At 68.7% G+C, this 57671-nt stretch carries 33 protein-coding genes (1 of these 33 running past the window's edge); 8 read left to right on the top strand and 25 right to left on the bottom strand.

Translation table 11 applies throughout. The features are described 5' to 3' along the window. The 3 genes in view from ON43_RS05980 to ON43_RS05970 are tightly spaced (at most 41 nt apart) and all read left to right on the top strand, a layout consistent with a single transcriptional unit that may run on beyond the window. Positions 1 to 42, top strand: partial view of a hypothetical protein gene (locus tag ON43_RS05980; RefSeq protein ID WP_245568485.1) — the final stretch only. Its footprint begins 1497 nt before the window's first position; only the last 42 of its 1539 coding nucleotides appear in the window; the start codon falls outside the window, past its left edge; its stop codon occupies positions 40 to 42. A gap of 41 nt (positions 43 to 83) precedes the next feature. Then, positions 84 to 407 carry a WXG100 family type VII secretion target gene (locus tag ON43_RS05975; protein WP_083913186.1) on the top strand — a complete coding sequence of 108 codons (324 nt, stop codon included), beginning with the start codon at positions 84 to 86 and terminating at the stop codon, positions 405 to 407. A 4-nt stretch (positions 408 to 411) separates the two neighbouring features. After that, positions 412 to 915: a YbaB/EbfC family nucleoid-associated protein gene (locus ON43_RS05970; RefSeq protein ID WP_051177977.1), complete on the top strand. Its 504-nt coding sequence runs from the start codon at positions 412 to 414 to the stop codon at positions 913 to 915. A 229-nt stretch (positions 916 to 1144) separates the two neighbouring features. Here ON43_RS05970 and ON43_RS05960 read toward each other — a convergent pair whose 3' ends face one another. The 5 genes from ON43_RS05960 to ON43_RS44325 all read right to left on the bottom strand — a co-directional run bounded on the left by ON43_RS05960 (position 1145) and on the right by ON43_RS44325 (position 4744). Beyond that, on the bottom strand, positions 1145 to 1591 hold the full coding sequence (locus ON43_RS05960) for an antitoxin YezG family protein (protein ID WP_040804501.1): 447 nt from the start codon (positions 1589 to 1591) through the stop codon (positions 1145 to 1147). Between the two features lie 155 nt (positions 1592 to 1746). Beyond that, the gene (locus ON43_RS05955) at positions 1747 to 2046 is read right to left on the bottom strand and encodes a hypothetical protein (RefSeq protein ID WP_157513926.1); all 300 of its coding nucleotides are present in this window, start codon (positions 2044 to 2046) and stop codon (positions 1747 to 1749) included. A gap of 19 nt (positions 2047 to 2065) precedes the next feature. Further along, on the bottom strand, positions 2066 to 2518 hold the full coding sequence (locus ON43_RS05950) for a hypothetical protein (protein ID WP_040804497.1): 453 nt from the start codon (positions 2516 to 2518) through the stop codon (positions 2066 to 2068). A 330-nt stretch (positions 2519 to 2848) separates the two neighbouring features. After that, entirely contained in the window at positions 2849 to 4075 is a 1227-nt protein-coding gene (locus ON43_RS05945) for a phthiocerol/phthiodiolone dimycocerosyl transferase family protein (protein WP_051177975.1), read from the bottom strand. A gap of 162 nt (positions 4076 to 4237) precedes the next feature. After that, the gene (locus ON43_RS44325) at positions 4238 to 4744 is read right to left on the bottom strand and encodes a hypothetical protein (protein ID WP_157513925.1); all 507 of its coding nucleotides are present in this window, start codon (positions 4742 to 4744) and stop codon (positions 4238 to 4240) included. Between the two features lie 295 nt (positions 4745 to 5039). Here ON43_RS44325 and ON43_RS05935 point away from each other — a divergent pair, with 295 nt between their 5' ends. After that, the gene (locus ON43_RS05935) at positions 5040 to 5552 is read left to right on the top strand and encodes an SUKH-3 domain-containing protein (protein ID WP_051177972.1); all 513 of its coding nucleotides are present in this window, start codon (positions 5040 to 5042) and stop codon (positions 5550 to 5552) included. On the opposite strand, the gene ON43_RS45725 is transcribed toward ON43_RS05935, so the two are convergent. From ON43_RS45725 to ON43_RS05915, 3 genes are all read right to left on the bottom strand, one after another. Continuing rightward, positions 5525 to 6295 carry a hypothetical protein gene (locus tag ON43_RS45725; RefSeq protein ID WP_174416450.1) on the bottom strand — a complete coding sequence of 257 codons (771 nt, stop codon included), beginning with the start codon at positions 6293 to 6295 and terminating at the stop codon, positions 5525 to 5527. The two genes, ON43_RS05935 and ON43_RS45725, sit on opposite strands and share 28 nt — an antisense overlap. 76 nt (positions 6296 to 6371) lie before the next feature. Then, the gene (locus tag ON43_RS05920) at positions 6372 to 6674 is read right to left on the bottom strand and encodes an AzlD domain-containing protein (protein ID WP_218003211.1); all 303 of its coding nucleotides are present in this window, start codon (positions 6672 to 6674) and stop codon (positions 6372 to 6374) included. Next, entirely contained in the window at positions 6674 to 7420 is a 747-nt protein-coding gene (locus ON43_RS05915) for an AzlC family ABC transporter permease (RefSeq protein WP_218003210.1), read from the bottom strand. The genes ON43_RS05920 and ON43_RS05915 overlap by 1 nt, the downstream gene beginning before the upstream one ends. A gap of 103 nt (positions 7421 to 7523) precedes the next feature. Here ON43_RS05915 and ON43_RS05910 point away from each other — a divergent pair, with 103 nt between their 5' ends. Beyond that, positions 7524 to 7979: an Lrp/AsnC family transcriptional regulator gene (locus ON43_RS05910; RefSeq protein ID WP_040804490.1), complete on the top strand. Its 456-nt coding sequence runs from the start codon at positions 7524 to 7526 to the stop codon at positions 7977 to 7979. Between the two features lie 9 nt (positions 7980 to 7988). Here ON43_RS05910 and ON43_RS05905 read toward each other — a convergent pair whose 3' ends face one another. Further along, positions 7989 to 8408 (bottom strand): hypothetical protein, encoded by a 420-nt coding sequence (locus ON43_RS05905; protein ID WP_157513924.1) that lies wholly within the window; start codon positions 8406 to 8408, stop codon positions 7989 to 7991. Between the two features lie 76 nt (positions 8409 to 8484). Here ON43_RS05905 and ON43_RS05900 point away from each other — a divergent pair, with 76 nt between their 5' ends. Next, the gene (locus ON43_RS05900; RefSeq protein ID WP_157513923.1) at positions 8485 to 9690 is read left to right on the top strand and encodes a DUF7373 family lipoprotein; all 1206 of its coding nucleotides are present in this window, start codon (positions 8485 to 8487) and stop codon (positions 9688 to 9690) included. 9 nt (positions 9691 to 9699) lie between these two features. Continuing rightward, on the top strand, positions 9700 to 10974 hold the full coding sequence (locus ON43_RS05895; RefSeq protein ID WP_040804483.1) for a DUF7373 family lipoprotein: 1275 nt from the start codon (positions 9700 to 9702) through the stop codon (positions 10972 to 10974). Positions 10975 to 10980: 6 nt separating this feature from the next. On the opposite strand, the gene ON43_RS05890 is transcribed toward ON43_RS05895, so the two are convergent. Then, positions 10981 to 11343, bottom strand: a complete 363-nt coding sequence (locus tag ON43_RS05890; protein ID WP_040804481.1) for a hypothetical protein — start codon at positions 11341 to 11343, stop codon at positions 10981 to 10983. Between the two features lie 409 nt (positions 11344 to 11752). Between ON43_RS05890 and ON43_RS42185 the strand changes: the two genes are divergently transcribed. Beyond that, positions 11753 to 13039: a hypothetical protein gene (locus ON43_RS42185; RefSeq protein ID WP_157513922.1), complete on the top strand. Its 1287-nt coding sequence runs from the start codon at positions 11753 to 11755 to the stop codon at positions 13037 to 13039. Between the two features lie 38 nt (positions 13040 to 13077). Here ON43_RS42185 and ON43_RS05880 read toward each other — a convergent pair whose 3' ends face one another. From ON43_RS05880 to ON43_RS05810, 15 genes are all read right to left on the bottom strand, one after another. Continuing rightward, positions 13078 to 13389, bottom strand: a complete 312-nt coding sequence (locus ON43_RS05880; RefSeq protein WP_040804478.1) for a PE family protein — start codon at positions 13387 to 13389, stop codon at positions 13078 to 13080. An 80-nt stretch (positions 13390 to 13469) separates the two neighbouring features. Further along, positions 13470 to 14735 carry a hypothetical protein gene (locus tag ON43_RS05875; RefSeq protein ID WP_051177969.1) on the bottom strand — a complete coding sequence of 422 codons (1266 nt, stop codon included), beginning with the start codon at positions 14733 to 14735 and terminating at the stop codon, positions 13470 to 13472. Beyond that, positions 14732 to 15049: a type VII secretion target gene (locus ON43_RS05870; RefSeq protein ID WP_040804475.1), complete on the bottom strand. Its 318-nt coding sequence runs from the start codon at positions 15047 to 15049 to the stop codon at positions 14732 to 14734. The genes ON43_RS05875 and ON43_RS05870 overlap by 4 nt, the downstream gene beginning before the upstream one ends. 166 nt (positions 15050 to 15215) lie before the next feature. Beyond that, positions 15216 to 15563, bottom strand: coding sequence for a toxin-antitoxin system YwqK family antitoxin (locus ON43_RS05865; RefSeq protein WP_051177967.1), 348 nt, complete (start codon positions 15561 to 15563; stop codon positions 15216 to 15218). A 125-nt stretch (positions 15564 to 15688) separates the two neighbouring features. Then, positions 15689 to 15970, bottom strand: coding sequence for a hypothetical protein (locus ON43_RS05860; RefSeq protein ID WP_083913191.1), 282 nt, complete (start codon positions 15968 to 15970; stop codon positions 15689 to 15691). A gap of 117 nt (positions 15971 to 16087) precedes the next feature. Then, on the bottom strand, positions 16088 to 31807 hold the full coding sequence (locus ON43_RS05855) for a WXG100-like domain-containing protein (protein ID WP_040804471.1): 15720 nt from the start codon (positions 31805 to 31807) through the stop codon (positions 16088 to 16090). Between the two features lie 32 nt (positions 31808 to 31839). After that, positions 31840 to 32340: a YbaB/EbfC family nucleoid-associated protein gene (locus ON43_RS05850; RefSeq protein WP_040804468.1), complete on the bottom strand. Its 501-nt coding sequence runs from the start codon at positions 32338 to 32340 to the stop codon at positions 31840 to 31842. Continuing rightward, positions 32340 to 32663 carry a hypothetical protein gene (locus tag ON43_RS05845; protein ID WP_157513921.1) on the bottom strand — a complete coding sequence of 108 codons (324 nt, stop codon included), beginning with the start codon at positions 32661 to 32663 and terminating at the stop codon, positions 32340 to 32342. The genes ON43_RS05850 and ON43_RS05845 overlap by 1 nt, the downstream gene beginning before the upstream one ends. 161 nt (positions 32664 to 32824) lie before the next feature. Beyond that, the gene (locus ON43_RS05840; RefSeq protein ID WP_040804462.1) at positions 32825 to 33175 is read right to left on the bottom strand and encodes a toxin-antitoxin system YwqK family antitoxin; all 351 of its coding nucleotides are present in this window, start codon (positions 33173 to 33175) and stop codon (positions 32825 to 32827) included. Positions 33176 to 33269: 94 nt separating this feature from the next. Next, positions 33270 to 33608 carry a hypothetical protein gene (locus ON43_RS05835; protein WP_040804459.1) on the bottom strand — a complete coding sequence of 113 codons (339 nt, stop codon included), beginning with the start codon at positions 33606 to 33608 and terminating at the stop codon, positions 33270 to 33272. Next, positions 33605 to 34396, bottom strand: a complete 792-nt coding sequence (locus tag ON43_RS05830) for an ESX secretion-associated protein EspG (RefSeq protein WP_040804457.1) — start codon at positions 34394 to 34396, stop codon at positions 33605 to 33607. Before ON43_RS05830 ends, ON43_RS05835 begins: the two co-directional genes overlap by 4 nt. Then, positions 34396 to 36213, bottom strand: a complete 1818-nt coding sequence (locus ON43_RS05825; protein WP_040804454.1) for a hypothetical protein — start codon at positions 36211 to 36213, stop codon at positions 34396 to 34398. The genes ON43_RS05830 and ON43_RS05825 overlap by 1 nt, the downstream gene beginning before the upstream one ends. 34 nt (positions 36214 to 36247) lie before the next feature. Then, positions 36248 to 37864 carry a hypothetical protein gene (locus tag ON43_RS05820; protein WP_245568484.1) on the bottom strand — a complete coding sequence of 539 codons (1617 nt, stop codon included), beginning with the start codon at positions 37862 to 37864 and terminating at the stop codon, positions 36248 to 36250. Between the two features lie 10 nt (positions 37865 to 37874). Beyond that, a complete protein-coding gene (locus ON43_RS05815) occupies positions 37875 to 38156 on the bottom strand; it encodes a hypothetical protein (protein WP_063712491.1) in 282 nt (93 codons plus the stop codon). A 113-nt stretch (positions 38157 to 38269) separates the two neighbouring features. After that, complete coding sequence (locus ON43_RS05810) at positions 38270 to 56701, bottom strand: ADP-ribosyltransferase (RefSeq protein ID WP_218003209.1); 18432 nt, start codon at positions 56699 to 56701, stop codon at positions 38270 to 38272. Between the last annotated feature and the right edge of the window lie 970 nt (positions 56702 to 57671).

The following is a 57671-nucleotide window of genomic DNA, read 5'->3' as shown; positions in this document are numbered from 1 at the left end:
GCCGGGTTCACGCAGCGCTATCGCGACCGAAGCGGTAGTTGATAGCGTCAGCGACGTTAACGATCAGGGGAGGAAGATTCGCCATGACCGGAAGAGTTGAAGTCGATCCGGAGCTGCAGCGAGTGGCTGCGGCCAAAGCCGGGCAGATCACAGATCGCATCCGCGCGGTGCTGACGGGGTTGGAGTCCGCGTCGGACGGCAAGGGCGAGCCATGGGGAGACGACGAATACGGCGAGAGGTTCGCGAAGGGCGACGGCGCCAACGGATACGTCTCGTCACGAGAGAATCTCACCACGCTCGTCGACAAGCTCGCGGGCAAGTCTGATAGCCACTCGACCGCCCAACAGGATGCGGCCAAGCTGCACGACGGCACCGACAAGAGCAACGCCGACGCCTTCAAGCAGTAAACCGATGGCCAACGAATTCATCAAGGGCGAATTGGCATCGATGATCGATGAGTTCCAGACGCAGATGCGAGTACTCACCGACATCCAGCAGAAACGCGCCCAGCTCTTGGCAACCGGGTATGCGTTGCAGAAGCGAGTCGCCGTTGTGCTCAACGCCGACGGAACCGTCATCGAAACTCGATTCGACGACGACTTGGAAGACCTTCCACTCCAAGAGCTTTCGAAAGCCGTCACCGAGGCCGCCCAGGCTGCTGCGACCGAATTGGCGCGGAAGAGCACCGAACTCACAGCGCCGATTCAAGAGCGTCGCGGCCGCATGCCGAAGATGTCGGACCTGATCGACGGGTTGCCTGATCTCACGGAACAGATTCCGGAGCGCATCCCCGCCTCCCTCGCTCCCCCGAATTCCCCTGAGCGGCAACGGAACAACGAGCCAGCGATGACCTTCACCGATGTCGAAGACTTGGACGACATCACCCCCGGCCGGATTCGCGCGGACGACTGGTGACCTCGTGGCGTTGCTTGTCTATTACCGGCAGGTACGCGATGAGCCGGACGAGGCGGAGTACTGGTTCGGGCCCATTCGGGAGGACATGGGTCGGACTTTGATCATCGATAAGATTCAGCGGACGGCCTGGACCGATGGGGTTGAGGACATGTTGTTCCGTGCTGCGGCGGGGCACATCTTGTATCGGGAGATGCGCGAGAATCTCTGGCCTACCCACGGAATGAGGGCGTCATGAGCCCGATGTCTGATCAAGCTTATCCTGCAACCACATCGGCGTGTGAGCCCGATCGCGAGGGTAGTACTGGAGGTCCAGCGCATACGCACCGGCAGTCAACTGCGGATTGAAATCCGGCTCGGTGTCGTAGTCGAAGTCGATCTGGTATCCACCCGCTCGATCGATGACGATCATCGCGGTAAACCACGCGCCTCTCCCAGGCTCGTACATCGCAGTGCGGAGCTTGTCGAACGCCCTCATCGCAACCCTCGGAACCGAATGCCGAGACACGGAACCGTCCTCAGCTACCGACTCCAGCCGGGCTCCGTCGATCTGGACCGTGCTCCTGAACTCGAATCGAAGCTCCTTCCAGCCCAGCGGCACTGCTTCGACCAGCGTCCGTGCTGCCTTCCGGAGCATCTCCGATTGCCCGAGCGGCCCAAAGGACTCCAAGTGCGTCATACGGATCAGTATCGTGCCGCAGATAGTTTGGCGAGCAGCCAAGCAGGCGTATTCGCCTCGCCGCGAGGGAAGTACTCGAAATCCAGTGCGTAGGCCGCCGCTGTCAATTGCGGCACGAAATCGGGCTCGTTCTGGTTGGCACCTGTCCGACCGCCTCAGACCTCGCGCTTTGGCGGCGGAGGAGGGGGTAGAGGCAATTTCTCGTGGGCTCGCATCTCACCCGGCTCGATCGTATTCTCACTGGTCACCGGGCCAAACCCCTTGTTGAACTTGGGACTACCGTCGACGATGCGCTCGGTGGGCGGAATCGCATCGCGGGCGCGCACATCCTCGGCCATCTGGCGATCGATCTCGTGCAGCTGCTCGACCGTGATACCCATTCTGGCCGCGAGCTTTTCGTCGATCGCCCGCTGGTTATCATCGTCCGGTGGCGTGATCCAAGGTGGAAGTGTCATCGAGCGCTCCCCCGCGTCGTCACTCGGTTGTGTCCGCGGACGCGCCGTCCAGCCCGCGGCGAAACCAATCAGGCATATGCTCGTCGGAGCGCGGGAACCACTTGTTCTCCAGCGCAAAATCTTGACTGGTCGGCGTCTTCCTGAAGCGGGGCTGCCGGTCTCGGTTGTAATCAATGTGGAAGCGACCGGGCGGGTCCAGTACATACTCGAACTCGACCCACGTGCCCAGGCCCGATGCGTACATGCCGTGCCGAAGGTCTTGGAATTTGCGCCACGCTTCGGGCGGGAACGACAAACCCTGGACCGATCCGTCCGGCATCTTCACTCCGGTCTCCCGCGCAGCGTACCGGCCAACGATCGTGCCGCGAACAATCAGACGAGCCCATCCCATAGGGAGAGTTTCGAGTATCCCCAGCGTGATGTCCGACAGCATCTCGTGTTGTTCCAATGGGCTCAACGGCTGGTTCGACATCAGGCAAGTCCTCCTCAGCAACCGACCGAACAGCACAGAGCCTACTGGGCCTACGGCCCGCCGACCGCCTCATGCTGGCGGCCGACCGGAAACCCCACTTGCCCAGTATGTTCCGAATCCACCGCTCAGCGGCGTCTGCGGAGAGGTACCGCTGGTAGGGGTCGGAAACGGTCGAGGCGGCGCGTGGCGTCTTTGCAGGACAGCTGGACGGCAGCAATGCGGCCAGGAGGCGGGAGGAGTTCGATCGATGACCCTGCAGCCGGAATCGGTTCGGCGATGCTGGCTGCAGAGTGAGTCAGAGACGGCAGAAAGGCTGGCCCCCGCGTCCGGTTACAGCAGTGGAATGTTGTGGTGCAGAACCTTTTCCAGAATGCTCAGCCGCTGCTGCTGGTCTTCGACGGATTCGCCGTGTAGATCGACCTCGATGCTCAGCTGCCCGTCGAAGCTACTGATGATGTAGTTCGGCGGCGCGGGAAGCTGTTCGGGCGAGGTGGGTGCCGTGGCGGGAGCGCTGGCAAGGGTCGAATGAAAGTCCAGGATCTCGAGGCCCGCGGGGACCCGCAGCTGCGGCAACCGCCCCCAGTTAGTCGCCGTCACCAGGCCGGGGATCTGGGGCACCACTCCCTCGGATCCCTCCGGGATCAGCAACGGGCTCAGTTGGATCAGACCGTCGGCCAACCCGCCCCGAACCTGCGCGCTGATCGCGCGCCCAATATCGACGATGCTCGTGAGCTCGCCGGCCGCGACGTAACCGGTGAAGCCCAGTACCACGGTGCCCTCGTAGACACTGACCTTCGGATCCAAGTGCGCACGCAAGCTGACCGGGAACATGTACACCAGGTCCGAAACCGCCGCCCCGCGCAGTTCCGCCTCCGCCAGGAGCAGAGCCCCGGAAACGAGGCCGTTGATACTGACCTGCTCTTGGCGGCTCAACTCGGTCAACGCAGCCGTGTGTTCGGCACTGAGCCGCAACCGCGCAGCCTCACGAACGTATCGCGCTTTCCCATCGACCCTGTCGGTCGTCGCTGCCTGGGCGGGCGCTGCAGCCTGTTCGGGAAACGGCGGTTTATGGATGTCGCGGGCGGCCAGAATCTCTTCGACCGGAGCCGGAAAGGGCAGTGTCTCGATCGTCCCGATCTCCCCCTCCACCGCGGCGGTGTAGTAAGACCACAGCTGCTCCACCCGGTCTTGGCCGGTGGCACTGTCGGTAATGCTGTGGTGGGTGAACAGAGTGACCACGGACTCATCGCCGTCTTGGCGCACCCACAGCAGACCCAGCGCGGCGCACTGATCCAAACCGATGTCATCGAAGCCTGATTCGGCCGACACCACCATGTCCTGCAATGTTTCTGCGGGTTCCGCGAACTCAAAACCGTTGTCGGTCTTCTCAATTCGCGCGGTCAGCGCCGGATATCGCCGCCGCAGCGCATCATAGGCCACCGCCATCGCTGCCAGATCCAGCACGCCACGAGTGCGCACCGAGTACCCGATATATATGCGGTCGAGCGCGAACCCCTTCTCACTCGGTGCCAGCGGGCGAATCGCCGTCGCGGTCATAGATAACTCTCCTCAAGATCAGGACCTCTCACTCTGCCAGATCGGTGCCTGGCCTCGCTTGCCAAAGCGGTTGCGACGCAGGCCCTTCGAGGATGTGCGGAGACAGGTCAGGCCCGGCGGATCGCCGGGCCTGATTTCATCGAGTTATCTCGCAGGGGCGGATCAGGAGACCAGGCCTGCGCTGGCTACGCCCGCGCCGATTCCGGCACCGGCCAAGGCGCCGACGCCCGCCGCCGGGAGGCCCGTGACGGCCGCACCGATCGCACCCCCGATTCCGGCGCCGATCAGGCCACCGGCGAGCATCGCGCCGCCCGCGATCGGGACTGCCGCAGCAAATTCCGCGGCGAGGCCCGGAATCGAGATGATGCAGGTGGCGACCGGCAGGCAGGCGCCCAGCAAGGTCACCGAGGCAGCCAGGGCGGTGCCGCCGCCAGCCACCAGGAGGCCCGCGACGGTGCCGACCCCGGCACCGACCACTCCGCCCACGACTCCACCGGCGACGGCGGCGGGAACACCGGCCACGGCGGCACCGATTCCGGCACCCGCCAGCGCGGCCTGCCCAATCGTGTTGGGATCGGCCGCGATCGGCTGCGGGGCAGCGATGTCAGCAGCGGGCACGACAGCGTCCGGCGTGGCAACTGCGTCCGGCGCAGCGACGGCGTCGGCCACCAGTCGCACCTGGTCCTTCTCCACATGCTGCCCTGGGTCCGCCGAGGCCAGACCCGCGCAAGTCAGCGAAACCGCGAGCGATGCACCCAGAACCGAGATTCGTCCCGCACTCCGCGTGGTTCGGCGATGACGCGCCATAACTCCCCCTTGCTTAGCTATCGGATTGCCAATCAGAACAAGCCGATTCAAATGTGAGACCGCCGCGTCCCGCAAACTTTGTGTCGATCATCACGAGTGCCGGATCCGGCCTATCAGTATGTTGCGGCGCGACGTCAGCATTCGGTAAATACAGGCCATGAGCAGCGTCAACCCGGGCACGATACGCGAGTGGCTTGCCCGAGGAGGCTGGCATCCCGATCGGGATATCGGCGCACGCGCCGACGAGCTGATTCGAGTCGCAGTAGACGCCGCGGCGCAGCAGGGCATGGAACTCGCTGTACCTGACGCGGCCGTTCGTTTCATCCGTTCATACGGCGAACTGGAGCTCGTCATACCGGGAACCTCACCCGAAGCCCTCTTGATGCTGGATCCGACGATCGGGTACGACGGAGACGTCGAAGACTTCGCGGAGCTTGGCGAACTCCTTCAGCGGCAACTGTTTCCAGTAGGAGCCGAGACGTGCGAGTTCGGCACCTGGCTGATCGACGACATGGGCCGATTCTTCTACCGACACCACACCGGCAACTTCTACCTGGGTGCTACCGCAGACGAGGCTTTCGCCGCGATCTTGTCCGGCGGATTACTTCCGTATGCAGAGGAAGCATCCAGCGCGGTTACCGCCTATCTCGGGTCGCCTACCCAGGAGTAGTGGAAGGTTGGGGGTTCGCCTGCTGCGCGGCGGGCGAATTCGTCGGCCCAGAGTCGGAAGGTTTTGCGGTACATGTCGGTTATTCCGCTGCGCTCCGACGGGGTGATGCGTCGATGTTCCTGCTCAGCGGCGGTGAACGTCTCATTCACTCGGTGGTAGAGGTCGAAGATGCGGCCTGATCCGCGGAGGTAGAGGCTGCGTGCTTGCTCGGTCGCCCACACGAACTGCGGGCCGGTAAGGGCCGAGTAGTCCAGATCCGCAGTGGGTTTCAGCACCGCGTCGATGTCGGCAGCCGATGCGGGTTCGAATGCGCCTGTCCGCACGTTGAGCCTTTGGCCGCTCAGTTCGCGTTCGGATTCCTCCAGTTGGATCGTGCCGGTGCGGAATCGAAAGTACGAGGGCGACGTATCGAGCCAAAGCAGCGCGTTTCCAGATTTCATCCCCGCCCGCATCGGCTGCTGCCGCTTCAATCGTTCTTGGGCCTCGGTCAGCTTGCGGTTCTGTTCGGCGAGCGCACGTGCCGAGTTGCTGCCGTCCAACTGGCCTGCGAAGGCGCGGTGGGCGGCTGCCACGAGGTCGTCGGTGACGTTCGGGTGGGCGCGGGCGATTTCTTTCAGCGCGTTCCTGGTTTCGAAGTCGAGACCGGTGTGGGTGCGAAAGGTGCCCCGCGTCAAAGCCCGGGACAGGGCGGATTCGAAGCTGAGCTGCAACTGCTCTCGGGTGAGACGACCGTGGCGGCGCATAGGGTCTCCGATCGTCAATGTTCGATGACAAGCTTATTCACATCGCCGATCGCCCGCGGATCTCGGTGATCTCGGGTTAGAGAAGGAACCGTAGGGTCGCGGTTGTCGTCGCCGCGACGGCGACAACTACGAGGAACGGTGCGCGAAGAATAAGCGCGACAAGGGCGGCGGCGAGGCCCGCTAGGCGTTCGTCGATTACGAGCCGGTGTTCGGTGGTTGCCGACTGGATGACCAGCAGCGCTGTCAGCAGGCCGATCGGTAGGAGTGCGGCGATCCGTTGTACGCGAGCGTTGCGGAGGATTCGTTCTGGGACCGACAGTCCGGCCAGCTTCAGCAGGTAGCAAGCGGCCGCGCCGGCGATGATCGCCCACCAGAGCATCATTGGGCTTCGCCTTCGCGTGCGGGCTGGTGGACGGGCAGATCCGGGTGCGGATTGCGGCGGGCGGTAGTGATGGCGAGCAGGGCGGTGACCACGGCTACGACCAACACCGGTAAGCCGGCGGGCATTACGGGTACGGCCGTAAGCGAGACCACGGCGGCCGCGCAGGCCACGAGCCAGGACCGCCGGGTGACCATTCGCGGTGCCAGCAAGGCGAGGAAGGCTGCTGGGGCCACGACGTCCAGACCGAGGACGCGTGGGTCGGACAGTAGGCGAGCACCCAACGCACCGGTGATCGTTGCCAGGTTCCAGCAGACGAATACTGCCAGTCCGGCTGTCCAGAAACCGAGCCTCGCCGCCCGCGGCTCACGACCGACCGTCATTGCGGCGCTTTCGTCGATCACGATGTGCGCCGCGGGAATTCGCCGCCAACCGGGCAACCGGAGCAGCGGAGTCAGGTGCAGGCCGTAGAGGGCGTTGCGGGTGCCCAGTAGCGTGGCCGTGGCGGCACCTGTGAACGGATTTCCACCGGCTGCGATCACACCGACCATCGCGAATTGGGATGCGCCGGTGAACATCAGGCTTGACAGGGCGCACGCTTGTGGCACTGATAAGCCTGCGGCAACCGCTAGTGCACCGAATGACAGGCCATAGGTTCCGGTCGCTACGCCGATACCTAAACCATCACGAATTACCTTAGGGCGCTGACTATTCCAATCAGCACTCTGCGGTTGACCGTTGACCACCGGACTCAGCCCCTTCCGGAACGACTCCACTCAGGGTGTCATCGGCATCTCCGGGCACGCCATGACTAGCCCTGGTTCGGCGGCATACTTAGCATTTTCTGCTATGGATTCGATCGATCGCGCAATCCTCTACCACCTTCAACGTGATGCTCGAATATCCAATGCGGAACTCGCACAGCAGGTTGGGCTCAGTCCCTCGCCGTGCCTGCGCCGAGTGCGCAATCTGGAGCAGGCGGGTGCCATCACCGGCTACCACGCGCGGGTGGACCCCCGTGCCATCGGCCGGAGTTTCGAGGTGCTCGTGCACGCCAATATGGGGATCAAGAACCGTCGGATGGTGGAGTCCTTCGAGGCGAAGGTGGCCGAGTTCGATGAGATCGTCGAATGTCGGCGTATGTTCGGCGATCCCGACTATCTGCTGTGGATTGCCGTCGCCGACGCCGATGCCTACGAGCAGTTCTTCATGGAGAAGCTGGCGGATCTGCCCGGCGTCGCGCGACTGCACTCGCAGTTCACGATGAAGGTCGTCAAGACGACCGGAGTCCCGCACCTGACCTGATGCAAGAAGCTACGGGGTCAGCGAGATCCAGCCGCGGGCCTCGCCGATCTTGGCCCACAGGACGAGAAGTACAGCGACATAACCCAATACGCTCAATCCGCCGATCCAGACGAGGCCCTTGCCTATCGGGTTTCTGTCGCTGATTTCGGGGTTGCCCTTCACCAGGGTCAGGAGCGGGATGTGGTAGCCGCTGTTGTCGCCGCCGTCGGGGACGGTGAAGGCCGCGATCAGCAGGAGCAGGTCGGCGAGTTGGATGAGGGGATGTTGGTCGGGGGTGGAGAGGGACGCGGCGAAGAGCAGTGGGGCGCAGACGAGGAAGGCGGGGAGGCCGAGGGTCCAGAGGGTCAGGAGGATGAGCCAGCCGGGGGCTAGGAGGCGAATCAGGATGAGGGCGAAGAACAATGGCCATTGCCAGGAAACGATTGTCATCAGGACCCCCGATTGATTGCACCCCGCTTCTACCATACGGTTGGCGATCAAGGGAGATCGACAACAGGGGGAGTCCGTGAGGGCACGCAGGGCGCGGGTGGGACTGGTTGCGGGGCTTGCGTTTACCGTTATCGCGTCCGCTGGTTGTGGTTCCGATTCGGCGGCGGCCACCGGCGCGACGGTTGATCTCACCAAACTCGACACCGGCAGTTACGCGACGAAGCCGCAGCAGTTGGAGCCCAAGGATCCCGATCGCATGGGGCGGATCATGGAGGCGTTGCGGCTGGGTGATGTGATGCCGTTGCCGAAGGACATCGATCCGGCGTTGACCCACAATCTTGGCGGGGTGCATCCGTTCATCGACGCGAAGGCGTTCGGGACCAAGTCGGTGTTCGCGTCGTTCAGTGCCGAGAACTTCACGGCGAGTACTCCGGGACTGGTGGCGGGGTTCGGGACGGCGGCGGCTTCGAACGAGGATCACTACGGGCTGGGCTATCAGCTGCGGCATGCGGTCATGATCTTCGACAGTGATGAGGCTGCCAGCGCGGCTGCCGGGGCGCTCGCGGGGATGGAATTCGACAAGGAGAAGGCCGATCCCACGGCATCGGTTGTTCATCCGAGTGCTCACGTCGTGTGGATTCCGAAGTTCCAGGCACTCGCATCCTGGTATACGACAGGACGATTCGTCATCTCCGATGTGGTGAACCACCACGAGAACATGGCCCTGGACAACTCGGATCTCCCTGCGCTGCTGGCGCTTTCCGACAAGGCGATCAGCGTCACCGTCGACCGGTTGAAGACGTTTCAGCCGACGCCGGTGGACAAGCTGACCGAGCTGCCGTTCGATCCACAGGGCCTGCTGCGGTTGGCACTGCTGCGGCCCGACGGTGATCAGACCGCGTTCGGCATGCTCGGAACGCTGAACCGGCAGACCGCCCTGCACCTGGCCGACGATCCCGACAAGGAGCGGGAACTGTTCGACAAGACCGGGGTGGATTATATCGGATACGGTGCGGGCAAACTGGTTCGGACCCGCGATGCGGAGGCGGCTCAGAAGTACTTCGGCGAGGTAGCCTTCGGCCGGCTCGTGCACCGGATCGATTCCCCGCCTGGACTACCCACCGCGCGATGCGTCAAATATCAAGGGCCGGAAACGCTTCAGTTCCCCTACCTCTGCTACGTCACCTACGGGCGGTACGCCGTCGAAATGTGGTCGCAGCAACAGCAGGATGTGTACCAGCGGATCTCGGCGCAGTACGCCATTCTGGCCAACGACAAGTAGGGGGCAGTCGTGAAATTCTTCAATGCGCGCCGGTCCATCCGCGATGTGGCGATTCTCTCGGGCGGACTGGCTTTGACGGCCCTGCTGACGGGCTGCGCGGGAACCGTGTCCGGCACCTCCGCCGCAGCCGAAATCGATGTTCGCACACTGGCTGTCGGCAATTATCCGACCCTGCCGCTCGATGTCCGGGCCGCCTATCGCCATGAGGTCTCTGCGGGCAAGCAGCTCGCCGTCGCGCGACTCGGCGATGCCGTGATCAGCGGCCAGGATGTGGATCCGAAGTTCGTGTACACCATCCTGTCCGCCGCGGACTACACCTATGCGATCGCCAATGCCGCCAAACCGGCCCTCGATCGCAACCACCTGCTGTTCGCCTATGCGACCTCGGTCAGCGATCGCCCGCGGCTCGAAACGCTGCACATCGATGTCTCCGGGAACTCCAGCCCGCTCGGCGGCTGGGAAAACGACCTGGACGCAACGTCTTTCAATGTCGCTGTCCTGCAGTTCCCGGACGAGCAGCAGGCCCGCACGGCCGCCGATGAGATCGAAGCCGCGGACTTCGCCGTCGCTCCCGACCAGAACGCCCACGTCACCCTCGACAAATACGCGACCGCGAAAGCCCATTGGCGGCCAGGCATTCCATCGATGGCTGCGACCATCGCCCACGGCCAATACGTCGTCAACGTCTTCGCCCGCACCACCAAACCCGAACTCGACGGCCTGAAGTCCCTCGCCACCAGGATTCTCGACGCCCAGCTACCGCTGCTGGACAGGACTCCCCCGCTGTCCAAACGCGACAGCCTGTACCTCGACTACGACCCGTCGGCCATGCTCCGCCGCACCCTCCACCCCGGCCCCTTCCCCAGCCCGAACGCGAACGAAGTCACCCGAACCCCGCGCGGCTACCTGCACACCGTCGAAAACCAAGGCCCCTGGAAACAACTCCTCGACGACAACAAGGTCGACCTCACCGCAACCACCCAGCAGGGCGCCCTCCTGTTCCGCACACCCGACGCCAAATCCGCCACCGCTCTCTGGAACGGCATCAACGCCCTGATCCCCGGCTCGGTCGAGGCACCACCCGGCGTCCGCGACGTCACCTGCGTCGAGAACCCCAAGCGGAACACCGCCGACTTCTCCCTGTCCTGGAACAACAGTGACCGCTACCTGTGCACCCTGCACTACGACCGCTACGTAGCCCGCGTCGCCAGCGCCCAACTCGTCGACGCCCAGCAACGCGCCGCCGCCCAATACGCCCTGCTCGCCAACGCCCAATACCTCTGAGCGCTGCTAGTAGCTCACGGTGAAGACCCAGGAGCCGTTGCAGTCCGAGGCTGGCTGCCAGCCGGATTCGTACCGCCAGCTGCCCTGTGCGTCGCCGGGCGAGTAGCTGATGTTCCAGCCTCCGGTGACCGTGGAGATGGGTTGGCCGTCGTAGAGCAAGTAGCTCGTCGCGAAGGGATCGATGTTCCAGTCCTGGTTGCCGATGATGCTGCTGTGGACGGTGATGGTGGCCGTGGTCGCCGTTTCGTTCTCGATGTAGAGGCAGGCGTTGGGGTACAGGTCGGCGTGGGCGGGGGCGGCCATCACGGTGGCCGCGGTGGCGGTGGCGGCGGACATGAGGGCGAGTTTGATGGCGGACGCGGGTCTCATGATGTTCGCTTTCGTCAATTCGATGTCAATCAGCTTGTGTGGGAATGGAATTCCTATGAGCAGTTGATCGCCGCGACCTTGGCGGGGCCTTAAAGAGACCTTGCGGGAAGAGGTCCCGCTGAAGTGGCGCGTCAGCCTTGTTAGGGTCGGCACCGGCACACAAGGGGTTGGGAAGGCGTGAGAATCGATGGCGTACACACGAAATGACGGCGTTGGGAGCGCGCCAGCCGGGAACACGGGGCGGATCACCGGATTTCTGCTGATCGCGGCGGCGGTGTTGACGGTTATCGCGTGCAGTGTGCCGGTGGCTACCTTTCGATACGAGGGCCGTTCGGAGGACGAGTACGTCTGGCGATTCGATTCCAGCTGGCATCTGAGAGTTCTGGACATCTTTCCGCTCTCGCCATACGTGATCACCGTCATCGCCACCGGCGTCGCCGGGACGATGCTCGTGCTGGGCAAAGGGGGTCGGGGGCGAGTGTTGTTCTGGGTTGCGGCGTTCGGGAGCGGTATGGCGCTGCAGATGGCGGCGGGAGTCCTCGTCGGCTACGCGAGCGGTTTCGGCGAATACACCTCGCCCGCGAGTGGCTACTGGGTTTTCATACTTCTGCTGCTGATTGCCATCGCGGCCTTGGTGTCCGCGCTGCGTGACGCGGTGGTGGCGAAACGCGTTGCGGCACCGGAGCCGAGCGGAGGGGCCGCGACGCGGGTGGCGGGTGTGTTCCTGATTCTCTCGGCGGCGGTCGATTTCGGGCGATCGTTCGTGTCCTTGGACGATCTGGGCTTCCTGACCATCTGGAAGACAGGCGCCGACGGATCCATTCCGTGGGCCGCAGTTCAATTCGTGGCGGCTTTGATCGTCGTGTTGGTTGTGGCCATCGCATTGCTGGCGGGGGCCGGCGTGCGCAATCCGGCGGTTCGGACGGCCGGCGGGGCAGCCGCCGCATTCGTCGTCGCGGACGCGGTCAGCTCGCTGGGCTTCCTGTTCGGTGTCAGAGGACTCGCGTTCTGGGAGTATGCGGGTGCCGGGTTCCTGTTGGTCGTACTCACGCTGCTGTTGTCGTTCGCCGCGACCATCGCGGGGCTGGTGGCACATTTGGCCCGGCCGCAGCTGACGGCCCAGCCCGGGGCGGGATACGCACCCAATCCATTCGCGCCGATGCCCGCCGCGAATCCCTTTGCACCTGCGAACTCCGCGCCTAACCCGTTCGCACACCCGACGCCCACTCCGAACCCGTTCGCACCTGCTGCTCCCGCACCGAACCCGTTCGCGCCGTCCGCACCGAATGTCGAGGCGACGGTCAAGATTCCGCCGGAACCTGCCGCGGTGCGGCCGCCTCGGATGGCGAAGGTGTATGACGGGAAGGACGCCGACGGCAAGCCGGTGGTGAATCGGCCTGCGGTGGAGGGGAATACGCGGACTGCGGTGTTGGCCTATCTAGAGTCCGCGCCGATTGTGTTGGCGGCCCGGAGCTTCGAGCAGGATGAATTCGCGCCTGGGGATCGGGATGTGCCGTTGACCTTCAGGACGGATGGGACCTGGGTTTGGGCGGGGGCGGTGGCGCATTACTTGAACAAGCATGGGTTGCCGCCGGAGGCGGAGTTGGTGCGGCACATCGCCGATCGGGGGTTCCGGGTGGGTGAGGTCGGCAAGGCTGCGCAGGATGCGGCGATCCGGGTGATCACCGGGAGCTGAAACGGGTGCGGGGCGGTGGGAGCCGCCCCGCCTCGCTGTCAGAGGTTGGTGAAGTCGGTCGAGTTGTTGATTTCGACCTGGCCGAACGTGGTGGCTTGGTCGCGGACCACGGCTGCCAGTTTGCGGAGTTCGTCCACGCCCAGCCCGCTCTGGGTGACGAAGGACTCGCCGACCGCGGTAAGGGTCTGGGCGGCGGCCAGGGAGACCTTGTCGGAGCCCGCGGCGGGGACCGCCAGGGTCTCGGCGCCCAGGGCGGTTTCCAGGCGGTCGGCCATGGCCTCGAGATCGGCGGCGGCGGCCAGCACCGTGTCGGCGTCGAAACGCACTCCGCCCAAGTTGAATTCGCTCATAGTCCCTCCCTTTCCGCGCGAATACTACCGTGTCCGGGCGACATCCAACGACCCGGTTTCCGACCCGTGACCGTGTCCGGTCACTGGGCCGGGCGGGGGCCGTTGGTGCCGACCGCGCCTACCACGGGCACACCGGTGTAGCCGAGCTCGCCGACCACCTCGTCGCCGTGTTCGGCGGTGACCATGTTGGTGCGTACTTCCTCGTCCGCGTCACCCGCCTGCTGGCCGCCCGCACCCGCCGCGCCCATGGGCGGCGGCACCATGCCTCCGCCCATTCCGGACGCGCCGGTGCCGGGCATCGGCGTGGGGACGGGCGCCGGGGTGGCGGTGGTCGCGGCCATCGAGCGCGGATTCGACAACTGGCTCAGCGGCGCCGGCGAAGTGCTCAGACCGCCCATGGGCGCCACCGGCATACCGCCACCGCCACCACCGAGCCCGGCGGAATTCTTCGGCCCGCCAGCCGCTTCCGTGTCGGGCGCGGGTGCGACATCGGAGACCTGACTGATCGACTGGATCTGCTGCAACTGCTGCACGCCCGTGCTGGCCGCACTGCTCAGCGGCGAGATCAGGCCCAGCAGCTGGCTCACCTGCGAGAGCGAATCCACACCCTTCGGCGCGTTGGTGACTTTCACCTTCTGCCCGGCAGCGGTCATGTTGGCGCTGTGCACGGTCATCTCGGTGCGGGTCTTGGCGACCGTGGCGGTCGCTTCCACACCCGTCTCGGTGGCCAGCGACAGCAGGAACGCCTGCCCGGGCGGCGTGGCGATGAACGGGGCGGCGATGGTGACGCCGGTGACGAACTTGGCGATGATCGCCGACATCATTGCCGCGCCGGTGGCCACCGAGGTCGCCGCGCCCGCCATCACCGTCTTCTGGTGCCCGTTCTGGGCTTCCAGTTCGAGCGCGTTGGTCTGCGCCTCGGCGCCCTTCTCCGCGGCGCCAGTCGCACCGGAACCCTGCCACGAATTCGAGTTCGCCATCGACATCACCGATTGCGCGATCGACATCACCTGCTGCAGTGCGGTCGAGACGCCCGACAGCATCTGGGAGGCGTCCAAGCCCTGACCCAGCTGGCCGGTTCCGAAGGCGGAGGCCAGATCGGTGAGCGGCTTGGTGAGCGCGGTCAGATCCAGGGTGGGCAGCGGCGGCATATCCGGCAGCGGCGGAACGGACGGCAGCTGCGGCAGCGACGGCAGGCCCAGCGTCTGCAGGACGTCGCCGACCGGGCTGGCCAGCAGCGGCGCGAAGTCGGTGTCGCGCAAGACATCCGCCACCGACTGGCCGCTCGCCGCCAGCGGTGTGGCCTGCGCGGCCCCGGTCGAACCCTGGTCGAAGGGCGTACTCACAGGTCCCGCGACAGGGAGAGGAAGTCGACGCCGGAGGCCGCGTCGGTGGCCTCGTAGGCCGCCGCGGACTCGTAGGCGGTGACCGCGGTGCCCGCGTGCACGGCGGCCAGCTCGGCCACCGAGGACAGGTGATTGCCTTGCGCGCCCGCGTAACTCAGCAGAAAGTCCTGGCCGATCAGACCGAAGACCGGAACCAGTCCGGCGACCGTGGCGACCTGGTCCACCGCGGCGGCGGAGGCGACCGCGCCGGCCATCGCGGCGGAAGCGTCCCCGTAGCTGCGAATCGCTTCCGGTGTGGCAACGAGATGGTTCATGAGACCCCCATCAGGAAGATCATTTCGAATCGAACTATACAGAGCGGATATTCACCAGGTACAGCGAAGAGCTCACAAACTGGCGAACAGCCCGATGAACGTCAAGTATTCCGCAGGTTACCAGCCTTGACGGATGACGTTGCCGCACTGAATATTTGATCTCGACTCAGCGGGTCTTGCTGTCCTCGATCAGCTCACCGGCCGCGTTCCAGCGCTTTCTGGTCAGCTCGCGGCCATTCTCGTCCAGGACGACCTGTTCCGACAGCTGGCCGTTGGGATGCCAGTACCGCCACTCCCCCACCGCGGCACCCATGTTCGTGACGCCCTCGGCGCGCTTGACGCCATCGGGCCACCACTCCTGCTGCCGCCCGTGCTCGACGCCCTCGTAGTAGTTGAACAGTGCCACCAACTGCCCGTTGTCGGCGAGGTCCTCGAGTTCCCCGGTGTAAAGCGCGTCCTCGTAGCAGGTGCGGCCGTACTCGTCGAGGTACGTCTGGTCGCCGCTGATTCGCATCGCCTACTCCGTCGCGGATGTCATGACTCGGCCCTGGGGCCCGGGGTCGAACGGGAACACAATAACCGGATGATCTGCCGTCGGCGGGACCGGTTCGAACCGGCTACCCCCGCTCACCGCGGCCGCTAGCGTTCCCGGCCCGATTTCCGCTCGGCGATCTTGCGGGCCAGTTCCGCCTGCCACTTCTGGGCGTTGCTGCCGTCCAACTGGCCCGCGAACGCGCTCTTGGCGGCCTCGATCAGTTCATCGGTGACGTCGGGATACGCGCGGGCGATCTCCCACAGCGCGTCCTCGGTCGGCATGTCGAAACCGGTTTCGGTACGGATTCCCTGCCCCGAGACCGCTTCGGCCAGCGACGTCTCGAACGTCCGCCGCAATTGTTCCTCGGTTGGGCGGCCACCACGCACGTGCATCCTCCTCGGGTCGTGAACCTTCAGCCAGCATCACACATTCCGGACGGCCCCGCGGTGGGCGGAGCCGAGAGCATCGGCGGACTCGCATGCTCGGCGCGCATCGGGGCCCGCTCAGCAAAAGATGCCCGCGCGGCGGGTCGGGTCGGTCAGGACGTCTCGGATGAGCAGGCCGAGGTCCGCGTCGGCCGGGCGCGGGCTGTAGCGCAGCTCGCACCGCGGGGCGCCCGATACCGCCACCAGCAGGCGGTGGAAGCCCTGCTGGCTGCGTTCCCAATACACCTCCGCGCCTACGTGATCCACATCGAAACGCTGGTCGCCGACCTGCAGGACCAGGCCCCGGGCGGGATCGCGGAAGAACAGGACCCGCAGGCCGTCCACATGGTCGTAGACGCCCGCCGGTGCGCCCGCGCCGGCCGCGACCGACCGCAACTCCCCGCTCGCCGGATCCAACTGCGCGAACTCGCCGAAACCGGAGTGGGATCGCAGCACGATTCCGTGACTCTGGCCGCTGGGCGCCGACGCGCGCGGGAAGCGGCTGGCGGAACGCGAATTGCCTCCGACGCCCTGGCCACCCGGCGAACCCATCGGACCGGCCGGGAAACCACCCGCGCCATTACCGGCGCCATTGTCCTGCGAACCGTTACTCCCCGGCGCGCCATGCCGATTGGACGACTCGGGCGTCGACGGCAGGGCAACCCCGTGCATCCCCGGACCTCGCGGCGATCCGCCAGGTCCTCCCGGATAGTGCTGCTGCCCTTGCGGATACCCGGTCTGACCGCTCGGGTAACCCGGCTGGTGACCATTCGGGTACCCAGGCTGTTGACCGTTGTAGTACCCAGGTTGCTGACCGTTCGGGTACCCGGGCTGCTGACCATTGGAGTATCCAGGTTGCTGACCGTTGGAGTACCCCGGCTGCTGACCGTTCGGGTACCCCGGCTGCTGACCATTGGGGTATTCCGACTGACCGTTGGAATACCCCGGCTGCCCACCCGGATACTGCCCATCGGGCCAGTGCGGCTGCTGCGGCTGCGGCCACGAACCCCACGGCGGCACTTGCCCGTTCGGCGGCACGTTCCGCCAGGGCGGTTGCTGCCCCATCGGCGGAATGTGCGACATCTGCGGATGTACGGGCACTTGGGGCTGCGCGGGCATTTGCGGCTGCGCGGGCGCGGCAGGTCCACCGGGTCCACGATCTCCCGGCCCCGCCGGACCAGTCGGCTCGGTGGGTCCGTTCGACGGCTGCTGCTCATCCGGCGGCAGCGTCCATGGATAAGGCTGCTGCGAAGGCTGCGGCGTGTACTGCGGGAACGTCGGATTGAAGGGCCGAGGCGGATGCGGCACATGCGACCGCCAGTCCGGATTCCACTTCCACCGATCCTCGGACGCCCCGGCCGGATGTCCGGCACCGTCCCCACCGTCGTTCCCGGAACGCGTGGGCGGCACCGGCTCTCCGCCATCCGAATGACCCGCCGAGTCCCCGGAGTCGCCACCCTCTTCCGAACCAGCTGCCACATCAGCCACGTCCGCGGGCGGTTCGACCGTCCGGCCGGGCTGATCCGGCCGCGCGGGTTCCGCTTCCTGGGCAGGAACGGACGATTCACCATCAGCGACCGGAGTGACCGGCTCGGAGACCGGATGTGCCTGCGGTACAGCGGTATCCGAGTCGGCGGCGGGCGGCGTTGGATTCTCGGGCTGCCGCACCGGATCGCCGGAGGGTTCGACCACTTCCCGGGCCACCGCACCGTCGCCACGGTCGACGGATTCGGCGTCGACCGCCGGAACCGCCGATTCGGCGCTCGGATGCTGCTGCGGGACTGCACCTTCCGGGCTCGCGGAGGGCTCGGCCACGTCCTCGGAGCGTGCTGCCGGCTGGGCGGGCTGGAGGGGCTGCTCGGGGGCGGGGATCGAGTCCGGGAGTGGGTCCACGTGCCGTGGGACCTCGCCGTGGGGCTGTTCCAGGCGGTAGTCGCCCGGGACGAACAGGAGGCGGCCGGCGTAGCTCGGGACGTCGCGGAGCATCGAGTTGCAGTTGGCGCAGGCCGGGGAATGGTCGCCGGTGGGGACGGTGCCGCGCTGCATGTCCTTGAGCCAGCGGGGGTCGAACCGCAACTCCCGCAGGACTTCCCGGCCGAGCGGCTCGTCGCCGTTGAGCCGCTGGCGTTCCCACAGAATCTCGTTGACGGCCTTCACCTCGGCGTGCCGGAGCGGGTTGTCGTAGTGAGCCCGGCCATGAAAGACCACGTCACCGATGATCGGATTGCCCGCGGCATCCTTGATCACATCGCCGTTGATATCGAGGCTCTGGCCCTGCCGTGCCTCGGTTTCGGAAGCCATGATCCGGTGCTGCCAGTCGCCGAGTGCCCGATAGTTCTCGCGCAGCAAGGGATGCAGGTGCCGCTCGTCGATGTTGTCGGTCACCCGGCCGTTCACGCCCTCGGTGATCAGACCGGTTCTCAGATCGATCGCCACGGCGCTGACCGGCCCCTCGCCCCGCCGGGCCAAGGTCTGCGCATGCTCGAGGGCACGAACGCGAGCGAGCTCCTCCACGTACTCCTGGACCGGCTTGCCGTCGACCATCTCGATCAGCCCGTCGTGCAACCGAACCCGGCTCTCGTCGAGCGGATCGATCCGCTCGACGACGGCGCCGCGCCGCTTGTTCTGCACGAAGTCCGGATCGTTGATATCCGGTGCGTCATGGGGATACGGCTCGGCCTCCGGGAATTCCAGCCGATGCTCCACCGGCTCCCCCGCCGACGGCGCCTTGTGCGGCTCCTCGCCCTGATCACCGGCATGCTCGCCGTGGCCGTCGCCCGCGCCGCCGCCGTGCTCGTCGTCGCCCGGCGGCTTCGAGCCGCCGTCCCGCTCCGGCTCGACCGGCGCGTGATCGCGCGGTGTCGGTTCGGGCATCTCACCGGACGGGTCGCTGGTCCGGCGGCTCATGGCGGGCGGGAGCTCGCCGGGATCGACGCTGCCGGGGTGCTGATCGTTGTACGCCTCGAGCAGCAGCTTGTAGGCGACCCGCGCCGGTTCGCTCGCACGATCGCCGTTCATGATCACGTCGGTGAACGCCTCGGGCAGTGCCTCAGTGGGGTTCGAGACGAGGAAGCCGTTGTCGTTGGGATCGTGCAGGCTGTACTTGCTGAGCTGGTGCACCCAGTCCAGGTAGCCGTCGTTGGTGCCGTAGGTGTTGTAGTAGTGCTCGAACAGGACATCGTCGAATTCGCGGCGCGCGCGACCCTGTCCGGCGAAGTCCAGCACATGGCCGAATTCGTGCACGATCTGCGAATAGATCGGCCGCGTACTGGATCTCGGCGTGTGGCCGCCGTCGAGCTCGTCCTCGATCAGCGAGCGATGGAATTCCTCTGGATTCGTCGCGAAGATCTCGTTCAGGATGAGCTGGTCGGCCCGGTAGCGGCCGTTCTCGTGCTTGGCACGGGTCATCGCGTACGCGATGTCCTCCGGATCGTCCGGGACCTTGCCGATGAGGATTTCGCGCAGCGGTGCGTCCGGGAAGCGGCGCTTCATATCGTCGACGGCACGGGCGAACTCGCGCAGCACCTCCGGTTCGACGTCGGTGCGGTCGAATCCGGTGACCTCGAGGCGCCACCGCTCGCGCAGGGTCTGCGCGATCTCCCCGGGGCTCCGCCCGGACCATTCGTCGGCCGGGGCGGGCGACCACGGATGTTCGGACGGCACGGCATCGGACGGAGGTGTTCCCTGGCCGTGCGCGGCGGCCGGGTCGGGAGTCGCGCCATCGTGCCCGGCCGAGCCATCGTGCCCGGAAGAGCCATTGTGCCCGGTCGAGCCATTGTGCGCGGCCGAGCGGACATCCAGGTTCGGGCCGGGCGAGGCGGCCGGATGCGGCTGTGCCGCACCGGGATCGGCCGGGGGGCGCAGCCGTTGGACGGTGACGGTGCCGTCCGCCATCGAGACCTCGACGCGGCGGTATTCGACCGGAGTGCCCTCGCGTTCGAGCCGCGCGCGCACGCCCTCGCTGAGGATGCGGCCGTGATCCGGCAGGTCGCTGACCACGTGCACGGTGGCGGGGTCGCCCCCGATGCCGATGCGGGGACGCACCTGACGGTCGGTGAGATCGGCGAGCACCGAGTTCACGGCGGCCTCGTGGACCATCTCACGAGCCTTGGACCAGCGGTCCATCATCTGATGATGTTCGCGGAACCCGTCATTGGCGGTCTTGCGCAGCTGCGAGAGTTCGGCCGAACGCGCATTGGCCGCGGCGCGTTCGTCGAAGTAGGCCTGCATTTCGTGCTTCGGGATGTTCTCCCGGTTCATCACCTCGTCGACGCGCGCGGTCTCCGTGTCCAGGGCGTCCTTGACCGCGCGTTCCAGGCCCTCGGTCGAGCGGCCGGTCGGGTCCACGCCGAGTTCCCGCGCCAGGTCGTCCATCCGGTCGCGGATGACCTCCGCCCGCTCGTGCGCGCGCTGCCCGGCGTCCGCGAGTGACTCGATGACCCAGGCCCGTTGCGCGTCGCTGGGAACGTGGGTCTCGGGCGGTCCGAGCGGCTCCCATTCCCCGGCGTGATTCGAAACCGGCTGTGCGGCAGCGGGGTCCACGGCCGCCGGATCCACACCGGCTGAGGGATCCACAGCCGCCGCCGGATCCGGATCGCTGCCCGGCTTGTTCGGCCCGCCGGGCTTGGCCGGGTCGGTGCCGGAGGGATCGTCCGGCTCGGAGCCGCCGCGACCGGTCTCCCCGGAACCCTCCTCGCCGGGTGTCTCGCCGGCGGCCGGTCCCCGCTCCTCCGGCCCGTGAGCGTCGACCCAATCGGCGAGATCGCGTGCGCGGTGCAGGTTTTCGGCGGCATCGGCCAGGCGCTCGAAGGCGGCGCCGGGATCGCCGGTGTATTCGCGGATGGTGGTGTTGCCGAGCTCCACCAGCGCGGCGCGGTAGTCCGCGGAGGCGAGGTCGGATTCCTGGGCGCGCTGCCCGGTTTGGCGGTTGTAGTCGGCAATGGCCTCGCGCAGCGCGGTGTGCGCGTTGTCGACGGCGCGGGCGGCCGCCGCGGCCGGGGTGTCGGCGGCGATGCGGGCGTCGGTGTCCAGGTGGTCGAGCTCGGTCTCCCAGCGGGTGACGCGGTCCTGGGCGTCGTGGTGCTGGTCGACGGCGTCGGCCAGCTCCAGCAGACCGCGCTGCCGCGGCGACAGCTCACCACGCGGGGTGTCGGCGAGCTCCGAGCGGGTGTCGGCCGCCCAGGAACGGGTGAGATCGCCGTCGGAGACCGGCAATCCGATCTTGGCGATATTGCGCCGCGCCTCGGCCAGCGACTCGTCCTGGCGGGCATAGCGGAGTTCGCGCTCGGCCCGCTCCCGCGGTGACTCCTCGGCATGCGAGGCATCCACCAGGTTCGCTTCGGCGCGATCGAGGAATTCCAGCGCGGACTGATAGCGCTGTGCGGCATCGCGGACCGGCGCCAGTTCGGGGGTCCAGATGTCGCCGGTCTCCAGCGGCATCCGCGAGAGCCGGTCGACCTGATCGACCACGCGGTCCAGATCCTCGGGCCAGCGCCCCGGGGAGGCCGCCACCGCCGCCTCCAGATCGGCTCGCGCGCTGGCGAGTTCGCGCTGCCATACATCGACCGGCGTGTCCAGCGGGCCCATGGCGGCCTCGGTCGCCGCGTGCAGTTCGGCCTCGAGATCACGCACCCGCGCCTCGGCCCGGTGGTATTGCTCGGCCGCCGTCCGCAGATCCTCGATGCGCTGCTCGGAGTTCGGCAGCGTGCCGCCCTCCTCGCTGGAACGGGTGGCGAGGTAGTCGGTGGTGCCCGCGAGGCGCTCGGGTGTCAGGTCGCTCTCGCGCAGCGGACGGTTCTGCTCGAGATACATCCGGCCGGACGCGTAGTCGCGGCCGTCGCGGGCCAGGTCCAGCTGATGGCGGGCCTCGGCGAGATCGGCCGCCACCTCGCGCGGATTCCGCGGCGGCGGTGCGGGTTCCACGGGCGTGGTCAGCGCGTTGTACTCGGCCGCCAAGCGTGCCAGGGCATCGATATCGGCCTCACGGGAGTCGATCTCCTCCCGCATGCCGCGCACCAGTTCGACCAGCTCGTCCGGCTTCGGCCGCTCGTGCTCCTCGATCTTGCCGTCTCGGTACACCTCGTAGACCTCGGCGGACCTGGCCCAGCGCACCCGCTCGACCACCTTCTTCAGATCCTCCGACGTGAGCGGCGTCCGATCGGGTCCAAGGCTGTCACGGTATTGGGTGTAAGCGGTCTGCGCATCGAAGTCCCGCTGGGTGCGCAGCACCTGGGAGAGTTCGTCCGGCGAGAGCCGATCGTGCATTTCGGGCCACTGCTCGCGATACAGCTTCACGGTGCGGTCGACATCACTGATGTCCACGGCCAGCAGGCGCGACCACACCTCGGCCGCCCCCTGCGGATTATCGGAAAGCGGTGGCTCGCCGATGGATTCGCTGAGCAGGCGGTGCAGCAGCGCGGGCGCGTCACGATCGTGGATCGGCAGTTCGCCGTCGGCGACCCGCGGATCATTGCGCGCGTCGAAGCTCAGCTCATTGTGGTGGGGGTCGTGTTCGCCCACGGTGCGCGAGTATTCGGCCAGCGCCGCCAGCAGGTGCGGATCCTGCTCCGATCTGGTCAGGATGTCGTTGACCGCGCGCAGCAGCTTGCTCTGCTTCAGGCTCTCCGGGTCCCGCTCGTACCCGACGACCTCACCCTTGACGTCGTCCACCTCGTGCTTGGACCCGTAGAGCGCCTCCGGCTCGACGCCCATCCGCCGCGCCAGCCGGTCACGGGCCTCCAGCACGGCCTTGGACCGGCCACCCTCCGGCTCGCCCTTGGGATTGACGTTGTCGCGCACCAGTTCCGCGTAGTCGAGCAGGTCACCGGCGATCTGCTTGCGCAGGGCCCGCTTCACCGACGGGTCGGTCATGGCCCGGGCCAGGCCCTCCGGCGTGAGCTCGTGCGGCTCCACGCCGAGGCGGTTGGCCAGGTTGCCGAGCACCCGGTCCAATTTGTGGAAATTCTCGATGGCATCGCTGGTGCGGATGTAATCCGCCATGCCCTCGATCTGCGCGGCCCGCAGCGCGTTGTCCTGGCGCAGTGCCTTGATGGTGGCTTCGATGCGATCCGGGCTCAGGTCCGCCGTTTCGACCGACAGCCGCTTCGCCATCGCCTTGCGTTCGGCGTGCACCACGTCGGGGTCGCGCGGTGCGCTCGCCGCGGATTCGTGCGGGGCGGATTCCGGGCCGGGCGCGTGCGCCGGCTCCGGTTGCACCACATGCCATTCCGCATCGCCCTCGCGAACCATGAGGACGGGGGCATGCTCGCCGTTCAGGTCGAGGTCGTGGAAACGCACCTCCGGCACCGTCTTTGGCGCGACGACGTGCACATCGCCGTCGGCGTTCAGCTCCACGTTGCGCAAATCCAGTCGCAGCTCACCGCGATTGAGCATCCCGCCCATCTCGGGATGGTCGGCGAGGTACCGGGCCAGGCGTCCGACGTGCTCGCCGTCGGCGCCGATCACCACGAGCCGGTGCGGGTCGCCCGCGTGCTCGCCCGGCCGGATCCCGATACCGGGCTCCAGCATCGCGCCGCCCTCGCTGTCCAGCCAGACGTGCGCGGTGCGATCGATGAGCTGACGGGCGTGATCGCGGGCCACGGTGTCGGCGTCCAGGAAATGGTCGACCGCGCCGGAGAATTCGGCCAGGTGGTCGGCCTCGTCGCGGACCTGCATGCGCAGGTCTGCAATGGTGTGCGCGAGTCGCTCGGGGGTCAGTTCGTCCAGGCCGACCCCGAGCAGCTGCGCCCAGTTCGAGCGCTCCTCGGCGACCTGGTCCCGGCGGAGGGCATCGTTGAAATACCCACCCTGTTCGCGCTCCGGCTGCGCGGGATCCGGATCTTCGAAGTGACGCGGGTCGCCGGCGCCATTGTTGACGCCGACATAGTCCAGGGCGGTCACCCGCGGCTCGCGCGGGCGGTATTCCAGCGCGGGGTCGTCGGGGTCCGCGCCCGCGAGCTGCCGGCGGGCATCGGCCCGTTCCTGCTGAATACGCAGTTCCTTGACCTCGCGGACATCGCGTATGTAGCGGCCCAGGGGATCCGAGTCATTGATGGCGACCGGCCGCGGCGGCACCAGCTCCGACTGCAGGTTGAAGCGCTCGGCGGCGTCGCGCAGCGCCTCGATGGCGCCGGCGCGGCGCATGAGCCGGTAGGCGGCGTCGTCCACCGCGCCGCGCAGGGCGGCCGGGTCGGTGCTCGCGACATCGACATCGTGCCGCAGGGCCTGGTGCACCAACTCGGTCAGCGCGGCATCGCGGGCGTCGAAGGAATGCACCACCGGCTCGGGAACCGAAGTGCCCCAGGTCCGTTCGGGCGGGGCATCCAGGGTCGGGCGTTCCGGCAGCGGCTCGGGGGGATGCGCCGCGCGCTCGCGCAGGTAGTCCTCCTCGGTCGGCAATCCCGCCAGGCGCAGACTCTCCTCGATCTCGGCGCGCAGGATGGGATCGGCCTCGGAGAACCACGGCTCGTACTCGCGGCCGTCGCGGGTGCGCATGGGCACCACGTCCGGGGAGATGTCGGCGATCCTGTTGGTGAAGAACTTGAACGGCATGCGCTCGCGTTGCTTGAGGATCGTCACGACCTGCTTGGTGATGCCGAGCGGGCTCGGGTCGCCGATGTCGTCCCAATGCAATCCGACCCCGACGCCGAAGTGCTGGAGCGCATGGCCGGCGATGCTGACCAGTTTGCCCTGGCCGTCGTCGAGACCCGAACCCGCCGGGTAATCCGGGGAGTGCGACTTGAATCCGGCCATCATGCGATTCCACATGCGGCGCAGCAGGCCCGGAGTCTTGGCCGGGGCTTCGACCTCCGGCGGTACGGGCAGGTCGGGGCGCGAGGTCACCTCGACGCGATGCGAGCCGTCCGGGTTCTCGGTGACCTTGACATGCACCCGGTCACCGCCGGCCTGCAAGACCAGGTGGTGGCCGTCGGCGGGGTCCGGGGTGGCGTGTGTGGCGGCCACCAGATCCGCGACATCCGAAGCGCGGCGGAGGGTTTCGGCCCGCAGGTCGGCGAGGGTGCGCTCGGCGTGCGCGGGCAGCACCCGGTCCGGATCGACCCCCAGCAGGCGTGCCCACTCGTCACGGACCCGGGCGGCCCGCACCCGTTCCTCCGGGGTAGCGGCTCGGGCGTGCCGGTCGACGGCGTCGTGGAGCGCTTCGATCGCACCGGCCCGCAACAGGTTCCGGTACTGCAGTTCGCCCGCCAGCTCGGACAGGTGTTCCGGGCGGATGTCCTCCGGCCGCAGGCCCAGTTTCTCGGCCAGCTCGTGGCGCAGCTCGTCCAAGGTCATGGCACGCGGCTCGTCGTGCGCCGCACCGCGATTCGTGTCCGACCAGGGTTCCAGCGGCAACCGACGCGAGGTTTCGCCGGGATCGGGCTCGGAGCGCACCGGAGTGACGCGCTCGTCGTCGGTCAGGCGTCCGTAGTCCTCGGCGCGCATCGGGCGCGGCGGGACATTGCCCTCCGGATCACCGAAACGGCCACGGGCGCGGGCATTCTCGGCGACATCACGGAAGGCGGCCTGGCGGTCCTGCGGACCGATGGCCTCGTCCAGGCCGAGCGCCTTCGACAGGCGGCGGGCGTAACCCTGTTCCGCGGCACCGCGTTCGCGTGGACCGGGGGTGGCCTCGGAGCGGCCGAGGTGGTCGGCCGCCGCGCGCAGCGCCGGCGCGGCCTGCACCGGATCGACGGGGGCGACCGGGGTGGCGGGGTCGGCCGCGCGGACCGCCTGGGTGGAGGTCTCCGACACGGCGACCTCGGCGGTGCTCGCCTGCGGTTGGACGGTGGACTCGTGGCCGGGCTCGGCAGCGGACTCGTGGCGGGGCTCGGTGGTGGACCCCTGGCCGAGGTCGGAACTCCAGGCGTGCGAGGCGTTCTCGTCGCGACCGCCCGCGGCCTCCCAGAGATAGTCCGCGCGATCGCGGGCGATGCGGGCCAGCGCCTCGGCGTGCTCCGCGCGCAGGTCCGCGAGACGGCGATCCAGGGAGCCGGGAGGATAGTGTTCGGCCTGTTCCCGCAGCCAGGCGGCGTGCTCGACTTCTTGGCGGGCGCTCCAGTCGGCCTGGATGGCCTCCTGGCGCTCGAGCCAGTGCTCGTTGGGGTCGGAAGTTCCCGGGGTGCTGCGGTTTTCGTGCGGGTCGCCGGCGGAGTGCTCGCCGGGCGACATCTGGTCGGGGGTGGAATCCGCTCGGGGCGAAGGGGTTCGGTCGGGCAGCGGGACACCATGGTCGCGAGCGGCCGCGCTCGCGACATCATCGGTGCTGATGGTCAGCAATCGATGCAGGACCTGCGCGGGTTCGCTGGCGTTGTGGCCGTTCATCTCCACATCGCGGAACGCCTCGGCCAGCGCCTCCGGCGGGTTCAGATGCCCGTGCTCGTCGAAGGCATAGCCGGGCAGCTGCTTCAGCCAATGATCGAACAGCTCCGGGTCCCGGGTGCCGTAGACGGCCTCGAAGTGACCGAGCAGGACATCCGCCGCCTCATGACGGGCCGTGCGCTGACCGTTCATCTCCACCACGTGCCCGTATTCGTGCACGATCGCGCCATACAGCGGGCGCTCTCCGATGCCCGGCGCGTACCGGCCCGCGTCGATCTTCTCCTGCATGCGGGCGGTGAAGGCCTCCGGATCGGTGGCATAGCGCTCGTTGAACACGATCCGATCCGCGCCCATCCGCCCGGTCTCGTCCCGGTTGGCCCATGTCGCCGCGAACGCTTCCGGGGCGGCGTCGATCGGGCCGATCTCGACCGACCCCAGTCGGACATCCGGATACCGCCGCCGCATCTCCTCGACCGCGCGGCCGTACTCGCGGGCGTACTCGTGGGGCAAGTCCGGATTGTCGAAACCTGCTGTGTGCAGGCCGAATTCGCCTTCTCCACTCCCCTCGAGCCGCTGCTTGACCTCGTCACGACTCAGGCCGGACCAGGAATCGTTCTGGTCTGCAACGTGATCAGCAGAAGGAGCATGCTCCGGATCCGGGGGCCCTTCCGACGCGTGGTGATCGGCAGGTTCGTGGCCCTCGGGCTCGCGCACACCGGCGATGCCCGGAATCGAGTCGGGTTCGCGATACGCGTCGACCTTGCCGCCTGTTTCGTTGAGGCGGTAATCCCCCGGGACGAACTCGTTTCGACCGCAGTAGCTGGGGACGTCGTGCAGCATCGAACTGCAGTTGGCACATGCCGGGGCCGGCTCGCCGATCGCCTGACGCTGGGTGTTCTGGAGCCAACGCGGATCAAAACGCATCTCCTTGAGCACATCCCGGCCCAACGGCGGCGGGTCACCCTCATGACCCGCATCGCGCCACTGCTGCTCGTGCTCACGCTGACGCGCCCACAACAGTTCGTTGACCGCCTTGACCTCCGCGTGCCGCAGCGGCGCGTCGAAATGGGCGCGACCCTCGAACTTCACATCCTCCTGCAATCCCCCCTTGACCTTCTTGGTGAGGACCTCACCCTCGGCCTTCATGACCGGGTGCTCGTAATCACCCAGCGCACGGAAGTTCTCACCCAACAGCGGATGCAGGTGGGCATCATCGATCACGTCGAACGTGAAACCGTTGATGCCCTCGGTGATCAGGCCGGTGCGCAGATCGATCGCCACCGCACTGCACGGGCCCTCGCCCTGAAGCCGAGCCGCCGCATGCGCCTCGGCGCGAGCGCGGGACAGATCGCCCACATAGTCGTGGACCGGCCTGCCGTCGATGGAACGGATCAGACCGTTCTCATCCTTCTGGACCCGCGGACCGTTCGGATCGATCTCCTCCACAATCGCGCCGCGCGCCTGATCCGCCAGGTAGTTCGGATCGTCGATGCGCTGCGGGCGACCGGGATCGGAGACCTCATCGGTCAGCGTGATCGGATGTTCGAGCTTCTCACCCGCCGACGGCGCCTTACGCGGCTCATGGTCCGAGTCGTCCCCGGGAGTGTGGTCGGGTTCGTGATTCGCGCCGCCGTGCTCGTCCTCGGCCGGTTGATGCGACTCGCCGGACTCCGGCTCCTTGCCGATCCGCGCCAGCTCCTCGGCAGCGGCGGCCTCACGCGCCTTCGGCCGCTCAGCGGAATCCGGTGCGGCCCGAGCGGTTTCAGGTTTGGGCTCGGCGGATTGAGGCTTGGGCTGGGGTGCGAATCTGGGGTCGAGATTGTGGCGGGTGCGGAGGTCGAGGGGATCGTGGGCGGTGCCGTCGGCCTTGAAAAGGATCGCGTGGGTGCCCTTGGTCTCCACCGGGACGATCGGCGGATAGCCGTGCTCGCGGCCCGCCGCCGGGTCCTTGACGACGATCTCGCCGCCCTCGTTGACCAGCAGGTAGGCGTGCGCGCCGACACCGTGCTCGTCGACGGGACCGGCGTAGTGATCCACCACCAGGGCCGCGGAACCGGAGCCCAGCTCGAGCAGTCGGGCGGCGATGGCATCGTGGCCCTCGAAGGTGAGCAGCTTGCCGCCCGCCGCCGCCACCAACTGCTTGGCGGTGATGCCCTCCGGGCCGATCTCGTGCTCGGGCACCTGGATCGAATCATTGCCGGTCAGCTCCCTGAGCCGTTCCAGCGACATGACGCCGCAGTTGCCGCGCGGCTCTTCCTTCGGCGCGGGATCCTCCGAATCATGGTGTGCCGCAGTGGTATCGGTGGGCTCGTCCAGGGTGCCCGGATGCTCGGCCGTGCCGTCGCCGCGCTCGGGGCGACCGGCACGCCCCTCGGCGGGCGCTTCGGCAGGCTCACGGGGACCGGCGGTGTGGTCGCCGGCCGCGGGCTCCCGGGGGTGCTCGCCCTCCGGACCGCGCCGGGATTCATGCTCGGCGGCACGCGGCACCGCGTGGTCTCCCACGGGAATCGGTGCGACCAGCAGGCCATCCGCGGGCGCGTCGCGCTCGGAGTGCCCATCGCGGTCACGCTCGCGCGGCTGCTCCCCCGACGCCGACGGCTCGGATCCGGGGTGCGCCTCGGTCGAGCGCGGGCCCACGGCGGTATCGCCGGGATGCTCCGACGGTGCCTTCGCCTCGGGTGAATCCGCCACCGGCGCAGGCTGTTCCGTCCGCTCGCCGGTGATCTCGCCGCGATCCGGGGTCGGCTCGCCGCGGTCGGTGGTGGAATCCGCGCGATCAGTGGTGGACTCCGTGCGATCAGTGGTGGACTCGGGTCGATCAGTGGTCGACGCCGGACGATCAGAGACCGGCTCGCCGCGATCGGTGACCGCGTCCGGGCGGTCGGTGGTGGCGTTCGGCTCTTCCAGCGGGCCGTGGTCCGTGCCCGGGCGCTTCGAATCTTGCTGCTCCGCAGGCCGATCGGTGGTCTCGCGCGGAACCTCGTCCCGGTCGGGGCGCGATTGCGGCTGCTCGTGATCGGCGGTGGGCGGATTCTCGGGCTCGGTGGATCGGGGCTTCTCGGTGGGCTGCTCCGTGTCGCGACCGGAATCCCGCTGCTCCGCACCATGTTCGGCATCGGAGGGCTCGACCGGGTCGTCGCGCCGAGCCGCCGGATCATCGGACCTGGCGGCTGGATCATCGGGCCTGGCGGCTGGGTCGTCAGCTCGAGCGGGTTCGTGGGTCTCGTCCGACACCGGACGGGGCTGCGATTCCTCGTGCGGGCTGACGGGTTCGGGGGACTCGGGGCGGGCGGCCGGGGGTTCTTCGCCCGGTCGAACCGTGGCCTCGGGCGAACGGGTGTCCGTATCCGCTTGGGGGCGAGCATCTTCCGTCCGCGGAGCCTCGGGGCGCGCACCGGCGGCCTCGCCCGCGCGGGGACCCGGCGCGGCCGGGCGGGGCTCGGGGGCGGCGGTGCGGGGCTGGTCGGTACCGGGCGTGCGGGACTCGGGGGCGGCGGTCCTGGGTTCGGGAGTGCCCGCGACATGTTGGGGGGCACCGGGCGCGGCGGAACCGGTGGTCGCCGGGGCCGCCGTGGTGCTCGAGGCGGCGATCGCGGTGTCCACACGGGCTGCGGGGCCGGTGGATACGCCCGCGGGAGAATCGTGGGCCACACCCGCACCCGCACCGCCGGCTCGGCCGGAGGCGCCGTGGCCCGTATCTGCACCGGCGGCGGAATCCGCGGGCGCGGGCGTGGTGGAGGCGGACGCATGCATGTCGCCGGGCGCGCTCGCACCCGGAGCTCCGGACTCGGCCGGAGCGGGACCAGAATCTGTTGCACCGGTGGAGGTCTCGGCCCGCCCGGAGGTCTGGGCGGAGGCAGGCTGGCGACCGCTGTCGGTGGACGATCCGGGCTGGGAAGCGGAGTTGGACTGCGACGACGGGGTTGCCTTCGCCTCCGCCGCGGGGGCACCGCCGGCGGGAGCGGACTGCGCCGGGCCCGAGCCCTGCGCCACGGGAGCGGCGGCCTGCGGCGCGGAGCCGGTGGTGTTCGACGGATCGGAAGTCGGTGCGGGAGCTTCGTGTTTGCCCGCCTGCACGCCGGATTCGACCGAGCCGTTGGTTTCGCCGGCGCTCGCGTGCGGCTGAGTCCCGTGGGTTTCGCCCGTGGTGGTGGGGGTCCCGGCCGGAGAGGTCTGGCCGTGGTCGCCGCCGGTGGTTTGACCCTGGCCGCCGGTGGCGGTCTGGCCATCGGTCGGGGTGGCGTTCTCCCGGCCGCGGCTGTCGGTGGTCACGCCGCCGCCGGTGTCGCCGCCCTCGGGGCGCGCGGTGCTGCCGTCGCCGGTGGGGCGGGCGCCAGTGGAGTGATCGCCCGAGTCACCCGAGAATCCGGCGGGGTGGGTCTGGGGACCCCCGGTATCGGCTCCGCCGGTATGACCGGGATTGCCGGAGACTCCGTTCCCGTCCTGGCGGGCGCCGATATTCGCGAAGTCGGTCGGAACACCCGCCGTCCGGGCCGCGACGTGTTCCTGGAAGCGTTGCACGCCGGCGTGATTCAAGCCGGACATGCCGCCATTGGACACACCCGCGGTGAGCATGCGGGGGTCGAAATGGGTGAAGGCGTTGCCCGCGTTCTTGACGGCCTCGTCCCACCCGTGGTTGACCAGATCCAGCCCGAACTGCGTGCCCGTCCCCGCCAGGAATCCCGCACCCGCACCGGCCAATCCGGCGCCCGCGCCGGTGAGGGCGGCGGACATGAAGTGGTTCATCTCGGTCTTGGCCAGCGCGCCGCCGATCATCTCGCCGGCCTTGCCGCCCACCAGACCGCCGACGCCGGCGCTGACCCCGGTGACGCCGATCCTGCCCCAGTCCATGCTCTTGCGATGTCCGGCCGCCACCTGGTAGGCCTCGATGCCGCCTTCCTGCAGCATGCCCAGCCCGGCGTCCAGTACGAAATGCCGCACCACGAATTTCGCGAGCGTCGAGCCGATCAGCTTGCCGACATATTCCTCGATGGCGGTGAGCGCTCGTCTGGCGATCAGGCGTACCGCGATGCGCGTGCCGGCCACCGCGGCCGCCTCCTCCGCCGGGGCGGTGGGCGGGAAGATCCAGGCGATCGCTATTTCGATCGCCAGGATGGCCAGCGACGAATAGAACATGAGCTTGGTCGACTCGATCTCGGTGCCGGTGTCGTGCACCGAATCACCGAGCTGATCGAAGAAACCCGCCAGGTCCAGGATCGAGGTATTGCCGTCCTGCTTCCCCCCGACGCCGGCCAGCAGGTCGAAGGTCTTGGCCATGTTCTCGCGGCCGTCGCCGTCGATATACGCGGCCAGCGTGGCGGATTTGGCCGCGTCGATGCCCGAAACCTGGTTACGCAGACCTTCGGCGGCGTCCTTCCAGTAGCGCGCCAGATCCCACATCTGGTCTTCGTTGCCCTCGGGCCATTCCATCCCGACGAGCCAGCCCAGCCATTCGAGTTCTGAGGGCAGTTCCAGGGCCATGTTCGGTTACCCCGCCGCCTCGTGCGGTCGTCTCACCATCCGGTATCGGTGGCCCCGCCAGGTCGCGACTGTGCCGCATCGGCATTCGGATCGTTCGCGCTGTAACCGCGCAGGCGCTCCGGCGATTTCGGTGGCGCGGTGGACACCACCGGGGGCGGCGGAACCGCCAGTTCCTTGCTCAGGTCCGGCATCCCGGGCACCAGGTCGGCAAGCTTGGGTAGTCGATTCCGGGTCTGCGTCACCGGCGCCATGATCTCCCGGCTGCGCCGGGCCGCCTCGGCGGCGGCCTGCTGCGCGGCCTCGGTCACCGCCTTGGCGATCTCGGGATAGTCGAGATCCTCGATACCGGAACCGAATCGGGTCTCGATCACCGTGCCGTCGGCGTTCACCGTCACCGTCACCCGCTTGCCGCGCACCGCGGCCGAGGCGGTCACCGCGGCGCGTTCCTGCTGCAACTGCGCGATGGTGCGCATCTGATCGGCGAAGCCGTCGAGGATCTCGGCCAGGTCGGATTTGCGCTGTTCGTTGGACATCAGCGGCCCTGGAATCCCTCGCGGTTGGCCTGGTCCATGCTCCCCAGCTTGTCCGCCGACTCCTGCTGTGTTTTGGAGAAGTTGCCGAACGTCCCGGCCATGTTCCGGGCGCCCTCGACGATGTTCTTCATGCTGGCCTTGTAGCCCTGGTCGCCCTCGGCGAACTGGCGGCCGAGCGAATCGTTGCCCCACGGCGTGCCCAATCCGTCGGCCTGCGAGGTGAATCCGTCCACCACGCCCTTGATGCCGTCGCGCACCTCGCCGGTCTTCTGCGAGGCCTTCGTCAAAAGGTCCTGGTAGGAATGCAATCGACCGCCACCCATGATCAGAACCCTTTCAGCCGGCAACCACCCAGTAGACGGAATATTAACGGACAGTGTCGTTTCGAGCAGGGGATAGCCGATCGGCCATCGCCCCGAACGCCGACACCGCCCGCACCGTCACCCGGATCAGGCCTGCTCTGCAGGGGATTCCACGGTGTCTCTCAGCGACGAGTCGTCTTGTCCATGGTCAGCTCACCGTCGGCGGTCCAGCGCTGTCTGGCCAGCAGCAGGCCGTTGTCGTCGAGCACCACCCGCTCCTTCAGCTGACCGTTCTCGTACCAGTGCTGCCACTCCCCCACCGCGGCGCCCATGCGGGTGACGCCCTCCGACCGCTTGGAGCCGTCCGGCCACCATTCCCGCTGCGGCCCGTCTTCCACACCGTCGGCGTAGTTGAACAGAAGTACCAGTTGCCCGTTGTCCGCGTACTTCTCGACTTCCCCGGTGTAGGGCTCGTCCTCGTAGCAGGTGCGCCCGTAGTCGTCGAGCTCCACCTGATCGTGGCTGATTCGCATCGTCTACTCCGTCGCGGGGGTCAGGACACGGCCGGTCGGCCTCTGGTCGAACGGGAACACCCTAACCGGATGCGCGAGTGCAGCCGGGGTCGGCTCAGATCGGGCGCAGCCAGCTCTCGGGCTCGGTCTCGTACTCCTGCTCCTCCACGTACTCCTGCCGGGTGACCTCCTCGGCGGTCGGCAGACCGGTCAGCGCCAAGAGTTCCGGGGCCAGCCCGGCGGCCTTCAGCTGGGCGCGCCGCTCGATCCCGGCGCGCGCCGCGGACTGGCGGCACAGGCGCAGGATGTCGGCGGCCAACAGCTCCGGATCGCCGCGCAGTTGATCGCGCTCCACCGAAATCGCCCGGGGCAGACCCTGTTCGGTGGTGGTCACCACAATCGAGCCGGTACGCGAGGACAGGGTGAACTCGGTCGGGAAGTCGTCTTCACTCACTGGTTCATCTCCCATTCGTCGGTGAGGACCAGGACCACCTCGGCGATCCGCAACTCCACCTCGGCCACCACGCGGCGGCGATCGGCGGGCAGCGCGATCGGCGGATGGTCGGCGGTGATCAGATAGCGGCCGTCCTCGGCGAGATCGCGCCACCGCAGGCGATGGCGGGTGATGCCGCGCGGACCGAAACGCGAACGGCCCTGCACCACATCGATGGTGCCCATGGTGGAGGCGGGGGCGGCCAGGAATTCCGCGGCGCGGTCGACGATTCCACCCTCGAGCGTCTCGTGTGCCGGGGACAGGCCGAACTCGTATTCGGTGTCCGCGACGTCCTCCGCCTCGGCGAGCACGATCTCGCTCCCGTGCCCCGCCGGGGCATCGGGCAGCAGGCCCACTATCTGCTCGGCCAGCTGGTTCGCCCAGAGCTCGGTGATGGTGAATCCCGCCGCGTGCCTGATGGTTTCGCCAGGTTGCTGCACCAGCAGGTAGGCGGCCTCACCGGAGCGCGCACCGATGGCTCGAATGCTGCCCTCGGGATTGGCCCGGTCGATGCCGTCCCAACCGCGCACCTCCACCCGCACCTCGGGGGTGTGCAGCACGCGCAGCACTTCGTCGATGTCCGGATCGCGGTCGCGCAGACCGTCACGGGCGCGAAACTTGCTGTCCTGGAAGGCGCTCCACAGCGGTGCGCGGCTGGCGAAGAAAAGCGGCTCGGGCAGGTGCTCCTCGCCGAGTTCCTCCCACAGCACCAGCATTTCCAGATCGGTGAACGACCAGGATCTCAGCATCAGCCCTCGACCACCGGCTTGGCCACGATCGGCGCGGTACCCATGGCCTCGTCCAAATGCTCGCTGGAATCGAGGAATTCGGGACGCTTGTGTTCCTTGCCGCCGGCGCCGTGCGCGCCGCCGCCACCGTGGCCCATGCCGCCCATACCGCCACCCATACCACCCATGCCGCTGCCGGAGGCGACGCCCGCGCGGGAGGCCACGCCGGTGGCTGACTCGATCCCTTCGGCGACGGCCGCGCGCGGGAACAGCCGGGAATTGGCCGGTTGCAGCGCCGCCGGCTTCTCCGGAACCCCGCCGGGACCGCCGCCGCCCGGGCCACCACCACCGGGGCTCTTCAGGTCGTTGAGCAGATTGGCCAGCGGCGAATCCTTCAGCTGATCCTTCAGGTCCTGCTGCTTCTTGTTGGTGTTCTGCAGGCTGCTCAGGCCCTGCATGCCCTGTTGCAGCGCGCTCGAGAGTTGCGACATGCCCTGACCGGATTGGCCGCTCGTGCTCGAATTCGGATTGGTGCCATCCGGATTCGAGCCATTGGGATTGGTGCCGTTCGGGTCCTTGCCGTTCGGGTCCTTGCCGTTCGAGTCGCCGCCGTGCGGGTTCTTTCCGTTCGGGTCGGTGCCGCCGGGGTGGGTCCCGTCGGGGTTCGTCTTCTTCGGATCCGTCTTGTTCGGATCGGTGTCGACCTTCCTCGGCTGCGGTACCTGGGCATGCGCGCCCGGCCCGCCACCCGGAGCGAACTTGTTCGATCCACCGTCGCCCCCGCCACGGTGATCGCCACCGCCCTTCGACCGCGGGTCGGGACCGTCCAGCTTCGGCTTCGGGGCGGTCGGATCGCCGAGCCTCGGCACCGACTGGCTCGCGCCGATCAGGCCGGGCACGTACCAGTTGTGGAACGCGAGCTGCGCGGCCTTGATGATCCGCTCCATGCGGTCGTAATGCTCGTAGTCGAAGTCGGTGGGCTTGTTCTGCGGCATCATGATCTTGGTGTTCGCGAGCCAGCCCGACACCGTGTTGAGGTTCGTCCCCATCGCACGCAGATCGTCGGTGAGCTCGCTCGCCTGTGTCTTGAAGGTGTTGGCCGCGTCGACGGCGCTCTGCGCGCCCGCGCTGGACCAGTCCTTGTTGTCGACCATGGCGGTGAGCTGTTTGGTCAGCGCGTCGAAGGTCTTGTCGACCTTCTCGGCGACCTTGGTCCAGGTGGCGCCGAAGTCGGCCACCGTCTGCGGGTGCATGCCCTGGCCGGCCTCGTAGAACCAGTCGAGATCGTCGTGGGAGTAGGGGTTCTCCGGATCGATCGCGTCGTAGTGCCCGCGTTCGTGGGCGATGTTGTACAGGTCCGGGTGGCCCTTCTTGTCCTGGTCGACGCGCGGCATGCCGTCCCCGCCGAGATCCGGGATCTTGCCGGTGACGATGCCCGGCTTGGTCGCGTCGGGATCCGCGGCGTCGCCCGAGTTCTTCAGGTCGTTGAACCTGGTTTTGGAGTCCTTCTCGGCCGCGTCGTAGGTCTTGTCGGCCTGGATCATGGTGTCGGCCATGGCATTCACCAGGTCGGTGTAGTGATCGAGAATCGTGCCGAGGGCGGTGGCCTGGTCGTTGAAGCGCCGCTTGAGGATCAGGATCTGGTCGAGCTTGCCGTTGTCGCTGAAGCCGGTGTGCTTGGTCAGGAATTCCTGGCAGTTCTTGGCGTAGGTCAGCGCGTTCGCCGCTGCGGCCGCCCGCTTCGCACCCTCGCGCGCCGCACCCGGGGTCAGCTCGAGACCGCCTTGACCCGCCAACTTGGCCAGTCCGGGCCAACGATTGTTGTCGTTTTCAGTCACGTCTCACTCCTCACTCGCGGGCACCATTCCATCACTACGAATGCCGTTGGCGGAAGCGCTGTTCCAGTCCCGGAAGATAGGCCGAGGCGGGCATGCTCGAGGTGGTCGCCTCGACCACGCCGTCGTCGGCGACGTAGAACAGCGCGCGATCGAGAACGATCTCATCCGGCTCCACCGGCAGATATACCAGCCAGCCAACTGAAAGACGGTCCGCGCGAAGCTGATCGGGCGGGAAGGCGGTGGTGTCGGCGCTCTCGGTGCGCAGGTGGTGGCGCACGATCTCCAGCGCCTCGGATGCCGGGATCGGCTCCGGGCCCAGCCGCGCCACGCCCGCCAAGGCCAGCTGATAGTGCACGGCGTCCAAATCGGCTGCGTCGCCGAAGACTTCCTCCAGATGGGCGTGGGTGACATCGCGGCGCTGCGCGGCATCGACGAAACTCGCCACGGCCGAACGCAGTTCGGCCGACGGATGCTCGGCGAGCAGATCGCAGATCACGTCGGTGACGGTGGCGGCGGTCCAGATGCCGGGCACCGCGACCGCGACGTCCGCGGCCGAGGGCGATTCGCCGCGATACCAGCGGCCGCGCTCCCACCAGTAGCAGAAGCTGAGCAGCCCGCCGCCCGCCCGGGTGTTCAGCACCGGGTTCGCGACCCATTCGGGCGCGCCCGCGTACAGCCGCGGCAGCGGGGCCTTGCCGTTGTAGGCGGCCTCGAGTTCGGGTGCGTTCCAGACGCCGCCGGACAGCACCGCGCGGCCGCCGGGCAGTTCGTAGAGCGAGGAACCGGAGCGGCGGGAACCCTCGAACCAGCCGAAGGAGGGCAGCACGCGCGGACCCCACTCCGAGCCGACCGCGACGAAGGCGGCGGCGATGGCCGCCCAGCGCGACCACAGCAGCGGAAAAGCAGGGAAGTCATCCTCGGAAACGACCGGCAGATAACCGGATTCGCGATCGGCGCGGGCTTGCTCGGCCGCCTGGCGCGGGGTGCGCACCTGGCGGTTCTCATGGCCGATGTAGGCGGCCAGCCAGGTGGGCAGGGAGTCACGCGGGAAGCTCTCGAGATCGGCGAGGTACTCCTGTGGGGAGAACAGCTGATCGTCGGGGAAGGGATCGTCGCCGTAGTCGTGATCGACATTGAGCGCGCCCTCGGCGGTCAGCTCCAATTCCAGTCGCCACCACGGGTCGCCGAGTTCGGCGGAGAGGCGGCGGTGCGACACGACCAGGCTCATGAGCGTCTCGGTCGGGGCGATCAGGGCCTGGCGCTGGTCGTCGTCGGAGTACCGGATCTGGGAACGCTGGCCCGGGCCGGCGAGCGCGAAGACGGCACGCACCCGACTCCAGCCCTCGGGCCCCAGCTCTTGCAGCTCCGCGGCGATGCGGTGGGCCAGACGGCGGGCGCGCGTGGGCACGTCCGGCTCCTCGGCGGACAGGCTGAAGCCGACGTCCGGACTGGGTTCCTCCGGGGCGTCCGGGGTTTCGGGCTCGTCGGGCGCCGGGGCCTCGCCCAGGACCGCGGACAGCGGATGGATCTCCGGGCTGTCGTAGACGGCCGCATCGGCGCCGAAATCAGGTGCGGGCGTGGCTGATTCGGCCCCGGGCACGGAATCTGCGGTACCGGAACGGTTTTCACTGGACTCACGGGAAGTGGTCACGCGGATTTCGCTAACTGTCCGAGGCCGGCTTGCGCTCGGCGAACTTGCGTTCCAGTTCCGCACGCCAGCGGGCGGCGTTGCTGCCGTCGAGCTGGCCGGCGAAGGAATCACGGGCGGCGGTCACCAGGTCGTCGGGCACGCTGGGGTACGCCTTCGCGATCGCCCACAGGGCGTCCTCGGTCGGCGAATCCAGACCGGACGCGGAGCGCACACCGCCTCCGGCCAGCACCTCGGCCAGAATCGCGTCGAAATTCCGCCGCAGTTGCTCCTCGCTCGGGCGCTCACCGCGCACGTCGAACCTCCTCATCGATTCCGAAAACCAACTGTCAGCATCACATACCGCGCGCGACCGTGCGGTTGCCGGAACCGAAAAAGTCGGCGAACACACGATCGCCGCGCCGGAGATCATCCGAAGATCCCCAGCCGGCGCGCCGGATCCGACAGCACATCGCGGATCAACAGCCCCAGGTCGGCGTCCGCCGGCCGCTCGGTGTACCGCAGCTCACAGTGCACATCCCCGGGCCGTCCGATCACCAGCCGGTGCCAACCCTGGCCCAGGCGTTCCCACAATGCGCCCGCCGCCATCCGATCCAGCTCGACCACCTGATCGCCGACCCGCAATACCAATCCGGCCGCCGGATCGCGATAGAAGACCACCCGCAAACCATCCAGATCGTCGAACACCCCGGACGGTGCACCGGTGCCGACGGGAGCCGCGCTCAACTGCCCCGTCCTCGGATCCATCAGGGCATACTCCCCGAACCCGGAATGCGACCTCAGATAGATCTGCCCATCCGACGCGGGCCGCGCCGAAGCGCGCGGGAACCGGCTGCTACCACGGGGACTCCCGTTCCCACCGCCGTTCCCCGCAGCCCCTTGCGCAGGCGGCATCATCGGAGCCCCACCGGGGAACCCCGGCTGCGCCGCGTTCGACCCCACCGAGGTCTGCCCCGAATGCCCTGCCCCGAAATCCGCCGGCCACTGCGGCACCGCCGAATCCGGAGGCTGCGTCACCCCACCCGGCGGCGGTACCTGCCCCCAACCCGGCCCACCGGGAACCTGCGGCATCCCGGGATTCGTAGGCCCATGCGGCACACCGGGATTGGAGGTCTGCTGCGGCATCCCAGCATCTGTCGGCCAGTGCGGCGAGTTCGAGGGCTGCTGCGGTACACCGGGATACGACGGCCACTCTGGCATTCCCGGCTGCTGTGTTGTGCCGGGCTGTGGCGTTGCACCCGGCTGCTGTGGCAATCCCAAATCCGTCGGCCACTGCGGCAGACCCGAATCTGTCGGAAGGTGCGGCAGACCCGAATCCGTCGGCGGGTGCGGCAGCTGCGGAAATCCCGGACCGGTCGGCCAGTGCGGCCTACCCGGATCGGTCGGCAGGTGCGGCCACTGCGGCGAATTGGGCAGCTGTGGCACTCCCGGGATGTGCGGGGGCTGAGGCAGGTGCGGCGGCTGCGGAGCATGAGGCGGCTGCGGCGTATTCGGCGGAACCGGCACATGTGGCGGCGTCGGCTGATGCGGCGGCGTCGGGGTTACCGGCGGCTGCGGGGGATGGTGGGGTGGAGTGGGCTCCGGCGGCAGGGTCCAGGGAGCTGGCTGCTCCGAGGGCTTCGGGGTGTAGTCGGGGAACTCAGGGTCGAACTGATGCGGCACGAGCGGCAGGTGCGAGCGCCAGTTCGGGTTGTATCGGCGGGGCGCGTCGCCGTTCGAGCCGTGGCCACCGTGACCGTCATCGTCACCATCGTCGCCGTGACCCGCATCGCCATCATCGTCGCTGCCCCGGCCACTATCGCTGCCCCGGCCGATGTCACCGCCATCGCCCGCATCCGGTTCCGAGGTTGCGCCGGAACCTGATTCCTCCGAACCATCCGCACCCGAGCGACCGGACCCACCGTGCTCGCCGGTGCCGTCCGAACCGCCGGACTCGCCCGCGGCGGGTCGCGCCTGCTCACCCGATGTGCCGGACCGCCCCTGCTCACCTAGGTCACCCTCGGTCGATTGCTTTGACGTAGCGGGCAGCTCGGAACCATCGGAGGCTTCCTGCTCCTTGACGATCAACGGTCCGGAGTTGTTGCCGGACTGCGGCTTTGCTGAAGTCGATGCCGTGGTCGGGTCGTGTGAGGTGGTGGTTGGTGCGGGGCGGGTTGGCGAATCGAGGCCGAGGGACGTGGAAACCGAGGTGACAGGGGTCGGGGGCGGCGCGCTCGCTTCGGGCTGCTTGGCGGCCGTGGCGGAGTCGGTGCCGGGGTTGGTCGGGCCCGGGCGGGCCGGGGCGCCACCGGTCGGGTCGGGGGGCGGGGCACCGGGATCGGGGTAGTGGTTGTCGACCCAGTGCGCGATGGCGTCGGCGGTGTGGAAGGCCTCGGCGGCGGACCGCAGGCGGTCGAAGGCGCGGACCGTGTCGGGAAGGTTGCCGCCCGCCCGGCCGAGCAGATCGTTGATGGTGTCGTGCAGGCGTTCCGGGGCCAGTTCGGGTTCGGTGACGGTCAGGCCGGTGGCCCGGTGGAGTTCCGCGATGGCCGCGGTCAAGTTGTCGTGCGCAGCCTCGCGGGCACGGTGCGCGGCGGCCTGAGGTGTGTCGGCCGCGGCGGCGGCCGCACCGGCCAGGCGGCGCTGCTCGGCTTCCCAGCGAGCGAGGTATTCGGCGGCCGCGTCCCGCCGGGCGGTATCTCCCCTCGCCTCAGCGGCCGCGAGATCGCCTCGGGCCGTGGCGAGTTCGCGGGCCGCCCGCTGCTCGGGCGTCTCGGCCGCACGCGCCGCGACGGCCTCGGCATCGGCCTGCGCGGTCTCGGCCTCGGCCAGGAACTCTTCGGCCTGCTGGTAGCGGTGCACCGCATCACGCAGCGGGATCAGCTCAGCGGGCCAGACGTCATCCCAGGACAACGGCATCCGGGACAGGCGCTCGACCTGGTCGATGGCGTGGTCGATGCCGCCGGTGGCGGCCGGGTCGGTGGCGACCAGCGCCTCCAGATCCGCACGGGCGGCCTCGGCTTCCCGACGCCAGGCGTCCACGGGTGTCTCACCGGGCTCAGCACCGGCTTCGATGCCGCGGCCCATTTCGGCCTCCAGGTCACGCACGCGCGCCTGTGCTCGATCGAATTCACCTGCCGCCGTGGACAGGTCGGCGATGCGTTGCTCGTTGCCCGGCAGTTCGCCGCCCTCGGCGCGATGGCGGTTTGCGAGGTAGTCCTCGGTACCTGCCAGGTTCTCAGGCGTCAGGTCGCTGTTTCGCAGCGGACGGTAGGACTCGTCGCCGTCGCGCTCACGCCACATCCGGCCCTTGGCGTAGTCCAATCCATCCTCGGCCACCCGCAGCTCGTGTCGGGCCGCCGCCAGTTCGGGTCCCACCGCGCGCGGATCACGCGGCGGCGCTTCGGGTTCCGGGAGATGGGTGAGGTCGTGGTGCGCGGCCGCGAGCCGCTCGAGCAGATCGATGTCCGCCTTGCGGGCCTGGATCTCCGCCCGCATGGCCTCGACCGCCTTGTCGAACTCCTTGGGGGTGAGCCGCTCGTGTTTCTCGATCTTGCCGTCGCGGTACGCCTCGTACACGTCGATATTGCGGGCCTTGCGCACGACCCGCACCACCTCCGAAACCTGTTCGGGGCTGAGCAGGTTTCGCGTGTCGGTGACGCTGGCACGGTAGACCTGATACGCGGCGTCGTGGTTGCCCGCGGTGTCGGTCAGCGTGCGCAGCACGTCGCGCAGCTGCTTCGGGCTCATCCGGTCGTGCAGGCTGCCGAGGCGGTCCTGGTAGAGCTTGACGATCTTGTCGATATCGGCGGTGTCCACGCCCAGCAGGCGCGACCAGACTTCACCGGCCTGGATCAACTCGTCCGCCCTGGGCGGCTCGCCGACATAGTCGCCGTACAGCGAATTGAGCAGCTCGCGGCCCTTCGAATCGTGCACGGGCAGTTCGCCGTCCACGGCACGCGGATCGGTGCTCGGGTCGTAGCGCAGCCCGTCACGATGGGGGTCGAGCGCGGCGATCGCCTCGATGTAGTCGGCCAGCGCATCGATGGCATGCGCCCGGCGTTCGTCCGGCCGGAAGGCCATGTTCTCGAAGGCCTCGGCGATCGCATCCGGAACCGTGGACTTCTTGTCCGGTTCGAAGCCGACGATCTCGACCTTCTCGGAGTCCTTGACGCCCTCGAGGGCGTGCAGATTCTCGCGGTCGACATCGAGCAGGCGCACCAGCCGATCCCGGGCTGCGAGCACGGCCGTCTCGTGCCCGTTCTTGCGCAGCACATCCGCGTAGGCGATGAGGTCGGCGAACGCCTGATGCCGCCGCTCCCCCATTCGGAACCGGGGATCGCCGAACGCCTCGGCCACCGCGCGCGGCGACAGCTGCTCCGGGTCCAGGCCGAGCCGGTTGGCGAGATTGCCCAGCGCGCGGTCCAGATCGTGGAAGGTGTCGATGGCATCCGAGGTGCGGATGAAATCGGCCATGCCCTCGAGCTGCGCGGCGCGCAGCGAAAGCTCCTGCCGCATGGCCTCGATGGTGCGGTCCAGGTTCTCGCCGAGATCCAGGGTCTCGTCGAGCGACAGGCGGCGCGCCACCGCGTTCCGTTCGGACCGCAGGGCATCCGGATCGCGCGGAATCGCCGGTTCGTGCGATGTGGCGACCGGCTCTGGCGTGGGCTGCACCAGCCGCTGACCGTGGCCGTCCTCACTCATCAACGCGACCGGCACCCGCTGACCGTCCACCTCCACGTCGTGGAAGCGCACGGCAGGTGTCGGCTCCTCGGTGACTCGGACATTGCCGTGCTCGTCGAGGCCGATACCGCGGTAATCCAGCCGCAGCTCACCGTGATTCAGCAGCTGTCGTAGCTCGGGGTGCGCGGCCAGCGCGTCGACGAGGTGGATGTCGTGTTCGGCGTCACCGCGGATCACCACGAGGCGTTCGGGTCCGCCGTGCTCGCCCGGCAGCAACGCCAGGCCGTGCTCCCGGTCGAGCAGGACGCCGCCGTTGGTCTCGGCCCATTCCCGGGCCGCGAGGTCCGAGACCTCCTGCACACGCTCGCGCAGTGCGTCGTCCACGCCGAGGAAATGGTCTGCGGCGGCTGCGAATTCGAGCATCCGGGCACGGTCGTCCCGCACGCCCATGCGCAGGTCGGAGATAACGTGGTCCAGATCCGCCCGGGTCTCGATGCGATCGAGGGGGACCTCGAGCAACTGCGCCCAGTTCGAGCGCTCGTCCTGTATCTCGTCGCGGCGCAGTGCCCGCTTGAACAGCCTGCCCTCGCGGGTATCGAGCAACTCCCCGTCGATGTCGTCGACGTGATACACCCATTCGCCGCCGTTGTTGACGCCCACCACGTCCAGCATGGACGGCTTGGGTTCGCGCGCACGGTATTCCAGCGGCGGATCGTCGTGCCCGATGCCCGCCGCCTCGCGACGGTCGTGCGCCCTCTGCTCCTCCTGCTCCAGCGCCCGCGCATGTGCGAATTCGCGCAGGAACCGTCCCATCGGATCCTTGTCGAAGATGCTGACCTCGCGGCTGAACGGGATGGCCGCGTCCTCGACCAGCCAGCGCTGCCCGACATCGCGCAGCGCCTCGACCGCCCCGCCGCGGCGCATGAGGCGGGCCCGGGCCTCCTCGACCGCGTTCCGCACGGCCGCCGGATCATCGGAGGCAAGCGGGATCTTGTACTCGCGAGCCATCCGGACCAGCTCCGCCAGCGCGGCGTCGCGGGCGTCCGCGGCGTCGACCAGCGGCTGCGGCACCTCCCGGCCCCACTCGTGCGACTCCGGCTCGAACCGCACCGGATCGGCCGGTTCATGCTGCGGCACAGGCAGTTCCGACTCGATTGTCATGCCCGCCAGGCGCAGCGATTCCTCGACCTCGGCGCGCAGGCGCGGATCGGCCTCGGTGATGTGCGGACGGTATTCGCCCCCGTCCGCGGTGCGCATCGGGATCTGGGACGTGGAGATGTCGGCGATCCGGCGGGTCAGGTATTTCATCAGGGGCATGCGTTCGCGGCCCTGCCAGAATGTGACGAGTTCCTTGATGACCCGGACCGGATTGAACTTGTCTTTGATGTGCTCCAGCACGGAGCTGTGGACGGCGTAGCCGAGCTCCGCGGCCATTGTCGAGAAGCCGAAGGAATCCCAGCGCGAGCCGGACGGATACTTCGGGGTCAGTCCGTGATAGCCCTGGTCGAGGCGGCGCAGCAGGTTGTCGATCCAGCGCGGCGGCGCCTGCACCGCCGGACGCGGCGCACCGGTCTCGGGCCGCGGCACCAGTTCGACCCGCTTGACGCCGTCGGCGGATTCGACGATGCGGGCGTGCACGCGCTCGCCGCCGGATTCCAGCACCACGTGTGCGCGCTGGGCGGCCGGGTCGTGCAGCGCCGCGGCCATCAGGTCGGCGACATCCATTGCGCGGCGCAAGGTTTCGGCGCGAGCCGCGGCGAGCGCGGCGTCACGCTGCTCGGCGGTGGTGTGCGCCGGATCCAGGGCGGATTCGGGGATGCCGAGCAGTCGCGCCCACTCGTCGCGCACGCGGGCCAGATGTTCGCGTTCGGCTCCGGTGACGGCGTCGTGGCTGCTGAGTACGTGGTCGAGGGCCTCCAGACCGCCGGCGCGCAGCATGTTCCGGAACTGCATGTCGCCCGCGAGCTCCCCCAGATTCCGGCGGCGCAGGTCCTCCTCCGACAGGCCGAACTCACCGGCGAGCCTGTCGCGCAGTTCGTCGAGTGTGAAGACCCGGGATTCGGCGCTGTCCGGGTCGTGCGGGCGCTGCGACCAGGCTTCCAGCGGGCGTTCCCGGACCGGCTCGCCGCCGTCGGGATTCGTTGCGCTCGAAGGTAGTTCGCGCGTCTGGGCGGCGGGGTCGAGAGCTCGGGTCGGCTCTCCCGCGTCGAGCTCGGCGAGACGGCGGTCCAGGCCGGTTTCACGCAGATGCGCTTCGATGGCGGCCAGCTGCTCCGGGTCGGCCTCGGTGCGCCAGTACTCCTCGGAACCGTAGAGCTCCTCGGGGGTCAGCGGTCGATAGTCGTCGGCCTCGCGCATGGGCGGCGGGGCGGACCGGTCCGGATCGCCGAAGAAGCCACGCGCCTTGGCCATTTCGGCGATCTCACGGAGATAGGCGAGCGGATCGTTGAGGTGCGCGGCGGCGGTCTCGAGTCCCAGCGCGTCCATCAGTCGCGAGGTGAAAAGCACCGCGTTGACCTCGCGGCCGGGCGCCAGCGGATCGTTGACGGCCTCCCGCAGGAACCGTGCCGCCGCCTGCAATGAGGGCGAATCCGCCACCGGATCCACCGGCAGCGCTTCCTCTTCCGCCACCGGCAACTCGAGCGTCGCGCTCTCCCCCGGCCGCGCCAGCTCGACCGTCGGATCCTCGCTCCCCGGCGGCTTGGATTCTTCGCTGCCGCGCTCGAGCTCAACGGTCGGATCCTCGTTGCCCGCGAACGGCTTCGCGTTCTCGCCGCCCGACATATTGACCGTGGGATCGTCGTTGCCCTCGAACAAATGCGCCGTCGGCGGGTAGTCGGGCTTGGGGGGCACAGGGTTCGGCTCTCGGCCACCCTCGGGCAGATGCGCGGACGGCGGATAGTCCGGCTTGGCGGGAATCGGGCGCTGGTTGCCGGGCTCTTCCGGGTCGGGATCCGGTGGGGTGGAGGAGTTTCGGTTCGGGGGCTCCTTGCCGCCGCCGTCGCCGGTGGTTTCGTTGTCCTCGGGGCGGGCATGCCCCTGGATCTCGTCGAAGCGATCCATCATGGCGCGGTGCCAGTCATCGCGGCCCAGGGCGGCGAATTCCGGGGCCAGGGCGTCGAGGCGGGTGCGGATGTCGGCGAGCTCCCCGGGGGTCAGATCGTGAGTGTGCCAAGTGATTTCACCGTTCGGCCCCTCGGTCGCGTACTGGCGGGCGAAGACACTGGCGGACAGTTCGTCACCGCGGCGGCCGCCGCCGAAGGCGAGGCTGTGATCGATGCCGCTGAGGTGTCCCTCGGCGGTGATCAACCAGTTGACGAGGTTGCGATCAGGGATGCCGACGAGCACGTCGAGCAGACCGAGCCGGCGGCCGTCGGGGGTCGCGGCGAGATCATCGAGGCGGCTGTCGAGGGTCGATACGTAGTGTTCGGCGCCGAGGTCTCCGGGCATCACCTCCATGTAGACCACCCGGTCCCCGACCCGGTGCACCTTCGGCACGTTCGCGCCGACGGCCTGCCCGACCAGCGAGACCAGCGCCTCGGCGTGCGCGTGCTGCGGGTTGGTGACGATCTTGCGGATGAGCTGGGTCGGCGGCTCGGTATCGAAGGTGACCAACTCGACCCGTTCGGCCATGCGCCCCATGCCGGTGCTGAGGACCACCACCTCGGCCTCGCCCGCCGCGTTCGCGTCCTCGACCTGCCGCGCGAACGAATGGTTGACGTCGTCATCGCCAGATTCGTTGTGCGGCACGGTATTCGATGACGAACCGTCCTCGCCGCCCTCGTGGCCTTCGCCCTCCGGCTTGCGCGCACCCGTTGACGGATCGGAATTGGGGTTGGTGGGCCCCTGCGGCCGGGTGGGGTCGCCCGATGGGCCCGAGTCGCCGGGGTCCTCGCCTTCGCGGTTGGTCGGACCGTTGCCCTCGTGGTTGGTGGGATCGTTGCCCCCGCGATTGGTGAGACCGTGCTCCGGGAAGTGGGTGTCGACCCACTCGGCCAGGGCGTCGGCCCGATGCAGGGCTTCGGCGGCGTCCTGGAGGCGGTCGAAGGCCCCGACCACCTCGGGCAGGTTGCCACCGGCCTCCGGCAGCAGGCGGTTGATGGTGTCCCGCAAGCGATCCGGGGTGAGTTCGGCCTCGGTCACGTCCAGACCGGTGGCCCGGCGGAAGTCCTCGATGGTCCGGTTCAGGTGGTCGTGTGCGGCTTCGCGCGCGCGTTCCGCAGCCCGGTGCGGGCTGTCCGCCGCGGCGGCGGCCTTGGCCTCGAGCAGACGCTGTTCGGCCTCCCAGCGCGAGACCCGGTCCTGTGCGGCCGCGCGGTCGGCCGGGTCCGAACTCGCGAGATCCTCACGAGCCGTGGCGAGTTCACGGGCGGCGGTCTGCTCCGGGGTCTCCGCGGCGCGGTGTGCCGCGGCGGCCTCGGCCGCGGCCAGGAATTCGCGGGCCTGCTGGTAGCGGTGGACCGCGTCGCGCAGCGGGACCAGTTCATCGGTGAACACATCACCCCACTGCTGGGGCATGCGCGAGAGGCGATCGATGTCCGCGAGCATCCGGTCGAAGCCCTGGCGGGCCAGATCCGGATCGGCGGCGAGAAGTGCGTCCAATTCGGCTCGCGCGGTGTCGACTTCGCGCCGCCAGGCGTCGACCGGCGATTCACCGGGACGCGTATCGGCCTCGACGGACCGGCGCAGCTCGGACTCGAGGTCACGTACCCGGGCCTGCGCGCCATCGAGCTCGTTCGCGGCGGCGGCCAGATCGCTCAGGCGCTGATCCCGGCCCGCCAGCGTCCCGCCCTCTTCGGCCGGTCGATTGGCGAGGTAGTCGGTGGTCCCCGCCATGTGCTTGGGCGTCAGGTCGTCCTCGTGCAGCGGCCGGAACCCGGGGCCGCTGTTCTCGCGATAGACCCGTCCCTGGGCGTGATCGCGCCCCTCGGCGGCGATCTGCAACTCGTGCCGCGCGGCGGCCAGATCCGTGGCGACCGCAAGCGGCTCCCGCGGCGGCCCCTCGGGCGGGCGCGGCTTCGTCAGGGCGTCGTGTTCGGCCGCCAGCTTCTCCAACAGCTTGATGTCGGCCTCGCGGGCGGCCACCTCGGCGCGCATGGCGTCGATGGTGTCGGCCAGTTCCGCGGCGCTGCGCCGCTCGTGCTTCTCGATCTTGCCGTCGCGGTAGGCCTCGTACACCTCGGCGTAGCGCGCGTTGCGGACACCGCGCACGACGTCCGAAAGCTGTTCCTTGGTCAGGATTTTGGACGGATCGGTGGCGCTGTCGCGGTACCGCTCGTGGGCGATCGTCGAGTCGCCGGTCTCGCGCAGCGTGGTCAGCACCTCGGCGAACTGCGCCGGGGTCAGGCGGTCGTGCAGGCCGCCGAGCTGCTCGGCGTAGATCTTCACCGTCTTGGCGAAGTCGTTCATCTGCACGCCGAGCAGGCGCGACCACACGCCTGCCGCCGCCGACGGATTGTCGGAATGCGGTGGCTCACCGATGGATTCGTTCATGTACGCCCGCAGCATGGCCGGTGCGTCGCCGTCGTGGATGGGCAGTTCGCCGTCCACGGCGCGCGGATCGGTCAGCGGGTCGTAGCGCAGGTTCTCCCGGAACGGATCCAGTTCGCCCAGCAGACTGCCGTATTCGGTGAGGGCGGCCAGCAGTTCGGGGCGCTCGCCGGAATCGTGCAGCAGGTCGTTGATCGCGTCCAGCAGCGCGCCCTTGTCGGTGTTCTTCGAATCGGGCTTGAACCCGACGATCTCACCGTTCTGCTTGTCCGGCTTGGTCGGCGACAGGTCCTCGGGCTCCACACCGAGCCGGTTCGCCAGCTCCTTGCGGGCCGCGAGCACCGCCTTCTCGTCGACGTTCTCGCGCAACACCTTCGCGTACTTGATGAGATCGTCGACGGCCTGCAGGCGGCGCACCTTGCGCACATTCGGGTCGGCCATGGCCTCGGCCAGCTTGCGCGGCGTCAACGTATCGGGATCCAGGCCGAGGCGGTGTGCCAGTTGCTGGAGGGTGCGGTCCAGGTCGTGGAAGTTGTCGATGGCGTCCGAGCTTCGGATGAAGTCGGCCATGCCCTCGATCTGGGCGGCGCGCAGCGAATTGTCGTGGTGCAGATCCTCGATGGTGCGGGCCAGGTTCTCGCCCAGGTCCATGCGGTAGACCGACAGGCGCGAGGCGACCTCGTTGCGTTCGCGGCGCACCACATCCGGATCGCGTGGCGCGGTGGGCTCCGAGTGCGGTTCGGTGTGCGCGGCCGGCGCCGGTTCGGGCGTCGGCTCCACGATGCGCCACGGCTCGAGTCCGTTGCGCAGCAGGGCGACCGGCGTGCGCTCGCCGTTCACCTCGACCTCGTGGAACCGGATCTGCGGCGGATCCACCGGAATGATCTGGACGCGGTCCGCGCCGTCCAGGCCCACCACGCGGTAGTCGAGACGAAGCTCACCGCGGTTGAGCTGGTCCCGGATCTCCGGGTGCGCGACCAGCGAATCGACCAGGCGCACATCGTGATCCGCCTCGCCGCGGATCACCACCAGGCGTCGCGGCTCGCCCGGCAGCACGGCCAGCCCGTGCTCCGGGTCGACCATGACGCCGCCCTGCTCGTGCACCCAGTCGCGCGCGGACACCTCGGCCAGATCGGCCGCGTGCCGCCGGGCGTCATTGTCCAGGTCGATGAAACGCTGGACCGCGGCGTCGAGTTCGCCGATCCGGCGGCCCTCGTCGCGCGCGTCCATGCGCGCCTCGGTGATGGCGCGGCGCAGGTCTTCCTCGGTGCCGAGCCGGTCCAGGCCGATGTCCAGCAGCTGCGCCCAGTTCGAGCGCTCGTCCTGAATCTGGTCGCGGCGCAGTGCGTCCTCGAACAGGCGGCCCTCGCGCCGGTTCGACAATTCCTCGTCGCCATCGGCGAAGTGGCGCGGCCATTCGCCGCCGTTGTTGACGCCCTGCAGGTCCAAGAAGGACACGCGCGGTCGGCGGGGCCGGTATTGCAGCGAATCGTCATCCGGGCCGACGCCCGCCTCCTCGCGACGGCGCGCGGCCTTCTCCTCCTCGGTGCGGAGCGCTTGGGCGTGGGCGAATTCCTTCAGGTAGCGGCCCAGCGGATCCTTGTCGAAGATGCTGACCTCACGGCTGAACGGGATCTGGGCGTCCTCCATCAGCCAGCGCTCGCTGACATCACGCAGCGCCTCGATCGCACCCGCGCGGCGCATGAGCTTGTAGATTTCCGCGTCCACCATGCGGCGCAGCGTCTTCGGATCGTCGTCGGGGATGCGGATGCCGAGCTGGTCGGCCAGGCGCACCAGCTCGCCCAGCGCGGCGTCGCGGGTGGTGACCGCGTCGACCAGCGGCTGCGGCAGCTCGGCGCTCCATTCACGCGGGGCCGGAGCTTCCAGGGCGGGGCCACGGTCGAGTGGTTCGTGTTGCGGCTCGGGCATTTCCGATTCGATCGGCATGTTCGCGCCGCGGAGGGTTTCTTCCACCTCGGCGCGGATCCGCGGATCGGCCTCGGTCACCCACGGACGGTATTCGCCGCCGTCGCGGGTGCGCATGGGGATGGCCGTGCCGGCGACGTCGGCGACCCGCGCGGTGAGGTGACGCACCAGCGGCAGGCGCTCGCGCTCCTTCCACAGGGTCGCGGACTCCTTGAGAATGCGCGCGGGGTTGAACTTGTCCTTGAGATGCAGCAGCGCCTCGTCGTGGGTGAGGTAGCCGATCTCCATGGCCAGCATGGTCTGGCCCTTGGAATCGTTGCCCGAACCGGACGGATACTTCGGCGACTGCCCGTGATAGCCGTGCATCATGCGCCGCCACAGGCGCTTGAGCCAACCCGGCTGCCTCTCCGGTTCCTTTGTCTCCCGTGGGGTTTCGCGCGGCAGATCCGGGCGCTGCACGACCTCGGCGTGCTTGCGGCCGTCGGCGTCCTCGGTGAGGCGGATGTGGACGCGTTCGCCGTCGGCGTCCAGGACCACGTGGGCGTGGTCCGAGGCCGGGTGGTGGAAAGTCGCCACCATGAGGTCGGCGACATCGCTTGCCCGGCGCAGGGTTTTGGCTCGGAGTTCGTCGAGGACGGCGCGGCGTTGCTCGGGAGTGGTGTGGGCCGGATCGAGCAGGGATTCGTCGACGCCGAGCAGGCGAGCCCACTCGTCGCGGACACGCGCCGCGCGCTCACGCTCCGGGCCGACGGCCTCCTCGTGCCGGAGCACCGCATCGCGCAGGGCCTCGATTCCACCCGCGCGCAACAGGTTCCGCAGCTGCTCGTCGCCCGCGATGCGCGGCAGCACATCATCCGCGACGGTTTCGGGCAGCCGCAAGCGGCGCAGGAGCTCGGAGCGCAGTTCCTCGAGGGTGAGGGTGCGCGGCGGCTCCCCGGTGGGGAGCGGCTGCGGCCGCTCGTTGAGGCCGTGCGCCGGATCCTCGAAAAGCCCGTCGGCTCTGGCGCTTTCGGCAAGGCGGCGGAGCGCCGACAGCGCATCCGGGCGCTTGGCCAGCGCCTCGACCAGACCGAGCGCGTCGGTGAGGCGCGCACCGTAGACCTGATCCTCGAGGCTCCGGGGGCGCTCGCCGGACTCCGCGGCGGAGTTGCGCAGATGGTCGACGGCCGCCTGCAAGCCGGGCGATGCCTCGGCCGGATCCGCCGGTGGCTTGGGAGCCTCCTCCTGCCGCGGAATCTCCACGGTAGGAGTCTCATCCGGATTCGCGCCCTGCTGCCGCGGCAATTCGACGGTCGGCGTCTCGTTCGGATCGGACCCGGGCTGCCGCTTGACCTCCGCGGTCGGCGTCTCGTCCGGATTCGACTGCCCCGGCCGCTCGACTTCCACGGTGGGGGTCTCGTCCGGGTTCGACTGCTCCGGCCGCTTCATCTCGACGGTCGGCGTCTCATCGGGGTTCGCGCCCAGCGGTTTCGAACGCGGATCGGTGTTGGCGCTGTTCGGCTCGGCCTCGGCGTCGCCGGAGCGCGGGGCGGTGGTGGACGGCGGTACCGGGTCGGCCGAGGCTGCCGGGCGGCGCGACCGTGGGGTCTCGGTCGATCCGGCCGTGGACGGCTTCCCGGTGGATTCGCCCGGGGTCGTGTCCGGGCGGCCACCGGCGAAGTCCCACATGTATTCCGCACGCAGGGCCGACAGGCGGGCCTCCGCATCGGCCATGCGGGCCTCGAAGCGCGCCTCACGCTCCGCCGGGCCGCCGGGCTCGAGCATGTCGGCCATCTCGTGGAGCCACTGGGCGCGTTTGGCATCCATGTGGGCGACCCAGTCGGCTTGAATGGCGCGCTGTTCATTGAACCAGGCGTCCGGATCGTCCGGGGTGGCGGCTGCGCGGCGGGGCGGGTCGCCGTTCGGCGGCTGGCCGTCGCCCGCCGGGGCGGTCTCCGGTGCGGCATCCCGGTCGTTCCGAGGTGCGACCGCGGAGCCCTCCTCGGCCAGGGCATCCGGCCGCGTCACCGGTGCGGACTCGGGACGTCCACCCAGGTCGTTCCAAAGACCTTCGGCGCGTTCGGCGGAGCGGCGGGCCATGTCCTCGACCTCGCGGGCCTGCTCGCGGAACAGACGTTCCTCAGGGCTGCCGGGAATCGCGTTGTCGGCCATCTCGTGCAGGAAGCGGGCGTGCTTGGCTTCCATGTCCGCGACGAAGTCTGCGTGCTCGGCCATCCGCTGGTCGAACCAGCGTTCGTCGCCAACCCTGGGTTCCGTTGCGGAAGAGCTCGATTCGGGTGCCGCGGCTTCGGAAAGCGGGCTGCCGGGCGCGACCGGTCCCTCCGCTCCGGGCGGCGGCTCGTGGGCTCCGGGCGGCGGCTCTCCGGCCGCGCGGCGCTCAGGCTGGTCCGCGTTCGAATCCTCGGACCGGTCGCCGGGCCCCAGCCGATCGCGGTGGTCGGCGACCGATCGCAGGTGGGCGGGGTCGGCATCGGGCGGGTGCAGGCCGATCGCGTCGCGCGCCGCCACATCCAGGCGGTAGGCCATCAGCTTGGACAGCTCGGAAGCGTTGTCGCCGTTGAGCTTCACGTCGCGGTAGGCCTCGGCCAGCGCTTCGCCGTCCTTGAGCATCCCGTGCTCGTCGAAGACGTACCCGGGCAGCTGACTCTGCAGCCAGGCGGTGTATTCGCCGAAATCGGCGCCGTCATGGGTGGCGACGTAATGGTTGATCAGGTCCTCGGTCAGGCCGTCCCGGGCCTCCATTTGCCCGTAGTAGTCCACCAGGTGGGCGTATTCGTGCACGATGACCGCGTACATCGGGCGCGCGTCGGCCCCCGGGACGTGAAATCCCGCCGCTACATCCTCCCGGATCTGCCGCGCGAAACCTTCGGGGTCCAGCGCCAGCAGTTCGTTGAACACGATGCGATCCGGCACCCATCGCCCATCCTCGGCGCGCACCGCGTGGGCGATGGCGATCGCGGCGGGATCCTCCGGGTTGAAACCGATCTCGACGCTGCTCGGCTTGATGTGCGGCGGCTGGGCGATCATGTCCTCCAGCGCACGACCGAATTCGCGCAACATCTCGAGATCGCCAGCGCGATGGAAGCCGACGATCGGTATGCCGAGTTCGTCCTGAATGTGGTCGATGATGCCCTGACGGTCCTTGCCGGCCCAATGGTCGTCGATCGCCGAGACCGCCGGAACCTCCACGGGTTCGGGGGGCGACAGCACCAATTCCGGCTCGTGCGAGGGCTTTTCGCCGTCATCGCGGGGGCGGACGGCGTCGTGCTGTTGGCCGCCGCTCCAGGTGGTCGGCCCGGGATGCTGCGCGGATCCGCCGACGCGGGCGTTGTCCGCGGCGCGCTCGGTCAGCAGGCGGTGCAGGACCTTGGCGGGTTCGGTGGCGTTCTCGTAGTTGAGGGTCACGTCCACGAAGGCGTCGGCCAGGGCCTCGGCGTGGTTGAGGCTGCCGTCGCGGTTGAAGCTGTAGTCGGACAGTTGCGACAACCAGGTGAGGTACTCGACCGCCGTGGTATCGCCGTGCGTCCGCAGATAATGGTCCAGCAGGGCATTCGCGAGCTCGGAATGCGCGGCCAGGTTGCCGGCGTAGTCGATCCCGTGCGCGAGTTCGTGCAGGAAGAGCGTGTACAGCGGGCGGTCGCCCGCCCGGGCCGGGGACCAGTGGGTGGCCTCGGCATTCCGGATGAGCTCGGCCAACCCGGCCGGATTCTCCGCGTGCTCCAGGCGGAAGACGATCTTCTCCGTGATCAGGTTGCCGCCGCGGGTGGTCCGGCCCACCGCCTCCGCCATCGCCCGCTCACCGACCGGCTCACCGATCTCGATGCCGCGCAGGATCATTCGATGGCTCGACATGACATCGTCGACCGCACGCGCGATCTCGCGCAGCACCTCCGGATGGACCTTCGGATTGTCGAAGCCGACGAGGTAGGAGATGCCGAACAGCTTGTCCAGCTCGCGGATGATCCCGTCGCGGTCCAGCTCCGACCAGAAGTCGTCGGGACGGTGCGACCAATCTCCGGGCGCATCGTCGGGGGCCGATTCGGCCGGGTCCTCGTGCGGCGGAGCCGATTCCGGATGTTGTTCGGGTGCGGGTTCGCGGTCCCGGCGGGCGGCGGGACCCGGATCGTCGCCGACCGGGCGAGCCCGGTGCTCGGGCTGCTCGCCGTAGACGGGGTTTTCCGCGGCGTGGTCGCGGTAGACCTGTCGCAGGTGGTCGTGCAGGATCTGCGCGGGTTCGCTGGCGAGTTCGCCGTTCAGGATGACATCGGTGAACGCCTCGGCCAGCGCCTCCGCGTGGTCGTACATGCCGTGCTCGTCGAAGCTGTAGCCGCTCAGCTCGTCGTTCAGCCACTCCAGGAAGCCCTCGTAATCGCCTCGGGTGCGCCGGTAATGGCGTTCCAGTGCTTCGAAGGCGTCGAGGCGGGCGTGCATCTGGGTGGTGAAATCGATGGCGTGCGCGAACTCGTGCACGATCGTCGAATACAGCGGACGCTCACCGGAACCCGGGACCAGGTGGCCGTTCTCCTCGCTGCGCCGCACGCGGTGGGCGAGTTCTTCGGGGTTGCGGGCGAAATGCTCGTTCAGGGTCAGGATGTCGGCGAAGTGGACATCCCCGTCGCGGCCGGGGTCCACCTCGGCGAATACGCCGTCGTCGTCGATGGGAGCGATGCGGACTTCCATCAGCTCGGTGTCGGGGAAGCGGGTGAACATATCCTCGATGGCGCGGGCGAATTCGCGCAGCACCTCGACATCGACATGGGTGTTGTCGAAACCGGTGACGACCAGATCCCAGTCGTCCTCGATCTTCTCGACAATGCGGTCGCGGTCCAGCTTCGCCCAGTCGTCCTGGGGACGCCCCGACCAGTCGGCGTCGTGGCCGTCGCCGAGATCCCTTGTGCCGGAGGAATTATCGTCGTGCCGATGCTGCGGTCCGGGTTCCTCGGACGACGGAGTCGGCAACCCGCGCTCCCGCGTCCGCAGCCGGGATCGCCGTACCCGCTCCTCCTGACGCGGAGTATCGGTCCGGGTTTCCGCGGCCTCCCGGCCGCGCTCCGGTCGCGCGTCATCCGCCCGCGTCTCATGCGGCCGGACCACGTCCTCGCGCGTATCGTGCGGCCGCACAGCATCTTCCCGTGTCGCCTGGGGCCGGACGGTGTCCTCGCGGGTGGGGTGCAGGACGGCGGCGGGATCGTGCGGGACGACGGTGCCGCGGATGCCGTAATGGCCCGGGCCGCGGGGCTCGACCGAGTCGATGTGGATGTCGAGGCCGTGGGCCATCAACACCATCGGGAGGTGCTTCCCGTAGCGGGAGAGGTCGCCCAGATGCAGGGCGGGGGTGCCCTCGGGCACCACCAGTTCGATGTGGTGGTGGAAGCCGTCGATCGACGGTACGGCGCCGAACAGGCCGTTGATGTATCCGGGCAGATGCTGGACCGTCCCGGGCAGGTCTTCGACGCGTACGCCGAAGGGGTTCTCACCGGCGTTGAGCGTCACCATGACCGGCTCGGGCAGCGGGGTCAGGTCCAGGGCGGCGTCGATATCCCGGATCGCCTCGGCGATCTCGGGTGTCATCTCCCGCTCACCCCGCAGCGCGGCCTCGATCTCCTCGGCGCTCGGCCGGGAGCCCTGCTCGGCCTCGTCGAGATAGGAGCGCAGCGCGGCCCGCTGCTCCTCGGACAGGCGCTCGTGGGCGTCGGACCAGACCTCCCGGCCGTATTCGCTCGCACCCGCGAAATCCAGGGCTATCTCCTGGGATTCGCGGAGGAACCGCACCGGGTTATCGGGTCTCGTGTCGTCACCCGATGGCCGGTGTGCCTCGCCGACGTGGACGTCGGCCAGGTGCAGCAGTCCGGCGCGGATCGCATTCTTCAGTGGGCGAACCGCTTTGCCGTCGGCATCGAACAGGATCGCGTGAATGCCCTTGGTTTCCTTGGGCACCTGCGGTGGATGGCTGTGCTGGAGTCCGGCGGCCGGATCCTTGACGACGATCTCGCCGCCCTCATTGACCATCAGGTAGGCGTGCGCGCCCACGCCGTGCTCGTCGACGGGCCCGGCGTAGCGGTCGACCACCAGGGCGGACGCACCGTCGCCCAGCTTCCGCAGCCGGTCCGCGATGGCGTCGTGACCACCGGGTTTGCCTGCGCCGCCGGGCCGCTCGGGGAAGTCCTCCAGTTTGCCCCCGGCACTCGCCACCAATTCCTCGAGCCGCATCCCCTCCGGGCCCATCCGGCGCTGGGGCGGATGAACGGCCTCGTTGCCGGTGATGTGGCGCAGCAGGCGCAGGGCCAGCTCGCCACAGCGGCCCCGGTTCCGCTCCCGGACGGTTTCCGGGCCGGTCCGAGTGCCCTCGGCCGAATCCGCCTTGCGTACACGGGTATTCGACGGATCATCCAGGGTGCCCGGATGCGCTTTGTGACCATCGGTGCGTTCGGGCGCCGCTCCCCGCCCAGGCTCGCCACGATCGGCCGGCTCCGCACGATTCTCTGCCGCAGAGGGTGTTTCGTCTCCACCGCGACGCTCACCCGGTGCCCGGCGCTCACCCTCGTGCGCTCGCCCCTCCGGGCCGTCGCCCAGCGGAACCGGCGCGACCAGGAAAGCATCCTCGGGCGCGGCCGGGTCATCGGCACGCCGCTCCCGATCGGCCGACCGCGACTCCCGCTCCGACTCGGCCTTCTCCGACTGCGGATGCGTGCCGGGCTCGCGCCCGTCGCCATCACGATGCGCAGGGTCCTCATGCACCGGCTCGGACACGTCCAACGGCACGTCATACCCTCGCGCCGCCGCCTCATCACGGGCCGACCGGCCGTCGGCGTCCCGCCCAGCCAAAACATCCTCACGCCGCGCAGCAGGCTCATCCTCACGGCGAACCGTCGGCTCATCCGCACGGCGGGTCGGCTCATCCGCATGCGCGCCCGTCGGCTCATCCTCGCGCCGTGCACCGGGATGTTCTCCGGGGGCGGAGGACGGCTCAGCATCGTGGGGACGTTCAGACGGCTCGTCGGTCGAGCGGCGCGAATCCGGGTGATCGCCTGGGCGGTCGGAGTCCGTACCCCTACCGGTGCGCTCGTCGCCGGGCTCCCTGGAACCGTCGGACTTCCCGGCCTGCCTTTCGTCGGAAAGGTCCGGCTTGTGATCCGGGCGATCAGCATCGGGGTCGCGTGTCTCGGGACCGTCGGTGGAGCGGTCGGATTCGGTTCCGGTCGAGGGTTTTTCGCGATCGGCGGCCGGGTGCTCGGCGTGATCGTTGAGCGACTCTCCGGATTCGGCGGGCTCACCGGCGCGTTGGTCGCCGGATGCGGCCGGATGGTCGGCGGAGCGGTCGGGCCGGGTGCTGGCGTCCTCGCGTTGGGGCGGGGCATCGGCGGGGGTGCTCGAATCCCGTTGGCCACCAGTGTTTTCCGGTCGAGTGGTTGCGGCGTCGCGGTCTGCCTGATGCGAAGCGGGCTCGGCGGAGGGGTCCGCTCCGGAGCGGGGTTGGGCACCGGCACGGCTGTCCGGAGTACCCGCGCGGGCGTCGGGGCGCGGCGTCTCGGAGCGGGGGCTGTCGGAACGGGGGGCGTCGCCCGGACGGACGTCGGCGCCCTTCGGGGCGGTCGCGGCCTCGCCCGCGCGTGGAGCGGTCGCCCGTTGGTCCGGGGTGGCGGTCGCGGATTGGGTTGTGCCGGAGCCGTGTTGGGTGGTCGAGCCGGCGGAGTTCCCCGAGCCGGGTGCCGCGCTGCCGCCGGAGGAGGCC

The organism is Nocardia concava NBRC 100430 (assembly GCF_000308815.1).
In the GTDB taxonomy this organism is placed as follows: Bacteria; Actinomycetota; Actinomycetes; order Mycobacteriales; family Mycobacteriaceae; genus Nocardia; species Nocardia concava.
The sequence above is the reverse complement of the archived record's forward strand: the minus strand, read 5'-3'. Positions and strand labels throughout refer to the sequence as shown.

Excerpts from the sequence above, each read along its gene's own strand:
- ON43_RS05935 (WP_051177972.1), top strand. The coding sequence starts at position 5,040 with ATGAGCAGCGTCAACCCGGGCACGATACGCGAGTGGCTTGCCCGAGGA.
- ON43_RS05845 (WP_157513921.1), bottom strand. The coding sequence starts at position 32,663 with ATGGGTGGCGGTCGATTGCATTCCTACCAGGACCTTTTGACGAAGGCC.
- ON43_RS05890 (WP_040804481.1), bottom strand. The coding sequence starts at position 11,343 with ATGAGACCCGCGTCCGCCATCAAACTCGCCCTCATGTCCGCCGCCACC.
- ON43_RS05910 (WP_040804490.1), top strand. The coding sequence starts at position 7,524 with ATGGATTCGATCGATCGCGCAATCCTCTACCACCTTCAACGTGATGCT.
- ON43_RS05850 (WP_040804468.1), bottom strand. The coding sequence starts at position 32,340 with ATGTCCAACGAACAGCGCAAATCCGACCTGGCCGAGATCCTCGACGGC.
- ON43_RS05830 (WP_040804457.1), bottom strand. The coding sequence starts at position 34,396 with ATGCTGAGATCCTGGTCGTTCACCGATCTGGAAATGCTGGTGCTGTGG.
- ON43_RS05950 (WP_040804497.1), bottom strand. The coding sequence starts at position 2,518 with ATGTCGAACCAGCCGTTGAGCCCATTGGAACAACACGAGATGCTGTCG.
- ON43_RS05855 (WP_040804471.1), bottom strand. The coding sequence starts at position 31,807 with ATGGCCCTGGAACTGCCCTCAGAACTCGAATGGCTGGGCTGGCTCGTC.
- ON43_RS05975 (WP_083913186.1), top strand. The coding sequence starts at position 84 with ATGACCGGAAGAGTTGAAGTCGATCCGGAGCTGCAGCGAGTGGCTGCG.
- ON43_RS05840 (WP_040804462.1), bottom strand. The coding sequence starts at position 33,175 with ATGCGAATCAGCCACGATCAGGTGGAGCTCGACGACTACGGGCGCACC.
- ON43_RS05870 (WP_040804475.1), bottom strand. The coding sequence starts at position 15,049 with ATGAACCATCTCGTTGCCACACCGGAAGCGATTCGCAGCTACGGGGAC.
- ON43_RS05945 (WP_051177975.1), bottom strand. The coding sequence starts at position 4,075 with ATGACCGCGACGGCGATTCGCCCGCTGGCACCGAGTGAGAAGGGGTTC.
- ON43_RS05970 (WP_051177977.1), top strand. The coding sequence starts at position 412 with ATGGCCAACGAATTCATCAAGGGCGAATTGGCATCGATGATCGATGAG.
- ON43_RS05955 (WP_157513926.1), bottom strand. The coding sequence starts at position 2,046 with ATGACACTTCCACCTTGGATCACGCCACCGGACGATGATAACCAGCGG.
- ON43_RS45725 (WP_174416450.1), bottom strand. The coding sequence starts at position 6,295 with ATGCGCCGCCACGGTCGTCTCACCCGAGAGCAGTTGCAGCTCAGCTTC.
- ON43_RS05960 (WP_040804501.1), bottom strand. The coding sequence starts at position 1,591 with ATGACGCACTTGGAGTCCTTTGGGCCGCTCGGGCAATCGGAGATGCTC.
- ON43_RS05865 (WP_051177967.1), bottom strand. The coding sequence starts at position 15,563 with ATGCGAATCAGCGGCGACCAGACGTACCTCGACGAGTACGGCCGCACC.
- ON43_RS05920 (WP_218003211.1), bottom strand. The coding sequence starts at position 6,674 with ATGCTCTGGTGGGCGATCATCGCCGGCGCGGCCGCTTGCTACCTGCTG.
- ON43_RS05880 (WP_040804478.1), bottom strand. The coding sequence starts at position 13,389 with ATGAGCGAATTCAACTTGGGCGGAGTGCGTTTCGACGCCGACACGGTG.
- ON43_RS05905 (WP_157513924.1), bottom strand. The coding sequence starts at position 8,408 with ATGACAATCGTTTCCTGGCAATGGCCATTGTTCTTCGCCCTCATCCTG.